Below are 57,671 nucleotides of genomic sequence, written 5' to 3' on the forward strand. Positions count from 1 at the left end.
AGACGGACACGTAGAGCCTTCCGAAGGGGACAAGGGCGGTCGCTTGCATGCCTGGGGCATGCGTGAGCCACTCACGCGGAGGAGAGGGGTTCGTCTGCGGCGGGCGGTCGGCCCGGCCGCCGTGGCGACGAGAACCAGTTAGCCAGGCCCCCGGCGGGCTGGCAACGACCCCCGTCTACGAGCGGGGGTAGTGGAAGGGACGGGACGGTCCGGCCGCGGGGCGGGCGGGCCCGGTCATGCGGCGGAAGGGCGCCCATCAGGGCTACTGTCCCGGGTCGTATGTGACCTGGGTCCTGTGGGGCGCCTCACCGGACGGGGCCCCGATTCTCACCTTCCGTGGCCGGCCGTACCCCCATCGATGTGTGTCCCGGGCCACTCCGGCCGCCGAATCGAAGGCCTCGGGGGCTCAGCTGGGCGTTTTTCGGAGACGTGCGGAATCAAGCCCAACAGGTCAGGTCGTAGACGGCTTCGCACAGGGGATCCTGGGCGTCATGGACCCGACTGGCGCATCCGCGCCATGCTCCGCCCCGACGCGGACCGCATCCTGATCCGCCTCGTCGACGCCGAGGGGCAGGCCGTTCTCGTGGACCTGCCCACCCGCCACGGCCGGGAACACGGCACCTGGTGGTACGCCGGAGCCCTGCGCCATACCGCCGCCTGGCTCACCGAGAACCCCACGCCCGCCGTCGGCGAGCACGGACTCCCGTACGCGGTGGCCGGGAGCGGTACGCCGATGAACCTGCGCAGCACCAGCAGAGCGCCGGCGAAGTGGTCGTCCATGACTGAACCCTTCCCGCTGAACGTTGCAGGCCCCGGGCCCAGGGCTGTCCGGTCGCGCCCCGGGCCTCGATCATCAGGGCAGAGACGGGCCGTGTCGGCCAGGCGTGCGGGTGGGGGTGGCACGCGATCCGGCCGCACCGATCCGGCCGCACCGATCCGGCCGCACCGATCAGGGCGCATCGATCCGGCCGCACCGATCAGGGCGTGCGGAATGGTGCCGTGCGGGTGGCGCGGTCGGCGAAGGCCAGGAGTTCCCGTTCGCGGTGGGGCGGCGCCACGATCTGGAGGCCGACGGGCTGCCCCTGGAGGGTGGTTCCGGCCGGCAGACTGATGGCCGGGTGCCCGCTCAGGTTGAATGCCCAGGTCAAGGTGACGTTCATCCGGGAGCCGGGGCCGTCGTGGCCGTGCGGTGGGTACGGCGTGGTGGGCGTCAGGATCAGGCCGGATCGCGCGAAGCACTCGGCCAGCCGTTCGTCATTCGTCGTGGTCACCGCTCTGACGTCGTCGGGGGAGGCCGAACCCGCGCGGAGGGCCGTCCACGCGGGAGCCGGGTCGAGGAGCCTCAGCTCGGTGTCCTCGTCCAGGACGATCAGCCCGCCCGCGGCGAGTCGGTCCACGGCGCGCCGGGCGACGGCGACGACCGCGGGGTCGGTGTCCGCGTAGCCCAGGGTGGCGGACCAGACGGCGGTGAGGGGAGACACGGAACCGCGAAGGGCTGCCACGGGCGGTCCGTCGTCTACCGCGTCGAGGTAGGCGAGGGCATCGGGAACGGTGCGGACCAGGACGCCGGGTGAGTTCAGTCCCGCGCGGTCCCGGGCGGGCAGGAGCCCGTTGGTGGGCTTGAACCCCACGATGCCGCACCAGGCGGCCGGGATGCGCACCGATCCGGCACCGTCGGATCCACTGGCCAGCGGGACCAGGCCCGCGGCGACCGCCGCCGCCGAGCCTGCCGACGACCCGCCCGGAGACCAAGCCGGGTTGAGCGGGTGCAGAGTGGGCCCCCGGTCGGTGTGCCCGTACGTCTGCCAGCCGCGCCCGGTGCGCGGCATCGACGTGGCACCGACCGGAACGCATCCGGCCGCCACCAGACGCGTGTTCTGGTACGAGTCGGGGCCCTCGCCGGCCTTGACGCCGATCGGCACACCCGCCAGCGGCAGCCGGGCACCGCGGGCGATCTGCGCGTCCACGCGAGCCGCCCGGGCCAGGGCCTGGTCGACCCAGACCTCCGTGAACGCCCGCAGTTCCGCGTCGCGCTCGCCGATACGGGTGAGCGCAGCGGTGACGACATCGACGGCCGTCGCGTCGCCGCGCCCCACCAGCCGGGCGATGTCCAGGGCGGACAGGCCCGCGTACTCATCCGTGGTGATCACAGGCGTTCTCCTGGTTCAGCGCGTGCGGCCGCCCCGACACCGGCCCCGGTGAAGGGGTGCGTGCCCACCGGACCGGAGGTCTCAGGAGGGACCGGCCGGGGAGTCCTGGGTGGCCGCGAGGGCGGTGGAGGTCAGGCGGTCCAGGACGTCCTGCGGGGTGATGATGTACGTCTTGCCCGTGATGGACCGCTCGTACGACGAGCGGATCGACCGCCACAGCGCGCAGGCCTCCCTCCCGGTGAGGGCGAGCGCGTTCTGCATGCGGGGGTCGAAGACGTCGTAGTAGTGGAGGGTGAGGCCGGGCTCCACGCTCTCCGGCGTTCGCGCCGATCCGTCCGTCGTCTTGTTCGCGAGGACGCTGATCACGCGCGCCATGTGGATCGCGGGAAGCCGGCCCTGGGGAGCGTCGGGGTGCTGGAAGCTGTGCTGCCAGAGGTACGAGTCGGTGTCCGGGTGTGACTCGACCGGTGTCGCGGCCAGCTGCGCCAGGTACTCCAGGATCGATCCGTCGCTCCTGAGCGCGCCGCCCAGTACCTGCTGAACCCGTGCGACCAGCCGGTCCTCGTCGTCCGGTGCCTCGAATTCGAGCCGAGCCTGCTCGACCGCGTACTCCTGATACCACTCCGGAATCCGCTCCGGCACGTCGTTGACCCCGGTCACGGACCGGGGCGTGACGCCGGCCATGCCCTCCGGGGCGTGTGCGTCGAGGCGGACCAGCACACGGCCGGCGATCCTGGTGAACAGCGGGCTGTCCGGGTGCAGTCCGTACGAGCAGTTCATCCAGAGGCGGAGGTGGGGGCCTTCCTCGCCCCCGGGGCGCCAGACGGCTTCCGGCACTGCGGCCTCGTCCTCCGTGACGCTGACGGGAGGGCCGATGCGCCGTGCTATGCCGTCCACGTACTCCCGCCATGCGATCCGCGCCCGGGCGAGGATCTGCGGGTTCTCCTCGGCGCTCTCCGCCGCGATCGCGTACGGCGCGTAGCGTGCCAGCCGGACCGGATTGAGGAAGTGGCGTCCTTTCCCGTACAGCTCGAAGGAGTTGCCCGAACGGCTGTGGATGGTGAGGACGGAGTCGATCTCGATCGTGGTGAAGAACTTGACCTCCTCCATCCACGGGGCGATCGCACTCTCCGCGACCGGGGGTCCCGACCACAGCGTCGGATCCGGCAGCCCTATGAACAGGGCTGCGTCACGGAGTTGGGCCGCTTCGTGCTGCCATGTGACTGGCATGGTTCTTCTCCCCCGGTCTGATCGTTCGTCGATCATCCTAAGGTCCCCCCGGAACGCGGGAGCTGGCCGACCCGCCGGCGTCATGTGGTCGGCGACAGCATGACCGAACCGTTCTCCGACACCGGAACCCCCGGCCATCGGCCCGGCCTTCCGGATCCGTCAGTGACCGCCGCTCAGGCCCAGCAGCCGCGCCGCGTTGGTATCGAGTTACCAGAGGCGGCGGACGGCCGCCGACGGCAGCTCGGGGGTGCGGGGGGACTCGAAGGCCAGGTGGTCGTCGAGGCGCCGGGGCAGCAGCGGCAGTACTCCGCCCAAGTGGGAGGCCAGCATGCGCAGCCGGGGGTAGTGGGCGGGGATCCCCGCCAGGATCAGGTGCATCATCGCCACCGTGTCCTCCACCGGCGCCGGCCGGTGGCCCGGACCCCGGCCCCGGCCGGACGGCTGCGGACGTGGTCACGCCATGCTTCCGGGCCGTCCGGCCGCACCGTGCCGAACAGGCCGTCAGGACCTGCGGGCGTGCAGGGTGTGCGCGCCCAGCGGGAGGGGGGTGTGGCCGACGAGCCGGAGCCCGCAGTCCCCGAGCAGCCGGGCGTAGTGGTCGGCGGTGCGCTCCTGGCCGCCGGTGTTGCACATCATGTGGAGGTCCCAGGCGGTGGCGAGCGACGCGGCGGTGTCCGTCGGCATCCGGCGTTCCGGCAGCAGGCGTTCGAGGATCAGGAGGTCGGCGTGCGGGGGCATGGCCTCGGCGCAGTGCCGCAGGATGGTCCGGCACCGGTCGTCGTCCCAGTCGTGCAGGACCCGGGAGAGCAGGTAGACGTCAGCACCCGGCGGTACGTCCGCGAAGTCCCCCGCCCGGTACTCGCAGCGTGCGCCGGCGGCGCCGGCGTCGAGGCGGGTACGGGCCGCGGCGAGTACCTGGGGGCGTTCGAGCAGGACGCCGCGCAGGGTGGGGTGGGCGGTCAGGACGCGGCCGAGGAGTTCTCCGGTGCCGCCCGCGATGTCGACCACGGTGCGGGGGCGACCGGGGGCGCCGGCGGCGGCTGCGAGGACCGGGTGTGCGGGGAGGGGGTCGAAGAGGGCGGCGGAGGCCGCCATGGACCGGTCGAACAACGTGGAGAGTTCGGGGTGGCGGGCGAAATGGTCGAAGTGGTTCTCGCCGTACAGGTGCTCGAAGCCGGGCTGCCCGGTCCGTACGGTGTGGACCAGGTGGGCGAAGGACCGGTAGAACGGGCCCCCGTACATCAGGGCAAGGGGCCGCATCGAGCACGGGGCCTCCGCGTCCAGGAGCGCGCCGACAGGGGTGAGGCGGTACCCGTCCGGCCCTTCGGCCACCACGCCCAGCATGGCGAGGTACCGCAGCAGGGTCGCCAGGCTCCGTGGATGGGCGCCCACCTCCCGTGCCAGCTCCGCTGCATCCGCGCCCGGGTGCCGGTGGAGCGTTTCGGGGAGCCGGAGTTCCGCGCAGGCGGCCAGGGCCTGGGTGGTCCAGGCACCGGTCAGCAATCGGAGAAGCGTTTCCGCCGGCTCCGCCCCGCCCGGCTGCGGCGCGAGGTGCTCGGTCAGCACGTCGCGGTGATCGCCACCCGCGTACAACTCCACCCGCCGGTAGGGCGTCTTGGTGCCGGCCGGGGCGCCGAAGTAGAACACGGTCCCGTCCTCGTGCGGGTTGTAGCCGCCGCCGTCGGGCGTGGCGCCGTACCGCGTGAAGCTCGCCAACAGCCCGCGCAGTACCAGGGGGTCGGGCCGGACGACCTCGAAGGCCAGGTGGGCCTCGTGGTCCTGGCGGCGTTCCAGGGCGGCGATCCCGGCCGGACCGGAACCCGGGGGGACGGTCAGGGCGAACACCTCGACCGCACGGTGCTCTCCCTGCGGTCCGCGGACCGCAGGACGGAGAATCCTTACGTCAAGATCCGCGGGGTCGCGGTGGTGGCGCGCGGCGAGGCGGTCGCGGACCACCACGCTCGGCTGGGCCGCCGCGTTGGCGGCCAGGCCGCAGGCCGAGAGCTGCGCGCGCAGGGTGCGCTCGTCGGGTGGGAAGACGAGCACGGCGGCGTGCGCGAAGCGGCACCGGTCCGTCAGGGCCCGCAGTTCCGGGCCGTCGAGGCCGGGCAGCACGCGCGTCAGCAGCACGGCGGTGTCCTGCTCGCGGACGAAGTCGGCCGCCGAGCTCAGCCGAGCCGTGTCGTCGACGAGGGGCGGCGTCGTGGTGGTCGTGGGCATGATGAAGCAGTCCTCGGAGCGCATTCCGTGTCCATATCTGAGGAGGGGGGAAGTCCTGGGCGCGGATGCCGGACCGGGCCGCGAACGGGCACGTCGGCTCCCCGGCGTTGCCGGGCCGCGCCGGGAGGGATGGGGAAAAGGGAGGTGAGGGGTGAGCGAGAGGGGGAGCGAGGGGGAGCGAGAAGGGTGAGGACGGCGCTCAGATACCGACGTAGTGCTCGGCGAACCAGTCCTGGGTGATGCGGGAATCGCGCAGCGAGGCGATGCGGGAGTGCCGCAGTCCTTCCTGGAAGGCCGTGCTGTCCCCGGGTTCCGGCACGTCGTGCAGGAGGCGGATCATCCAGTGCGAGAACTCCTGCGCCCGCCAGATGTGGGCCAGGCACCGCTCCGAGTAGCGGGCGAGAGGCTCGGCGTCGCCGCGGACGAGGGCGTCGGTGAGGGCGTGGGCCAGGATCTCGGCCTCCAGCACCGCGAGGTTCGCTCCCTTGGCGGCGGCGGGGCTGATCAGCGCGGCGGCATCGCCCACCAGGAACAGCGAGCCGTGCCGCAGCGGTTCGAGCACGTCGGATTCGAGTCCGACGACACTCCGCTGGACGATCGGGCCGGAAAGCAGGGCGCCGTACTCGCTCGCGCGCATACGCAGGGCGAGTTCGTCCCAGATCCGCTCCTCGCTCCACGCCTCGGCCCGGTGCCCGCGCTCGCACTGCAGGTAGTAGCGGGTGATCCCGGCGGAGCGGGCCATGTGCCCGGCGAAGCCGCGCGGGTGGAGCGCGTAGCCGACGGCGTCCATGCTCGGCGGTGCCTGGGCCAGCAGGCCCAGCCAGGAGACACCGTGGTCGCGTTGGTACCGGCGGACGGCGCCGGGAGGGAGCGAGCGCCGGCCGGCGCCGTGGCGGCCGTCGCAGGCGGCCACGTAGCGGGCCCGCCACCGCCCGGGACGCCCGTCCCGGTCACGGGCCGTCACCGAGGGGCTGGGGCCGTCCGCGTCGGCCACGGCCGTGGCCTCGGTGCCGAAGCGGATCCGCCCGCCGGTGTCGAGGAACCGTGTCAGCAGGTCGTCGACGAGTTCGTGCTGGGGGTAGACGGTGTGCGGCTCGCCGCGGCCCAGGCTTCGGTAGTCCAGGCGGAAGCGACCGGCTTCCGTGCGGAACTCGCAGACCCCGTGCTCCTGCCCGCGCCGACGAAGTCCCTCGTCCAGGCCGTTGCGCGCCAGGACGCGCACGGTATGGGCGGCGAGGAAGCCGGCCCGGGCCCGCTTCCGGAGGTGTTCGAGGTCGGCGCGTTCCAGCACGACGCAGTCGACCCCACTGCGGAGTAAGAGGTTCCCCAGCACCAGTCCGGCCGGACCGGCGCCGAGGATCACCACATCGGCCGAGTCCCTGGCGACCCCGGCGTACTGACTCTCTGTCACAGCGGAGGATCATAGGGAGTGAACGAAGGACGGATCGTCGAAGATCACCCGTATGCCCGGCAGAACGGGAAAAGGATTCTGCCGACACCACCGGACCGGATGGGCGGCAGACGCGAAGAGGAGTCGGGATACGGGACGAGGGGTCACCGGCCGGGTCCCGGTGAGGGCGACATGCCGATGGTGCGGCAAAGGACGTTCCGTCGCGGAGAACCCGGCGCGCGCGAACGTCCTGTAGGGATTTGTCCCCATAGGGTGAAGAATGTCAGGGAACGCCTGCGAAGTACCGCACGTTCGAAAGGACCTCCGTGCTGACTACGCCGCCCGGGCACACCGCCGCCCACAGCAGATTCGAGGCGCAGATCTACATCCTGACCGAGCAAGAAGGCGGTCGGCTGACCTCCGTGGCCGAAGGGGCCCGAGCCCACTTCCACATCCGCAGCGCCGACGTCACGGGCGTCGTCGGCCTGCCCGAAGGCGTCGAACGGATCGTGCCCGGCGAACCCGTCACGGTGTCGGTCACCCTGACCGACCCCGTCGCCATCGTGAAGGGCCTGTGCTTCGCCATCCGTGACACCGGCCGGACGGTCGGCTCCGGAATGGTGACCCGGCTCATCGGCTGAAACACCGGGGGTACGACGCCCCGACCGCGGCGGGCAGGGCCCGGGGAACGGCGGGGCCGTCTGACGGGCGGCCCGACTCGCCCGCCGCCCTGCCCGCCCGGCCCGCCGTCAGGGCTTGACGTTGCGCGGGGCTGTGAGGCCCCGGGTTGAGGCCGGTCGGGACGTGAGCAGGGCCTCGGTCATCAGGGCCATGGCCTGCCGGGCCCGTTCCGGGGTGCGGGTGAAGCGGGTGTGGTGCCATGCCTCCCAGGACGTGGTGGTCTCCAGCGCGGTCAGGGGTCCCCCGCCGGAACGGCCCCGGCGCTCAGGCCGGCCGCCCCAGCCGCGCCCGGGCCGCCGCGACCAGTGCCCGTACGCCCGCCGGGATCGCGGTCCGCGGATCGGGCGCGAACCCGGGGGAATGGTTGGCGGGCAGAGCCGCCAGCTTCTCCGCCGCACCCGCACCGGCCGCCCGCGCCCAGGCGGCCGGCCCGGTCACGCCCAGCATCCAGTACCCCAGCCGTATCCCGGCCGCCCCGTGCAGCACCCGCCCCGCCTCGCCGAACAGGGCGAAGTCCTCGGTGGCCAGCGACGGCGGCCACATCGCCACCCGCTCCGCCCCGAACTCGGCGGCGTGCGCCGCCCGCAGCGCCTGCGTCAGCCCGGGATCGGGGTGCGTGACCGGGGAGGACCCCACCCGCTCCACCTCGGGACCGCGCGGGCAGCCGGCGGCCGCGCACTCGGCACGGATGATCCGCTCCACCCCCGCTGCCGCCCGCTCCAGCGCGGCATCGCCCACCGCCCGTACCGTGACGCCGAGTTCGGCCCGGTCGGGGATCACGTTCGGCCGGTCACCGGCGTGGAAGGAGCCGACGGTGACCGCCACCGGATCGGTGGGCGCGGCCTCCCGGGCCACCACCGTCTGCAGCCGCGCCACCACGTGCGCGGCCGTCACCACCGGGTCCACCGCCAGGTGCGGCGCCCCCGCGTGCCCGCCCCGTCCGTGCACCACCACCCGGAAGGTGACGCTGCCCGCCGTCATCGGACCGTACCCGTGCGCCACCATTCCGGCCGGCAGTGGCACCGCGTGCTGGGCCAGCACCTCGTCCGGCCGCCCGAACCGCTCGTACAGGCCGTCGGCGAGCATCGCCCGGGCCCCCTCCAGGGTCTCCTCGGCAGGCTGCCCCACCACCATCAGCGTCCCCTGCCAGCCCGCACGCCCCTCCGCCAGCAGCGCGGCGGCACCGGCCGCCGACGCCAGGTGCAGGTCGTGCCCGCAGGCATGCGCCGCACCGCCCTCCGCCGCGTACGGCAGGCCGGTCTCCTCCCGAACCGGCAGGGCGTCTAGTTCGGCCCGTAGCAGCACCGTCGGCCCGTCGCCGTTGCGCAGCACCCCCACCACCCCGTGCCCGCCCACCCCGCCGACGACCTCCATTCCGGCCTCCGTGAGCCGGGCGGCGAACAGCCCCGCCGTCCGTGCCTCCGCCCCGGACAGGTCCGGGCGGCGGTGCACGTCCAGGTAGAACTCGGTCAACGGGCGGAGCAGAGCGGCGAGGCGGTCGGTCATACCACCAGCCTCCCGCCCGCCCGGGAGACCGCCGATGACACTCCGCTGACAGAACGTGTCAGCGGTACGAGGGGTGGTGTGCGGGCGGCCCGGGTTCTCATGAACCCGGGCCGCCCCGACCCGAGCGCGGCCGACACCCCGAAACAGCCTCTACCCAAGGAGACATCATGGAGAAGTCGCCGCTCGCCTCCCTCGCCGACGAGATCCTGGAGCTGGAGTCCGAGACCTTCGAGATCTCCGACTACTCGGATGCCAGCGAGGTCGTCCTGGCCGGTTCCACGAGCTGCTCCTCGACCTCGACCTGTTCCTCCACCACCAGCACCACCTCCTGCTCCGCCTGATCCCGGGCACCGGCAGCCGGACGCCCCCGGACCCCGCTCGCGCGGGTCCGGGGGCGTCCTCCGGCCCGGGGCCCCGCGGTCAGGGGAAGGGGTGCGGCACCATCCGGATCTCCCGGTCCGTCAGGTCCGTGTCCCGCAGACCGGCCCGCCGCGCCGCACTGCGCAGCCTCGGCAGGTACGGGGCCCGCTGCCGCGCCCACCCGAAATCGATGGGCAGCAGCCCGGGAACGATCGCGCACACCGTCCGCAGCCCGATCCGCGACTGCTCAGGCGTCGTCTGGTCCACCACGATCACGTCGTGCCCGGCCCGCGTCAGCTCGCCCACGCAGTACAGCAGGTCGTCGCGCAGATCCGCGGAGACCGGCGGGGCCGGCCGCGCCGGGCCGTACACCTCGCCGAGCGCCCGCACGGCGACCGGCTCCAGGTACGGCCGCACGTGCCCGGCCATGGCCGGCAGCCCGTACAGCTGGGCGTGGTCCTTCAGGTGCAGCACCCGCCCGAAGTCGGCCGCCATCGCCTCCAGTTCGGTGCGCCGCTCCGCCACCTGCCCGGGCAGGTGCGGAATGTACGTCAGCACCTCCGACAGCGCCGCCTCGACCGCCGCGCCCGGATCCATCGCCGCCCCGGCCCCGAACGAGAACAGGCCCGGTCCGCCGTCCCGGCGCACAGCCAGGCCCGTGACCACGGGCACGCCCAGGTCGATCCGGTTGTCGAAGGCGTGCACGTCGTAGCCCTGGAGGGCGGCCCGGTCGGCCATCGCCCGGACCGCGCCCCCGGGCACGGACGAGAGGTCGATCTCGGTGAGCCGCTGACCGCCGTACCAGGCCAGCAGGAAGGCGTCCCGCTCGATCAGCTCCAGCAGCGCCCCCAGCAGGGCCTCCTCGAGGCAGCTGCCGATGGCACACCCGTTGGAGCACTCGAAGACGAAGTTGTCCGCGGCCAGGCCCGCGCTGTAGTGCACCAGCCGGGCCGGTACCAGCACGGACCGGTCGTCGCGCAGCGAGTGCCCGTACACCCACGGAATGGGCCGGGCCGGGTCGAACGGGGACACCAGCGGGTCGTACCGGTACGTCTCCTCGGTGTAGAACCCGCACGAGGCGGGATCCAGCACCGCGTCGCCCAGCTCGCCGTACAACTCCTCGTACGAGGCGAGCCGCAGGACCGACCCCGTCCGCCGGTGGGTGCCCGCGTACCGCTCCAGGCCCTCCAGGTGGGCCAGGTCCCGGCTGCGGGCGAAGCTGTTGCCCTGCCCGCTCCACGTCACGTCCGTCAGCCCCGCGTAGCCGCGCATGAACACGCTGCCCGCGACCGGCGCCGTGGTCGGCGAGGTGACGTTGATCCAGGTGCCGCCGCCGAGCACACCGGTGACGGGGTTGGCGAGCGCCGCGTACGGCATCGGAAACGAGTCCGCCGCCCGCAGCCGCTGCGCACCCGGCGCCGGCTTCGGCCGCGACTCGGGGGTGAAGGGCGAGGGGGCGTCGGTGCCCCGAGGCCCGCAGTCCGGGCACAGCGGGTCGGCCAGCAGCGGGTACGAACGCACCTGGAGCGTCTTCAGATCCAATCGGCTGACCTGGGGCAGAGCCCGGTCGGCGGCCGTGTCCCCGGGGGCCCGGACCGTGCCGGCCATGACAGCCGCGTGCAGCGCGCGGACCGCGTCCACCAGATGGGCGGGCAGCCGCGGCCAGCCGGCGGCGACCGGGGTCAGCGGTCCGCTCCCGGTCTCCAGGGCATCGCGCTCGGAGCGGCTGCGCAGCCGCTGCCAGCGCATCGCCAGACAGCGGCCGCAGGCCGGGGCGGTGCCGTCGCCGCCCCATGGGCCGAGCAGGACGGCCTGCGCGGTCAGGTGCACCCGCGCCCCGGCCCGCACCGCCGCGTACGGGTCGTCCCGGGGCGGGCGAAGGGCGTCGTGCACGCCGATGGTGACCACGGCCGGGCCGGCCTCGCCCAGCGCCGCCTGCAGCGCGGCCCGGGCCGCCTCCAGCGGTACGGCCGCGGCCGGGCGGGGCGCGACGGAAGGGGCAGTCGCGGTCGTCATGTCCGGTTGCTCCAGCGGAAGGTCTTCAGCCCGATCAGCCCGAACACCACCGCGAACCCGGCGAGCGCTGCGAAGCCGGTCCAGATGGTGCCGAGCGAGCCCGTCCCGGTCAGGGCGCCGGACGCGGCGTCGTTGAGGTAGCGCAGCGGCAGCACCCGCGACACCTGGCGCAGCCAGTCCGGCATCATGTCCAGCGGCAGGAAGGAACCGGACAGGAACGCCATCGGCACCATCAGGCAGTTGGCGATCGCGGCCACCGCCTCCGGGGTGTTGGCGAACGTTCCGACGATCACTCCGATCGCCATGAACGCCGTGATGCCCAGGATCAGCGCGGGCAGCACCAGCGGCCAGCGGCCGTCGAGTTCGAGTCCGAAGCCGGGCAGCATCGCCACCGCCACGAACACCGCGGCCTGCACCACGCCCACCACGAGCGCCAGCACGTATCGGGAGGCCAGCACGGTGGTCAGCGGGGTCGGGGAGAGCCGGATCAGCCGCAGCAGGTCGTCCCGGCGCCACTGCATGAGGGTGAACGCGATGCCGAACACGGCCGCGTTGGCGACGCCCCAGGACATCACGCCCGGCGCGATGTACGAGATGTAGGGCCGGCCTGACTCCTCCACGTCCTGCCCGCTGAAGATCAGCCCGAACACGACGAGGAACAGCAGCGGGAAGGCGAAGGTGAAGAACAGGGTGGCCTTGTCCCGGACCTGGGCCCGGTAGCCGGCGGCCGTCAGGGCCGTGTACGCGCTCATGCCTGGTACTCCGTGGCGGTGGGGGCGGCGGGGGAAGTGGGGGAAGTGGCGGAGGTGGAGGTGGCGGTTGCGGCGGCGGCCTGTTCCCCTGCCGCGCCGGTGAGTTCGAGGTAGACGTCCTCCAGGGTCGCGGTGCGGGTGAGCACCCCGTCGAGGCCGGTGAGGGCGTCCACGGCCTGCAGCACCCGGCCGGGCGCGGCCGTCTCCAGCACCAGCGACCCGCCCTGCTCGCTCGCCCGGTCGACCCCGGGCAGGTCCGCGGCCCGGGCCAGGTCGATCCGCCCGGCCGGCACCAGCAGCCGGGCCGGAGCGCCGGCCGCCCGTACCAGCTCGTGCGGGGTGTCCAGCGCGGCCAGCCGCCCGGCGACCATGATGGCGACCCGGTCGCAGAGCGCTTCGGCCTCGTCGAGGTGGTGGGTGGTGTACACGATGGTCCGGCCCGCCCGCTTGAGGCCGCGCAGCACCTCCCACAGGTCCCGGCGGGCCTGCGGGTCCAGCGCGGCCGTCGGCTCGTCCAGGAAGATCAGCTCCGGCCCGTGCACCAGCGCCGAGGCGATGGCCAGGCGCTGGCGCTGGCCGCCGGAGAGGTTCTCCACCAGTACGTCCTGCTGCTCGGTCAGTCCGACCGAGGCCAGGGTGGCGTCCGCCGCGGACCGGTCGGCCCGGTACAGCCCGGCCACCGTCACCAGGTGCTCGCGAGCGGTCTGCCGGACGAAGAACGCCGAGCTCTGGGTCTGCACGCCCATCCGGGGCAGCAGGGCGGTGTTCCGCGGCCAGGGGCTGTGGCCGAGCACGGTCACCGTTCCGGAGTCGGCCTGCCGCAGCCCCTCCATGATCTCGACGAGCGTGGTCTTGCCGGCGCCGTTGGGGCCGAGCAGGCCGAAGAACTCCCCGGCGCGTACGTCCAGGGACACCCCGGCCACCGCCTGGCGGTCGCCGTAGCGTTTGTGGACGTCCCGCACCGAGAGGGCGGTGGCCTCGGGAGGCTGGGTGGGGTCAGTGGTCATGGGCGGTGCGTCCTCGGTGTGGTGAGCGGATGGTGCGTGGAGGGGGCTCGGGGGGAGCCGGGGAGGGAGCGGGGGAGCGGGCAGCCGTCACCGGGTGACGGCGTGCCAGCCGGCAACGGCTGCCCCGCCCGCCGTCAGTAACACGAGTAACGCCGAGCCGAGGGTGTAGCCGAGGTAGATCCGGCGGGCCCGTGCCGGGTACGCGTTCGCCGCCGCCCGGTCGCGCATCCGCAGCCGGGCGTACGCCGACGCGGCCGGAGCCAGCCGGGTCACCCGCAGGATGTGCCCGAGCAGGGCGTAGCCGTCCATCGGGGGCAGCGGCACCAGGTTGACCAGGGCCTGCAGACTGCCGAGCAGCAGCAGCGCCGACAGCACCCGGGCGGTGGGGTCACCGGCCGGCAGCGCCGCCCACCAGCCCCAGAAGGGCAGCAGGAACAGCAGGTTGGCGAAGGCGCCCGCGCCGGCCACCGCCGCCTGGTCGCGGCGGCGCGGCAGATAGCGGTAGTTGTCGACCCGGCAGTACATGATCGCGACGGGCAGCCGCCAGCGCAGCCCGATCTCGCCGACCCGGCCCCCGGTGTGCCGGGCGGCGACACCGTGCGCGAACTCGTGTAACGCCGTGCTCGCCCACAGCAGCGTGGCCACGGCCAGGAGCGCCACGGGCTGTCGCAGCACCCACCCCAGGTCGTCCGCGAGCCGCCCGACGCGGGTGGCCAGCAGTACTTCCATCACCAGGCAGGCGGTGAGCAGCAGGACCGCCGGCACCGGGTGGAGCAGCGGCCGCAGCACCCGGTGCAGCCGGGCGGTCGCCGCGTCCGCGTCCGCGACCAGCCGCACGCTCCCGCGCAGCACCGTCCCCTCCCAGGGCTTGGCGGGACGTTCGGGAGCGGCCGGCGGCGGGCCGCCGGCCAGCAGCCGCCTGCTGCCGAGGAGGGCCAGCAGCTGCTGCCAGTTGCGCTCGTCCAACCGCCGCCCGAACTCCCGTCCGTAGGCGGCGCTGATCTCGGCGAGGCTCCGCTTGCCGTCCAGTCGCGACACCAGGAAGTGCTCCTTGGCGCCGATCTCGAACGCCGCGCCCGACACCGGGTCCTTGACCAGGTGCACGATGGCCGGGCCGTTCAGCAGCGGAGGGGACAGCAGCACCTCGGGGCGCAGCGCGGGCCGGTGCTCCAGCAGCGAAGCGGCGGCCGCCGTCCGGGCCGCGGACTCGCTGCCGGTCACGGTGCCACCGCCGGGTCCTGCACCGCCGGAGCCGCCACCGCCGCCGCATCCGGGTCGCCGTCCGCCCCTTCCTCGCGCAGCACCCGGCCCAGCAGGTGGGCGAGGTACGCCTCGTCCCGGATTGTCACGTGCAACCGGTTGTTGGTCATGTGCATGTACGGGGAGAGCAGCCGGGGCAGGGCTTCCGCGGCATCGGTCACCTTCTCGTCCCGGGTACCGTCCCAGGACCGGAACACCAGCTCCCCGGCCTCCGCCAGGGCGGCGGCCCGGTCCCGCAGCTCACGGCAGTGCTCCGCCCAGCCGCCGAGGAAGGCCGGCAGCAGCGCCGTGTCCCCGGAGGCCAGCGCCGTCCGCACGGCAGCGAACCGGCGGGCCAGCCCCGGCCCCGTCGAGGCCCAGTTCCGGTCGTACTCGTCCGTCCCGATGAACCCGGTCCCGGGGAACGCCTTGTGCCAGAACTCGTAGTACGAGTCCAGGTAGTCGGCGAGCTCCTCCCGGTCCGGCAGGAAGACTCCGGCCATCACCATCATCAGCTGGGCCGAGGTGCCCAGCAGGACAGTGCGCAGGTGCAGGTTCATCCGCCCCAGCGCGTCCGTCACCAGGTCGCTGGAGTGCGCGAAGTGCCACTCGGCGAGCTCCACCCCGGCGGGGCCTCCGTACTTGCCGTACTCCGGCTCGTACGGCACCCAGGCGAAGGAGTTGTTGGGCCGCAGGTTCATCCGGCCGTCGGCCCCCATGAACGAGGCCCGGTCCCCGTCCGGGAACTCGATGTCGAAGAGGGTGTTGTAGAACTCGTTGAGGAAACCGGAGTCCACCTGGTACAGCGCCGGCCGCGCCTTGAGGAAGGCGCCGACGGCCTCCTCCGTGCGCCGCCGTACCTCGCCCTCGGCCTCCGGGGAGGACGGCCGCAGCCGCAGCCGTACGTGCGGCCCCTCCAGCCAGTAGTTGATGAAGAAGTGGCCCGAGATCAGGCCCTCCGCCGTCAGCCCCGCCACCAGCGGGCGGACGCAGTTCAGCAGCAGCGGCTGCGGATTGGCCGCGTAGAAGACGTGCACCGCCTGCCAGGCGCCGCGCGGCGGCACCGGGGTGGTCAGCTCGGACATCGGATGTCGTCCTCCTGTTCCGGAACGATCGTGCTGGGAGTGGTGGTGGGGCCGGCGGTGGGGGTGTGGGTGGGAACGGCGAAGGCGGAGGCGGGCGCGGGCGCGGGCGCGGACGGGGCACCGAAGGTCTCCACGGCGAACTCGGCCACGTGCCCGCCGCGTCCGGACCGTACGTGCGCTCCGGACAGGTCCGGCAGCGGCTCGCGCAGCACGACCCGGTCGGAACCCTCCCTCAGCAGCGCCTCGAAGGCGCCCAGCGACAGCAGGCTCGCGAAGTCCACGTACTGCGGTTTGGCCCCGCCCGCCCCGCCCGCCCCGCCGCCGGTGCCACCGGGACCGGTGGACACGGTCGCGAACACCTGCTCCGGCAGGCCGTGTTCGTGTCGCCACCGCTGCCAGGCGAGGAAATCCGCGGCCGTACGGGCGCCTTGCGCGGGCAGTGCGCCCGCGGTCGTCGTCCAGCTGCGCCGGCTCAGCACCAGGTCCCCGTGCACCACCCGCGGCCGGACGGTGACCTGCCCGCGCGGGACGCCCTCCGGGACGCCCGCCCAGACGTCGAGCGGGGACATCGAGGACGGCGACAGCAGCAGCAGGGTGCGGGGGATCGCGGGCAGTGCCAGCGGCACCAGGTAGCCGAGGTAGACCGGGACCACCTCGCGGCCCAGCCGCCGCGACCGGAGCACCACCCGCCCCGCCGCCGCATCGTGCTCGGCGTACAGGTCGGCCAGGTGCAGCTGCCGGTCCTCCGGCAGGTTTCCGGTCTCTCCCGGACAGACGATCTCGTAGTCGGTGAGGCGGCCGTGCAGGTTGAGGTTGGTCGTGACGGGTCCGCCCGTGACCTCGGCGAGCACCGCACCCGCTGGTGCGGCCGCGGTGTTCGCCGCGCGCAGCCGGGGCGACAGCGCACCGGCTCCCTCGGCCCGGTCCGCCCCCACGGGCGCCCCGGCCCCCTCCGGACCGTCGAACGCGTGGGTGAACCGGCTGAAGGGGAAGGACAGTCCGCCGTAGGCCCGGTTCAGCACCGTGCGCGGCTTCCCGCTCTCGGGGTCCGTCCCGAACTGCAGGTGATGACAGCGCGGCCCGAAACCCCGCTCCAGCGAGACGAGTTCCGCCGCGACGGCGGCGATGTCCGGCTCGAGGAGACGCAGTTCGGCCGACCCCGAGGGGTCGTCGTACGCCGCCCAGGCGGCCCGCATCCGGGCGGTGAACACCCGCCGGGCCTCGTCGAGCGCCCGGATCCCGGCCAGGCCCAGCCAGTTCTCCTCCGGCACGTACTCCCCGCGCTCGTCGTACGGCCGACGGCGCGCGCTGAAGGACAGGTACTGGTCGAAGAAGTCCTCGTGGAAGTCGTGCACCAGCCCGAGGAGGTCCTCGCAGCGGCCGCCCTGCCCGTACCGGGCGGTGAAGAAGCCCTCGAAGGTGATCCGCTGGGCCAGCGTCAGGTCGAAGGCGGGCAGGATCCGCTCCACCGAGCGCAGCGCCGTCAGGTCCGGTTCCGGAACCGCCAGGTCCCGTCCGGCGCTGACGTCCTCGTACACCAGCGTCTGTGGCAGCCCGGCCTCCGCGGCGCCCAGCTCTTCCTGCACCAGGCGCAGCGCCGCCCGCAGCGCGGCGAGCAGCTTCCGCCGCTCGTCCCGGCCGGCCGCCGGATAACGGCCGAGGAGCGCCGCCGGCTCCTCCAGCAGCCCGGCCAGCCGGTCCGCCCAGCCCGCGCCGAGACCTGTCAGGGCCTCTCGGAAGGACCGCAGCGGATCCGCGCTGTGCACCCGGGTGTCCAGGCACGGCACCCGCACCAGCCCGAGCCGCCGCAGTGCCGCGATGTACGCCTCGCACTCCTCGGGGCCCGCACCGTGCTCGGCCGCCAGCCACTCGGCCAGCTCGTGGTGGCGCAGGCCCTCGCGTTCGGCGAACAGCGCCAGCAGCCGGTCCAGGGTGCCGCTGCGGCGCAGGAAGAACAGCCGGTCGGAAGCCGCGTCGAAGGTGACCGCCGCCGAGTCGTCGCCCGCGGTCACCGACCGGCGCACGTACCGGACCCGGTCGCCCTCCAGGCCCCATCCGGAGGCCGGCTGCAGCGGCAGGTCACGGCGGCGCACGGGGTCGGAGAGGATCAGTTCCGCGATCCGCGCCAGCACCACCACGTTCAGCCGGACGTGCCCCGTCCACCCGTCGGGGATCCGGACTTCCGGCAGCCGCCCCGGCTCCGCCGGGCCGCTGAACCGCCCGGTGGCCAGCGCGGTGAAGGTGCTGAACGGGCTGGTCTTGCACGCCGTCCGGTAGACGTACGACAGCACCGCCCGTTCCGCCTTGCGGGCCCGGCCCGTGGGCTCCGTCCCGGCCGCCGCGGCCTCGGCCAGCGGGCCCAGACGGCTCTCCAGCACCGGCGAGGCCAACAACAGGCCCAGCCGCAGCCGGTCGTCCTCGAGCAGTCCGGCCAACTCCCGTCGGCCCGAGGCGAGATCGTCGGTGAGCAGGGCCTCGCCCGTCGCCAGCAGGGCGCCCAGCTCCCCGTGCCGGGCCAGCCAGCCGGCCAGTTCCACGGCTGCCGCCGGGTCGGTCGCGGCGAGCGCGGTCACGGCCTCGTCGGCACGCTCCGGGGCCAGGCCGTTGTGGATCCGGCGGCGCAGTTTCAGCAGCGCCCTGCGGGCGGCTGCGCCCGGGCCGTCGGGCGCCGGGTCGGTCGCGGCCACCGCCCGGTGCAGGAGGTCGCCGAACCGCCCGGCCTCCGCGCGCAGGGCCGCCTCGGCGGCGAGCACCCGGCGGGCCCAGTCGGCCGTGCCGGGGCAGCGCAGCCCGGCCACGGCATCGGCCGGAAGGCCGGCCACCCGTAGCACGAGGTGCTCACCGGTCCGCCACATGGCGTCCGGAGCCGCTCCCGTTCCGGTCATCGCTCCCGTTCCGCCCGTCGGTTCCGGTTCCGCCGTCGGGCCGGTCTCCCGGTCCGGGGTATCTGTGGATGTCGTCATCGTCCCGGTCCCCCTCAGGCGATCTCGTGCCGGAAATCGGCGGGCCGGGGCCGCTCGTGCCCGAGCAGCATGATCAGCAGCGGTGCCTCGTCCGTCCCCGCCGTCCCGAGGTGTTCGGTGTAGGAGATGTTGTCGAAGCCGAGTGCCACGCCCGCGCCGAGCCCGAGCGCGGCGGCCGTGGTGTAGAAGGTCTGGGCGACGGCCCCGGCCGTGCCACCGACGAGGCGGTAGCCGCGGTCGCCCACCGCGTCCAGGACCGCTGTCGTACGGACGGCCGGCACCAGCACGGCGGCGGCCTGCTCCAGGTTGTAGTTGGACAGGAAGTAGTTCTCCTGCAGGAACGTCCCCGGCGGACCGGCCGCCACCGGGCGCAGCGCGTGCGCCTCGGGGTCGTAGGCGTAGCTGCCGGGAGCGATGCCCGTCACGTGGTTGACGAACGCGTACAGGGTCACCAGCCGTGGCCCGTCCGGCCGTTCGGCCTCGGACCCGAGGGCGGTCGCCGCGCAGTCCGCCAGCGCCGCGGCCAGTTCCTCCGCGGTTGCGGCACGGCTCGCGTCGAACCGCCCGAAGCTGCTGCGCCGGGCGCGCAGCGCGGCGGCCGTGCCCAGCCGCCCGGCGGTGCGCGGAGCGGGCAACGGCACCGGCTCCGCACCGGGCACCGGGGCGGCAGCGGCCGAGTCCAGGGCGCCGGGCGCCGGCCGGTCCACCGCGCGGCCCAGGGTGGCCTCGTGGATCCGGTCCAGCGTCTCGAACTCCAGCAGCCGGCGGGAACGCTCGTGATCCCGGTGCCGCACACGCGGCCCGTCGCCCTGCGCGTCACCGCCCGTGTCCGTGCCTTCCTGCCCCGTGCCCGCACCCTCGTGCCCCGGGTCCGCCGGGTCACCGAGCGGAACGACCGCGAAGACGCCCTCCTCCCGGGCCCGGACACCCAGCAGCCGGGCCAGCCGCTCCTCGTCGAACCACAGCCGCGGCGCGATGCCGAGCCCGCGCTCGCCGAGCCACAGCCGCCAGGTCTGCACCAGCGTGCCGACGTCCATGCTCACGGCGTGGAAGGAGAAGCTGTTGTACTTGAAGGCGTTCTGCCAGTACTTCACCCCGAGCACCAGGTACCCGGCGTCGGGCGGAGGGGCCGCCTCCGCGCCGAGCGCCGCCCGGACCTCGCCGGTCACGTCTCCGGCCAGCAGCCGACGCAGCCCGTGGTGGTGCGGGGAGTAGTGGTACAGCCCCGGGGTGACCGCGGCCCCCGGTCCGGCTACCCAGTAGACGCTGACCGGGTACAGGCCGCCGCCCGAGGCGGTGCCGCGCGACCAGTTGGCGTGCGTGTAGTGGGGGAGTGCGGCGAGGTCGGTGTTGGCCTGCACGCCCAGCCGGCGTCCGGTCAGCCCGTAACTGTCCTGGAGCATCCCGCCGAGCACCGGCAGCGTGAAGCGCCCGTCCCCGGTCCCGGCCGGTGCGCCGTCCGCGGGGGCTGCCGGGGGCAGCGGCAGCAGCTCGGTGCCCGGATAGTACTTGGCCTTGCGCGGCCGGTCCGCCCAGTCGGGGACGAAGTCGGTGGGCTCCATCGGTATCCGGCCGCGGTGCATGATGTCGTGCGCGTAGGTATGGGCGTAGCCCACGGTTCCTCCTGCGTGGGGTCGTCGGGACGGTCCGGTCCGGCCGGTGGTCGAGGCCCCGGATGCGGAGACGGAGACGGAGACGGAGACGGATACGGATGCGGATGCGGTGGCGCCGGCATGCCCGGCTGCGCTCCCGGCCTCGGTCCCGGTCACGGGAACGGGTGTGGCGCCGGGTTGAGGTCGCCCGGCTCCAGGTCGCGTTCGCGCAGCCCGGCCGCGCGCAGCGCGGTCCGCATCCGCGGCATGCCGAGCGCCCGCTGCCGGGCGAACCCGAAGTCGATCGGCAGCAGCCCCGGCACCAGCACGCTGACCGTGTGCAGGCCCAGCCGCCGCTGCTCGGGCATGGTCTGGTCGACCAGCACCGTGTCGAATCCGTGGCCGGCCAGCGCCGCGACACAGCGCTCCAGATCGGTGCGCACGTCGTCGGAGGCGGTCCTGCCCTCCTCGTCGGGCCAGGCCAGCTCCGCCACTGTGCGCAGCCGGTCCTGCGGGGCACGCAGCAGGAACTCCGCCCACCGGCCCATCTCCGGCACCCCGTACACCAGGGGATGGTCGTGCAGGGCGGTGACCAGGGCGAAGTCGGCAGCCATGGCGCGAAGCCGGGCCTCGTCCCGTTCGGTCCGGCCCGCCAGGTTCACCGCGTCGGTGGCGATCTCGCACAGGGCCGAGTCCAGGGCCGACTCGGGGTCCAGCCCGGCCCCGGCACCGAAGCACATCCGGCCCGGACCACCGTCGAAGCGTTCCGCGACCGCGGTCACCACGGGCACCGGGAACGTGATCCGGGCGTCGAAGAAGCGGGCCCGGTAGCCGTACAGGGCGAGCCGGTCCACCATGGCCCGGGTCCCGGGCCGCGCGCTCGTCGACACGTCGATCTCCGGCAGCGGCTGCCGCCCGTACCAGCTGAGCAGGAAGGCGTCCCGCTCGACGACCTCCATCAGGCCGAAGTAGGCGGCCTCGGCCAGACTGCCGCCGGAGGCACAGCCGTTGGAGCTCTCCTGTACGAACCGGTTCTCCAGGCCGGGCGCGTGGTAGTACGTCAGGACCTCCGGCACCAGGCGCGGGCCGGAGTCCCGCAGCGACCAACCCCACACCCACGGGATCTCCCGGTCCGGGGCGAACGGCCGCACCCGCGGGTTGTCGGAGTGGAACTCCGCGCTGTACAGCCCGACTTCGCGCGGATCGACGGCGGTGCCGGGCGGCAGCGAGTCCAGCGCCGCCCGCACCGAGACGGTGCGGGAGCGGGCCCGCATCCCGGCGTACCGTTCCAGGCCCTCCAGCACGCCCACCCGGGCGCTCCGGTCGAAGGAGTCGGTGTGCCCGCCCCAGAACGTCTCACGCAGGTACTCGCCCGAGCGCATGGAGAAGCAGCCGATCGTCGCCGAGGTGGACGTCGAGGACACGTCCTGGACCAGGGACGGGCCCAGCGCACCGCACAGCGGGTTGGCGAACGCCGCCACGTCGATCTCGTACGACTCCAGGGGCCGGGTACGGAACACCCCCGGACGGTGCTTCGGGGCGGGCCGCAGGTCCGGCGCGGCCGGTGCGTCCGCCTGCGGCTCGGCGCACACCGGGCACTCGGGGTCCGGCACGAGGGGGTAGCGGCGGACCGTGCCGCTGACGAGGTCCAGCAGCAGCACCTCCGGGAACCGGGCGGGGTCGGCCGGCCCGGTCGGGCGCGCGGCCTCCGCGGCGACCAGCGAGGCGAGCAGCCCCGCGGTGAACGGCACGGCGTACGGCCATGCCCCGGCCGGCCGGGTGCCCCCGCCCAGCTCCAGGGCGTCCCGCAGGTTCACCGACCGGACGGCCTGCCAGCGCCGCTCCAGACACTTCGGGCACGCCCCGTCGGCGCCGACGACGGCGTGCCGTCCGTAGAGCCGCACCGGTACGGATCCGGCTGCGGTGGCGGCGTCGGCCGAGGCACCTCCGGAGGCGCTCGCACTGCCGTCCGGACCTGCGGGGACGTCGGTGTCTCCACCCGGTATCGCGGCCGGCTTCGGGTCCGGGCCCGGTCCCCGGCCCGCCGGGGCCTCGTCCGGGCGGCGTGCGAACGCGTCGCGCACCCCGAGTGCGCCCAGCTCCACCTCGGGCCCGCCCAAGGCGCGGAGCGCCTCCGCCAGCAGCCGGGCGAACCGGCCGGCCGCGGCCTCACCCAGTCCGGCGGCGGCCTCACCCGGTCCGGCCGCCGGCCCGCCCGGGCCTTCCGGAGCCCGGGCCGTTCCGGACGCCGCCGGGACGACCGTGACGTCGGGGTCAGCTGCCATCACGGGACTCCCGCACCGCGCCGACGGCCACGGTCAGCAGCACCCGCACCGTGTGGATGCCGACGGACGCGAGATCCGCGGACCCCGTCCGGACGGCGTACGCATCGCGCCCCGCGGCCCGCAGCCGGCCCAGGACGTGGTCCCAGCCCGCCGGACCGACGGGATCGGCGGCGCCGCCGAGGGCCGGGGCGGCCTCGCCGGAGACCCGCAGGGCACGCGGGTCCAGGTCGCGCAGCAGCGGATCGCCGGTGGCCGGGAACGCGTCGGCGCCGACGGACGCGTCGGGGCGCGCCGTCGCGGGGTCCCGCTCGTACTGCACCGCCCCGAGCAGGTCCCGTAGCGCCGCCGCGACCGCCGTACGGCGGTCCGGGTCACTGCCCACGGCCCACCGCTCGCCCGACCGGGCCAGCAGGACGTGCACCCCGCTGTGGTCGGCCTCGCCGAGGTCGAGCAGCTCCACCGGGAGCTCCAGCCGCTCCGCCGAACGCAGCAGGAAGGTCAGTTCCGCGTCCTCGCCGCCCTCGGTGAGCGGGACGTACGCCGCCTCCGCGCCGCGGGCCGCCCGGAGCAGCGCGTCGTAGGCCAGGGCCGACAGGAGTCCCGCGGCGGCGGCATCCGCCGGGGACGGTCCGGCGCCCGCCCCGGCCCTCGTCCGCTCGAACAACCGGGCCGCGTTGTGCGGGCCGAACGGCCGAACTGCGCCGGCCGGTACCAGCACCGGCTCCTTGGTCACCAGGGACACGGCCCGCTGCCAGACATCCGGACGGCCCACCGCCCCGCTGGCGAGCACCAGCGGTCCGGCCGCACCGCCACCGCTACCGGCACTGGCATCGTCACGATCGCGGCCGCGGGCATCGGCGCCGCCGTGCTGACCGTCACCGCTCGTCACCGGACCGGCCGGCACGACGTGCTCGGCGTACACCAGCGCGGCCGCGTCCAGCGCCCGCATCCGGGCTCCGGCCACGTGGTGGACGTCGAAGGCGGCGACGGACCGCCGGATGCCCGGAGCCGTCCCGAACTCCACCACGCTCAGCTTCAGCGGGATCTGGGTCAGCGGCTCGTCCGCGTACCGGGTGAACACTCCCGCGTGCGGACGGACCAGCACCGAACGCCGGTTGAGCTCCTCGACCAGCGCGTCGGCATCCCGTGCGGTGTGCAGGGTCGGCAGTGCGGGCGCTGCCGATGTCCCGGCCGACACCAGGTCGACCGGCTCGACCGCGACCCCGCCCGCCGCAGCGGAGTCCGTGTCCCTCCCGGCTTCCGCCGCCCCGGCGCCAGGCCCGCACAGCGGGCACGCCGGATGTGGGGCCACCGGCTCCGCCACCACGTCGAGGGAGTCGAGGTCCTGGACGAGGATCTTGCCGTCGGTTTCCGCGGGCAGCGCCCCGGACACGGCCCGGAACACCTCGTAACCGAGCATGTTTCCGGTCATGGCAGCCATCGGACCGGTCAGTGGCGCGCCGGCTGCCCCGCCGGTCCCGAAGGCGCTGCCCATGCCCGGCAGGGCGAGGCCGCTCCACAGGGCGGCCGCCGCACCGGCGGCTCCCTCCGTGCCACCGGCTCCCAGCCGCAGCGCCGCGCAGCTCCAACAGCCGGCCGTGCCGCGCCGGGAGAGCGGGCCGGTGACGCCGAATCCGCCGAACGTCCAGGCGGGCAGCAGCAGCCGCCCCTCGGGGACGCCCTCGCGCAGCAGCGGCAGGATCCGGCCCGGGGCGGCCGGGCCACCGGTGACCACCACCACGTCCCAGCCGTCGAGGTCCGCCCAGACCGGCGCCTCCGCGGCTGCCGGGAGGCGGGTCAGCTCGACGGGGCAGCCGTCTGCCGCGGCCTCCGCCGCCTCGGCCTCGACCTCGGCGATGTCCAGGCCCGGCAAAACACCGACCGCGGCGCAGCCGTTGCGGACCAGGCTCAGCACGCACCAGCGCGCGGTCTCGTCCTCGCCGAGCACCACGACCCGAGTCCGCCGGAAGGCGGCGAAGCGGGCGGCGGCCCCGTCCGCGTAGTGCTCGGCGTAGGCGATCTGCGGGGCGAACCGGCGGGCCACCTCCGGCGGCAGTCCGCCGTCCGAGCCCCCGCCCGAGCCCTGCTCTGGCTCCTGGTCCGGACCCGGGCCGGTGACCGAGCGGGCGAAGTCCCTCTCGTAGAGGGTGTTCACCAGCTCGGCCACCATCCTCCGCTGGGCCTCGCCCAATCCGGCACACAGCTCGGCGACCGTGTGCCCGCCGTCCAGGTGCGGAACGATCAGCGTGGCGAAGCGGTACGCGGATGTGGAGTTGAGCCGGAACCCGCCGTCGGAGTTGTGGAACAGCACGCCGTCCGGAGTCTGGGTGAACAGCACGTCCTGGCGTATCCGGGGCCGGGTCCCGGCGACGGCTTCGTAGGTGGATCGGGTCATGGGGTACCCCCGGGTGCGGTGTGAAGAGTGGAGGGAGCAGGAGAGGAGGGAGGGGAGGGCGGGAAGAAGGGTGAGGGAGGGAGGGAGGGAGGGAGGGAGGGGAGGGAGGACGGTCAGGGCGGTCGGGGCGGCAGCGATGGCGGCCGCCGCGTGCCGGAGCGAGCAGGGGCGCACCGGCGCCGGCCCTTGCCGGCCGTGCGGGGGAGGGACGGATCGCGCGGGTTCGGAGGAGGGGTTCGCGAGGGGATCGGGGCCGGGAGGGGCGGGTGCCGGCACGTGGCGCGCGCCGTACGGAGGCTGGGTCTCAGGCGGCCGTACCCGCGGTCCGGCCGGTACGCCAACGCGCGTAGAGCCGGAGCAGCGCGTGCACGCGATAGGGGCTGGGCGGACCGTCTTCCAACAGCCCGGCGTCCACCAGCTGTTCGAGCACCCCCTCGGTGACCTCGAGCCCGGGCGCGGGGCCCGGGGACGGGCAGTCGCCCAGCAGCAGGAAGGCCTCACGCAGCTCCTCGGGCAGGGCGGCGACGGCTCGCCCGAGGACGTCCGGCAAGGAGAGCCGGGAGTCCTCGGGGAGCGCCAGCCGGCCCACCGGGTCGGCAGCGATCCACGCGGCGCAGTCCGCGACCGACAGACCCGGCCGGGTCAGCAGCCGCCCCGCGGCGATGCGCAGAGCGAGCGGGAAATACCCGCAGACCTCGGCCAGTTCGCGGGCGGCCTCCGGTTCCGCCGAGATCCGGCCCGCCCCGGCCAGTCCGGCCAGCAGGGCGTGCGCCTCGTCCTCGCCGAGAACGTCCAGCCGGTGCACCACCCCGCCGTGGGTGGCCACCACGGCGGCGAGGGCACGCCGGCTGGTGATCACCAGCCGGGTGTCGTCCGCGGACACGGCAGCCGCCAGTGGCAGTACCTGTCCCGCGCCGACGGCATCGTCGAGCAGCAACAACCGCTGTCCGGCGGCTGGTTCTGGAATCAGCCCGCGTGCCTCCTGCACGGTGACCGCGCCACCGTCCGCCCGCGCGAGCGGAACCACGGTCACCCCGCCGGGGAACGCCTCGCGGGTGTCGTACGCGCAGCGCAGCGCCAGCGCCGACTTCCCGATCCCGGGCGCGCCGCACACGACCATGACGCGAGGGCCGTCGGGGTCTGCCAACTGGATCGCCAGGGCCATCCGTTCGGCGACCCGGCCGGCGAAGCCGACGGGCGGCGGCACGAGCTCCCCGGTCGCCCTGACCACTGCCGCTACCGGCGGGCGGACCTGCGCGGGGGCGGTCACGGCCGGTACCGGTACCGGTGCCGGCCGCAACGGCACGCCAGCCGCCTCCGCGGCGGCGGGCCCCGGCACGGTCGGCACCCCCAGTGCGCCCGCCGCGCCCGCAACACCCGCCGCGCCCGCAACACCCGACGCGTCCGCCGTACTCGTCGGAGGAGGCGCACCTGCCGTACCCAGCGCACCCCACGGGCCCGTCGTTTCCGCATCGTCAGGAACGGGCAGAGCGGCAGCGGCCCTCCTGCCCGGAAGGGCGACGGAGGACAGTGGCCCGTTCGCCCCGCCCAGCTCCTCGGCCCGCAGGATCGCCAGTTCCAGGCGGCGCAGCCCCGGACCAGGGTCGACGCCCAACTCCTCGCGAAGCCGCTCGCGTACGGCGCGCAGCTCGGCGAGCGCCTCGGCCTGACGCCCGGTCCGGTACAGGGCTTCGATCAGCTGCTCGGTGAATCGTTCCCTCACCGGATGGCGGCGTGCCGTGGCCGCTTCGTAGAGGTCCACCAGCACCTGATGGCAGTTCCCGGCGGCGAGTTCCAGATCGCAGACCCGCTCAAGCACCCGCAGCCGTTCCTGCTCCACGGCCGGGACCGCGTCCCGGTGCAGCAGCCCCGAGGCCACGTTGGACAGGGGCTGGCCCTGCCACAGGGCGAGTCCCGCCCGCAGCCGGTACCGCTCCTCGCCGGGCCCGTACGCCGCACCCGTGCCGGCCGGGCCCTCGACCAGCTCCCGGAAGGCGACCAGGTCCGAGCTCGTGGCGTCGACCCGCATCCGGTACCCGCCGGGAACCGCCTCGATGGTCGTGGCGGATATTCCGTACTTCGCGAATAACCGGCGCAGCCTCAGGACGCACGTCTGGAGTGCGCCCCGGGCGGTGCCGGGCGGCTCTTCGTCCCAGACCGCGTTCAGCAGGTACGAGGTGGAGACGACGGACCCCGGGTGCAGCAGCAGGGCCGCGAGCAGACTGGTCGGTTTCGACGGCTTGAGAACGACGGTTTCGGGACCGTGGGCAATGCTCAGAGGCCCCAGAAGCTGGAAACGCACAAGGTTCCCCCGGTCACGTGTGGGGGCAGGTCCGGGCGCAAACCGGCCATCGTTCCGCCCCCCGTTGGGCGGTGATTGACTGGCACATTACAGAAGGGATCTTCCATAAGTCGAGCCGAGGAAAGCCCTCCGTGCAGGGCCGGGGGGTTTGGACCCCTGCTCGTCGCTTTGGCGTTATCCGTAGTTACCGACAGTGTGTCAATTACGTTGAGGAATGAACGAATCGCCCGCCCGACCTCCGGGTCTCCCGGAAGGCTCCGCGGCGAGGAAGGGGAATTCGGCCATTCCTGGACGGCGATATCAGGCCGTGGATGAAGGTGCGGTCCCCGCTCCCTCCCACACGCCCCACCCGGAACCCGACAACGCCCCGACCGGCCGGCACCGCCGGCGCGGCACATCATTCCCCTACGATCATTTCGGACACAGGGGCGTCCGGTCTTTTCTCGGCGCCGAGCGGAGATCAGGTTGCGCATCACATCCAGAGCGGATTGCGCTCCAGGGGTCACGCCCTTCGTGCTGTCCGTGTGCGCCGGAAGGTGGACGTACCCTTCCGCGACGTGCTCGGGTTCCACGGTTCCAGGCAGATTTTCGAGACCCTCGTGCACGGCGCCGACGCCGAGCTCGCGCCGGGGCTGACCCCCGCGATCGGCCCCGCCGTCAAGGCAGCCGTCCTCAGCCTGGCGCCACCGTGCCCACGGACTCGGCAGCGCCTCGCGCGCCGGTCGCGGGTGTGGCGGGACGTGCGTCCACCTGCTTCGTGCCGGGGCCGGCAGTGCGGTGGGCGCGTTCGATGGCCTGGCCCCAGTACGTACCGGCGACCATGAGCGCCGCACCGAGCGCGGCGAGGAAGGTGAAGTGCTCGCCCGCCAGGCCGATGCCGATGGCGGCGGCCCACACGGGTTCGGTGCCGAGCAGCAGGCTGGCCCGGCCCGCGGAGGTGCGCTGGATGGCCCAGGTCTGGGCGAGGAAGGCGAAGACGCTGCAGAACAGGGCGAGGTAGACCAACTGGCCCCAGGTGCCGACCGAGGCATGGGCCAGGCTCGGCAGACCGCCGGCGGCCGGCACGAGGCACAGCCCCGTCCCGACGACCATCTGCACGGACGTCAGCTGCAACGGACGCAGCGAACGGCCTGCGGTGAGCCGGCCCACGAGCACGACGTGCCCGGCCCGCACCACGGCCGCGGTCAGGATCAGCGCATCGCCCGCACCGGGAGCACGCAGGCCGTGGCCGGCGGTGAGCAGGCCGACGGCCACCACGCACGTTCCGGCGGCGAGGTAGAAACGGGGCGGCACCCCGCCTCTGCCGCCCGCGCGGTCCAGCAGCGGAGTGATCACCAGGGTCAGGCTGATCAGCAAGCCCGCGTTCGCCGCACTCGTACGCGCCACGCCGTAGGTCTCCAGTACCAGGACCGCCGCCTGCGTCACGCCCAGCAGCGACCCGATGCGGATCTCCTCCCGGGTCCAGCGGTCGCCCCGTCGCCGGGCCGTTGCCAGGACGAACGGGATGATCGCCAGTGCGGATATCAGGTACCGGGCGAAGAGCACCACCAGGACCGGGACGGCATCGGTGGCGGTCTTCGCGGTGAGGTAGCTGGAGCCCCAGACGAGGGCGACGAGCAGGAGCACCAGATCGGTGCGACGGGTGTCGGGCATGCGGCCCACCCTTCCCGACCAGCACATTGAAGCCAAGACCCAACCCTTTAACCGACCCTTTAGCAGCGCTACAGTGTGGCGATGGACGAGAGACAGCTGCGGGTCCTGCGTGAACTGGGCGAGCTGGGCAGCGTGACGGCCACGGCCGAGGCGCTGATGGTCACACCCTCGGCGATCTCGCAACAGCTGAGACTGCTCCAGCGCTCGGTCCCCGTTCCGCTGACCGAGCGCGACGGCAGGCGGCTCGTGCTGACACCGGCCGGAAGGGCTCTGGCCGGGGCCGCGGTCGAGGTCGAAACCGCCCTCGCCCGAGCCCGCCGAACCGTCGACGAGTTCCTCGGCCAGAGCGGCGGCCCGGTATCGGTGGCAGCCTTCCACAGCGCCGCCGCGGCCTTCGGGCCCCGCCTGCTGAGCGACCTGTCCGCCCCGGGCTCACCCCGGCTCGCGCTCGCCGACGAGGACGTCGCCCAGACCGACTTCCCGCGGCTGACCCGCTCGTACGACATCGTCATCGCCCACCGACTCGACCACGCCCCGCCCTGGCCGCCGTCCGTGTCCGTGACCCCCCTGCTGCACGAGCCCCTCGACGTCGCCCTGCCCGCCGGCCACGCCCTGGCCGAAAAGCCCGAGCTGACGGCCGCCGACGTCGCCCACGAGCCATGGATCACCACCCACGACGGCTTCCCGCTGATGGCCACCATCGAGGCCATCGCCGCCGCTGCCGGCCGTCGCCTGCACCTGGCCCACCGCATCAACGAGTTCACCGTCGCCGCCGAACTCGTCGCCGCCGGCGGCGGAATCGCCCTGATGCCACGCTGGACCGCCCGCCCGCACCCAGAGGTGACCCTCAGGCCCCTGACCGGAGTCCACTCACGGCGCCACATCGACGCCCTGCACCGTCCCGAGCGCACGGCACGGAGAGCCGTCCAGACCGTCCTCACCCACCTGCGGACCGCCGCGAAGGCCATCAGCAGCCCGGCGTAGACCATCCTCGCCGTCAGCCCGGCCACGGAGCAGCGGCCGCCGACTCCGCATGGTGGCATGGTGTCTCCCATGCAGATCCGGATCGAGGGCTTCAACCTGCCGGGCCGCACCTGTGCGGCCGGCCCCGGCTTTCCCGGGTACAGCGACATCCACGTCGCCGTCCAACCGCGTGCGCGAGACGGGCAGCTGCTCGCTCCCCGGCCCGGCGATGCCGTCTCGGCGGCCTGGACCTTGGACTGCACCGCGAGGGCAGGCGCCGCGGGCGTCGACTTGACGGGGCCGTGGATCCAGGGCCGTCCCGGGCAACGGTTCATCTACCTCTCGTGGAGCGGCGTCGACAGTGCCGGCGTCAGCACCATGTTCCGCCGGGCTAAGCTCATGCTGGACGCCGTCGACCCCTCAGTGGTCGACCACGCAGTGCGCTCCGGGCTGCTGGTCGCCCGCCTCGGCCTGACCGACGCGCACGGCCGGCCCCTGTGCGCCGCCGTCCGCCCGCCGGTGGTCGTCTGGTCCTCAGGTGGCGGTGGTCGGGTTCGGACGCGACGGTGATGAGATGCCCCGGGGGGCGGAGCCCTCAAGGCGGGCCGCGGCAGGCCGCGCGGAGCGCGCGACGGTACCGGCCGGACGGAGGAGCCGACCTGGCTCGCGCGCGAAAACCGATTGGACGGGAAGCTGCGGGTTGCTAACCTGCGGAGCACCGTGACAGGACGCCAGGAGGTGAGACCCATGAAAGCTGTATCGAGGTGGGTGCTCCCTCCTTCCGTCACGGTGTGCGACTGACTCAGGTGTCGTCGGGAGCGCCTCTGCAACCAGGCACTCCTGAAAGGCGACAGCCATGCATTCAGTAACGATCAGCCGAGTGGCGGAGACCCGGTGGCAGGCCGTGACCGACGGCCGGATCGTCGGCCACGGCGATGTCTGGCAGCGGTCCGACGGGCGGCGCCTCGTCAGCATCGACGTGTGGCAGGACGTAGTATTCGGCCGACTCGCCGCCTTGATCACGATGCTCCAGCGCATGGGCGCCCGTAGGGCCGGCAGCAACCTCGAACTCGTGCGTCACTGACGCCGTACCGGCCCAGCGACGACGATCGACACCCACTCCCCACCAGAGAAATGAGTGACCTTGGCAAGAACGGCAAAGGGCCTGGAAGTCGAGGGCACCGTCCTCGAATGTCTGCGCAACGCGACCTTCAAGGTGGAGCTCCAGAACGGGCATCACGTGCTCGCCCACATCAGCGGGAAGATCCGGAAGAACTACATCAGGATCCTCCCGTTCGACCGGGTGCTCGTGGAAGTCAGCCCCTATGACCTGACCCGCGGTCGGATCCTGTACCGGTACCGGACCTGAGCGGCGGGAAGCGCGTGCCCGGACCGCTCCCGGGCGCACGCTTCGGCCCGGAGTCCCCCTGGTGGTCATCACCGCCACGGGGGAACTGCCCGGCCGAGGATGCGCGTACCGGCCAGGGGCCAGTGGCCGAGCCGCTCCACCGAGTACGACGGCGCAGCGGGCGGATGTCCTTGTGTCGTGCCGGTGTTCCCGCCGGATCAGATGTCGATCGGGGTCAGCCCGGGGTAGATGTCCTGCCAGCGATAGCGACGGCAGCGGAAGTGCCAGTACGCGAAGGCCGTCATGTAGCGGTCGAGGTGGGGGCGTTGTTCGTCGGTGGCGAGGTCGAGGATGCGGCGGTAGGCGGCCAGGCCACCGTCGAGGCTCCGGCGGTAGGCGGCGAGATAGGGGATGTTCTCGCTCACCGAGCGGCGGTAGATCAGGCTGGCGTTGAAGTCCTCACCGTCCACCGCCTCCTTGTAGAAGGACAGGACGTCATTGATGGTGTTGAGGAACGCGACGCAGGAGCTCAGCGCCGCCGCCCAGAAGGCCCGATCGCGGTTGGCGCTCAGGCACGGGGCGGTGAACTGAAGTGATGCGAACCAGAACTGGGAGAAGCCGTTGAAGACGCGGACGAAGTCGCTGTCGACCTCGTCGGACGCCTCCGGCGTGAACTCCGCCTCCATGAGGACGCCGGCCATACCGTTGTAGAAGAAGGTCTTGAAGACCGCGAGGAACGTCGGATCGCAAAACCGGGCCACCTCGTTGAACATGTGTCGGATGTACCGTGCGTTCGGTGATGATGCGGGCACCTCGGGCAGCATGCCGAACCGCAGGATGGCTTCGGCCTCTCCGGGATCGTGGCAGCACACGTCATCGACGTGAGTGGTGAACACCCAGATGCGATCGACGGCGAGGGCGAGTGCGTCGTCGGCGATGGGCATCATGAGGGCGCGCATCAGCGTCACGTTGTCGGTGGTGGCCGGGGGCACACAGACGCCGTACGCCGCGAACTCGGTGCGCAGCACGCCGGCGTCGGCACGGGCCTGCGTGAGGTTGACGGGCGGATCGAACGGCTCGATGACGGAGATCAACCTGTCGACGAGGCCGGAAGACAGGACTTCGGCGACCATCGCGCGGTGGCGAGGGTCAGGAACGGAATCGAGGCCGCGCCGCACGGTGTACTGCAGGGTGTCGATACCGGGCGGCCGGTGGTGCCTGGGCGTGAGGCGGCCTGTCGAGTCCACGCCGTGTCCCTTCGGGGTGCTGTTCCGGTGGAGCCAGGTCCTCCATGGCTCCACCGGATCCTCCTACAGCCGGTGCTTCGTCGGCGGTACATGAGGCTTCGCCAACTCGACCGGGTGTATGCCTCCCCTGGGGATTGACGGGAGCCGGACGCATGCTCAGCGTCGGCGGCCGTCGTGGCGCGACAGCCGGTGTGACCTTCACGAGGAGGCTGAGATCGCGCCCTGGGACGATCGGCGGTGCTGCATGTCGGAAAGCTTGATGACGAAGGTCATCGCGAAGACCGCGGCGATGATGTGCAGGGTGTCGGCGCCGATGAGGAGCTTCACGGCACGTGCCGAGGGGCCTGCCTCTTCGGCTCGCTGGTAGGCGTATGCGGCGGCTTGATTGCTCAGCATCGCCAGAACGAAGCCTGCCCACCAGAGGTTCACGGGGGTGAGGGAGCTGCCGGCCAGGTGCCCCGCTGCGGGCTGCTGCGTGCTCGCCTTCCAGGTGCCGACCGCGATCTGGTAAGGGATCCAGAAGGCGGCCAGCGGGATGAGCCAGCCGCCCACCGCCCAGCCCGGGCCCATCCGGAACTGCCCCGGAGCGAACAGCTCGGCGTTCGCGCGTGTGCGGCGGAACCACGCGATGAAGGCGATACCGGTGAGGACCAGTGCCATGCCCTGGAAGTTCGCCGTGAGGGAGTAGTCCCTCTCGGCACGGGTCCACGCGTCGTCGGCGATCACCGACGTGTCGTCGGCCAACTGCTGCAGTACGCCGTGAAGGCGGGCTCCTGCAGCTATGGAGACCAGATCGGTGACGATGGTGAAGGCGAAGAGGACGTACAGCGCGACGGCGAGGGCGTGGAGTGAACGAAGGCGTGGTGCTTTACGTCTCCTCTCCGGTCTGTGCGACGGCGCGCTCGGGGTACTGACGGACATGACGGAGATTCCTCAGGTGATGTGTAGTGCTGATGATCGTTCTGCTGCGGCAGTGCGACGGCGTGCGGCGTCCTGGAGGCGAAGTCAGTTGATCTGGCTGTACTTGTTCCAGCCCTTGTCCAGGAAGGCGCGCCCGGCGAAGGTGTTGGTGCCGCCCAGACCGGTGGCCTTGTAGAGCCACACGTCGCCCCTGGCGTCGCGGCCGATCAGGTCGGCGCGGCCGTCGCCGTTGAGGTCACCTGGGGCCGCGAGGGCGTTGTACGCGTTCCAGCCGGTGCCCACGAGCTCGCGGGCCGCGAAGGGAGCGGCCGCATTGCCCGTGCCCTTGTACAGGTACAGCTTGCCGTCGGTGCCGGTGGCGGTGATGTCGGCGCGGCCGTCGCTGGTGATGTCGCCGGCGCCGACGATGGACGTGTAACCGTTCCAGCCCGGTCCGACCTTCACCGGGTCGTCGAAGGTGACGGTGTCGCCGTGGCCGGTGTGCAGGCGCAAGGTGCCGCCCTTGTCCCGGCTGAGGAGGTCGCCCCGGCCGTCGCCGTTCAGGTCTCCGGGGCCGAGGATCAGGTTGCTGCCGGTGAAGCCGCCCTTGACGACGGCGCCGCCGTCCGCGACGCGCAGGTTGGTTCCGGTCCAGTGGTAGTCGGTGGTCCAGTTGTACTTGTACACGGCGGTGGCGGTGATCCGGGTGGCGCCGGCCGGCACCTTCTCCGCGTAGGTGAAGCCTTCCTTCGCGAACCTGCCGGTGGTCAGGTTGATGTGCTGTCGGACGGTTCCCGAGGCATCCACGCCCTGGACGCCGTGCTTGCCGTAGACAGGGGTGACGCCGGAGTTGACGACCAGGTCGGTGTCGGTCCACGGGGGAGTGAGGCTGGTGGGCCCACCCCACTTCAGACGGCTGCCGAAGACACCGTTGCCCTTGCTGGGGTAGTGGTACATCGTGCCGTCGGGCGTGATCGCGTTCAGTCCGCCCTTCGCCCCCGCGAAGTCGTCACCGGCCACCAGCTTGTTGTAGACGTTCCAGCCGGCGCCGACGAGGGTGCGGGTCTTGAACGGGGCGGATGCGCTGCCGGTCCCCTTGTAGTAGTAGAGCTTGCCGTCGGGGGACTTCGCGAGGAGGTCCCCGTTGCCGTCGGCGTCGAGGTCGCCGGCGCCGACGATCTGGTCGTAGATCCCCCAGCCGCCCCCGACCTTGACCCGGTTGGCGAAGGGGTTGCCGGCGGCGGCGCCGGTGGCCCGGTAGAGGTAGAGGTCGCCGGAGTGGGTACGAGCCAGGAGGTCGCCCCGGCCGTCGCCGGTGATGTCGTTCGTGGCGATCAGCTTGTTGTAGACCTGCCAGCCCGTCCCGGTCCAGGTCGCGGCCTGGGCCCCCTTCGCGTACGCCTGGTGGAGGGCGAGGCGGCCGTCGGGGAACCAACGGAGCAGCTCGGTCCCCCAGCCGCCGCGGATGTTGCCGAGAGCCAGGACGTCCTGGGCGGCCTCCGTCTCCTCCAGGGCGTAGGGGGACCCGGGGTCCGATCCGTCGGACGCCTGGACGGTGCGGAAGACACCGCGAGAAGTCCGGAACAGCCGGTCGCCGACGAGGTCCCCGTTCAGGTCGGTGCGCGGCTTGAGCACCCTGCCGGCGAAGGCTGTCCGGTCCGCACCACTGGACTCCTGCCCGACGGCGGAGGCGGGTGACGCCGCGAGCAGGGTGCCCGCCGTGACGGCGAGGGCGGTGCCGGCCGCGATGCGGGCATGGCGCCGGGAACGTGCGAATGAGCTCAAGGATCCCCCCAGGATCATGTGGAACGGGGCAGATGGCACCGTGAGAGTCGCGAACGCGCACGGCGGCGAGCGGTGAGTGAACCATCAGCCGGAAAGTGCTCGACATACTACTTGCCAGTACCTGCCGAAGTGCGGGGCCCACGGACCAGGCCGTGACGCCCGCCCTCGGGCCCGACGGGCCGAAAGACAGGTGCGGCGGGGGCACTGGCGCTCAGGGGAGATCCGCGAGGCGGTGAGGTCGCGTGGCCATGGGCGGCAAGCCCGCTGGATCGGCCTGTGTGGGCACCTCCTGCCATCGCGCGGACTCTGGACGGTAGGAGTGCAGACCGCGGACCCGCGGTCGGGGAGAGGCCGGTCGCCCGTCACCGGGCCGGCCGGCCCCTCCCTCGCACCACGCGATCAGCGGAGACGGGATCGGGTGGGGCGGCCCGCGCCACCCAACCAGGACCCACGGGCGGCCCGTCACCACCAGGCCCTGGTTGTCTCGGCTGCCTCGGGGCTAGCGGTATTCGCAGAGGTAGGCGGTTTCGACGGCGACCTTGAGCTGGAACTTGCTGTTGCCGGGGACCTTGAAGTGGCTGCCGGTGGAGAAGGTCTCCCATTCGGCGGCGTTGGGCAGCTTGACGGTCAGGGCACCGCTGACCACGTGCATGATCTCCGGGGCGGCCGTGCCGAATTCGTACTCACCGGGAGCCATGACACCGATGGATGCCGGGCCTTCCTCCTGGGTGAAGGCGATCGACTTGACCGTGCCGTCGAAGTATTCGTTGACCTTGAACATATGCGTTGCGTCCTCTTGGGAAACGAGCGGAAACCGATGGCCGGCCCGTCGCGCCCTGGTTACCGGCGAGGGGAAGGCTACCGGTACCGACCAGGCCCTTCACAGCTCACCTGCCCGGCCGCTCCGAGGCCCGAGGCCCGAGGCCCGACTGTCATGTGGTCCAGATGTCCAGCAGCTGATTTGCCGCACGGAAGTTGTCCGGTGAATCCGCGTTGCACACCACGGTGACTGCGGTGTTCCGGTCCGGGCTCACCTTGAAGGTGCTGTGGAACTGCTCCCAGTCGCCGCGGTGCACCAGGCTCTTGTCGGGAAGAAGGAGGATTCCGGCTCCGTACCGCCCCTCCTCGATGCCGCGCCGGCGCAGGACGTCGCCCACACTCACCGCGCCCTTCGTGACTCCGGTGAGCAGTTCCGTTCCACCGATGCGGCCGGTGCGGTAGTTGTCGGCCCAGCGGACGAGTTCCCCGGGAGTGGTTTGCACGGACCCGTCTCCGTACTGTTTCCAGGGGGAGGAATTGGGAGTGAAGGAGCCGTCCTTCTCGTCGTACGACTTCGCCTTGCCGGGAACGTCCACCGCCGGGGACAACGTCATGCGCAGCTGCAGCGGGGCGAAGAACTCGCGCTGGAGGAACGCCGGGAACGGCTTTCCGGTGACCCTTTCGACGACATGGGCCAGGAGGACGTAGTTGGAGTTGGAGTAGGAGAAACGCTTGCCCGGTGGATCCTCCGGCCGGGAGGCGAGGATGGCGGCGATCGCTTCCTGCTGGCCGGCCGGATCCGTCAGCTCGATTCCCTTGGCCTCCAGAAGATCCTGGTAGTCGGGAATGCCGCTGGTATGGCGCATCAGGTCGCCCAGGGTGACCGCCCGCGTCCAGGCGGGCGGGTCGTCAAGGAAATCGGACAGTGGGTCGTTCAGTGCGAGTTGATGCCGCCCGGCCAGCAGAAGAACGGCATCTGCCGTGAACTGCTTGGAATTGGACGCCATGTCGAAGACCGTCTTCGAGGTGATGGCACGCCCGGTCGCCAGGTCGGCTTTCCCTCTCCCCGACTCCCAGACGACCTCACCACGTTTGCCGACCGCGGCCGCGCAGCCCGGCCCGTCAACGGACGGCACCAGTTCCTCGAGGACCCCTGAACTGCTTTTCTCCCGGTCGTCTCCGGCTGTGTGTGCCTGCGGGCCTACGAATCCGGAAAGGGCGACCACGAGCATGGCACCCCCGGCCGTGCACAACGCCGCCATCCGATTCACGAGGACCGCCTTCCTCCCTACTGTCGAGAGTCCTCCGACGGCCATGCCCTGGCCAATCGATCAAGGGTCGGCAGATTCCGGCGAGGGTCGGCAGATTCCGGGTACGGACGGTCGAGGTGGCCCGGGCGGCGGGTGGACGACCTGCTGCGGATCGGACTGCCTGCCCGGCTTCATCGCACATGGCGGGGTTCATTCCCCCGCGGTGTCCTCCGCCTCCCAGCGCAGCAGGTCACCCGGCTGGCACTGGAGCACCTCGCAGAGCGCGGCGAGCGTTGCGAAGCGCACCGCCTTGGCGCGGCCGTTCTTCAGCACCGCCAGGTTGGCGGGCGTGATCCCCACGCGGTCCGCGAGCTCGCCCACGGACATCTTCCGCCTGGCCAGCATCACGTCGATCTCGACGGCGATCGGCATCAGATCACCTCGTCCAACTCGGCCTGCATCCACGTCGCTTCGACGTCGCGCGCGACGGCCTGGGCGAGCAGCATCCGCAGCACCAGCACGATGAGCGCGACCCCCAGGATGGCCAGGCCGACCCCGCCCATGATCACGCTGACGCCCGGGTCCTCCCGCTGGCCCGGCGCATTGAGGATCGTGACCGCGAACCACACGAGGGCGGCCGCCACGATCGCGCCGATCACGCCGTCCACGTACCGGAAGGCGGCGTGGGAGAACACGGTCCCGCGCCGCACCATCGCCACCAGCCGCCATACGCAGACCAGCGCGACCTGCGCCGACACCATGCCCAGGATCGTGAGCAGGCGCAGCGGAGTCAGCGGGAGGGACCCGTCCTCCGGGTCGGTGGCCAATGCCCACACCATCAGTGCCTGGACGAACACGGTGCCTGCGAGCACCACCACGAGCACGGCACGCAGTGCACGCACTGTCAGCTTTCCCATGACCCAGCCTCCCATCGAGTTACGATGGGAATCTATCGATTTTCGATAGGTGAAGCAAGGGCTGGGACGCGGGGGCAGCCGTCTACGCGGTGATGTGGAGGACGCATACGTCGTCGCGGCGTGGTGTCGGGCCGGCCAGACCGGTGAGGATGTCGTCGAGCATGCGGCGTCCCGGTGCCGGGTGCGCCGCCCGGATGGTGGTCGCGGCGTGGGCAAGACGGTCCAGGCCTTCCCGCAGGTCCTCGCCTGGGCGTTCGATCAGGCCGTCGGTGTAGAGCAGGAGCTGGTCGCCGGGGTGGAGTGCGAGGGTGGTTTCGGTGTAGCGGCTGTCGGCGGTGGCTCCCAGGAGGATGCCTTGGGGCTGGGAGAGGAAGCGGGCCCGGCCGGCGTGGACGAGGAGCGGCGGGGGGTGGCCGGCCCGGGCCCAGGTCAGATGCCGGCTGCTGGGGTCGTAGCGGGCGATGACCAGGGTGGCGGTGGCGAAATGGTCGTCGGCGGTGTGCAGCAGGAGGGTGTTGAGCCGGGTCAGGATGCCCGTCAGTGACGTGCCGGTGACGGCCATGCCTTTGGCGGTGAACCGCAGCTGGGCCATGGTGGCCACGGAGTCCAGGCCGTGCCCGGCGACGTCGCCCACGACGAGGAAGGCGCTGCCGTCGGGCAGTGCGATGGCGCTGTACCAGTCGCCTCCGACATTCAGGCCCTGCTGCGCGGGTTCGTAGGCGACCTCGACGTGCAGGCCGGCCAGGTGCAGGGACTGCTGGGGCAGGGGCAGCAGGGCGTGCTGGAGGCGGGCGGCGAGCTCGCGCTCCGCGTCCAGCAGACCGCGCTGGGCCGTGGCGGCGACCTCGTGCTCGAGGAGTTCACCTTCGAACCGCTTGGTGGAGGTGATGTCCTGGACGATGCCGTGGACCTCGACCGGTGTGCCCTCGGCGTCGTGTTCGGCCTCGGCGACGACCCGTACGTGCCGGATTCCGGCGGGGGTGGTGATCCGGAAGGAGAGGTCGACCGGCAGGCCCTTGTCCAGCAGGCGCCGGACGTTCCTGTCCAGGACCGGGAGGTCCTCGGCCACCACGTGAGCGGGCAGCTCCTCCAGGGGCAGCGGCCCCTCCCGCACCTCACGCGCGAAGATGGCGTAGACCTGTTCCGACCAGGTGACCGTGCCGGTGACCTGGTTCCAGTCGGCCCATCCGAGGTTGCCCAGACGCTGCACGACGGCCAGCCGCCGCTGCTCCCGTTCGCTGTTGTCCAGCCGTTCCCAGGAGACCACCAGCCGGCCCCGCCACGGTGCGGCCCGTACGCGGAAGCGCGAGCGTTGCGGGATCTGCGCCACGACCTCCTCGTACTCGAACGGATCTCCCACCCACTCGGTCCCGGTCTCCAGTGCGCTGCGAAAGCCGTCCCACAGCGCGGTGCCCACGACCGTCGGGTACGCCTCCACCACCCCGAGACCCACCAGCTCCTGACCGGTGCGGCCCCCGATGTCCAGCGCGCCGGGAGACGCGGCCACGATGCGGTAGTCCTCCGCCTTCCCCCGCAGACCCCGAACCGGGGCGAGCAGGACCACCGAACCGGGCAGGCACCTCAGCAGCTCGCTCTCCCACCCGCCGGCCGCCTCCTGCCCCAGGACCGCTACCGGCGCGGCGGCAGCCCTGGCCTCGCCCGACGGGCGGTCCTGCCCGCCGACCCCTTCCGCTGCCGGGCTGTGCCACAGGCCGGCAGCATCGGGCCTGGCGTCCACGGGAACGTCCGGATCAGGCCTGCGGGCGGTCGCCATCGTGCTCACCGGAAGGGAACCGAGCGGTCGCGCCGGGATCCGCAGGCGGATCGGCGAACAGGGCCAGAAGATCGGCCACCTCCCGGTGGGCCTCGGCGGGATGGCGGAAGAACGTGTGACGCACGACCCCGTAGTGGTTGCGGCGCCCGTGCCGGGAGCGGGTGAGGTAGCCGGCGCTCTCCAGGTCGTTGACGATCGCCTGCACCGCGCGTTCGGTCACCCCGCACGCCGCGGCCAGCTCCCGCACACGGACTTCCGCATCACGGGAGATCATCAGCAGGACACGGGCGTGGTTCGTCAGGAACGTCCAGCCCGTGCGCGGTTCCCGTTCACCGAACACACCGCAAGTATGCACCCGGATTCCGGTTTCGCGCATCACCATTCCGTTCCGGTCGAGGATCCACGCCACGGTCCGGTGCTCCCTCCCATCGGGACGGGGGTCCCGGCTACTCCGAAGTCACATCCTGAAGTTCCGTATCTGCAATCTGAGATTCCAATAGACCTAGTAGATGCAAGGATGAAGGACTGTTAGAGTCCGCATGCGCTACTAGGTACCGGGTGGCGAAACGATCGGTCCGAACCCCTGGCCTGCCCCTGAGCGGCGTACATCCGCGAGGCAGGCAGCCGCTGTGATGCCGTGGCGATTCCGCACCCGACGACGTCTGCGCCCCACCGTCCGGCCTCCGCTTCGTACCGCGCCATCCAGCTTTCGACGTCCAGCGCTCATCGCTTGTCGCCATCAGATGAGGAGAGCCACATGAACACAGGACTTCTACGCCGCTTCGCCGCAGGCAGGACGGTGCTCCTGGGTGCCGTACTGGCCCTGGCGCTGCCGGGTTCCGCCTCCGCCAACACCGTGAGCGTGACCGTGAAGACCCCCGGGGCCACCAGTGGGCCCGCCGCCGCCAACTCCGAGATATCGACCCACGCGGACTGTGCCTCGGGCCTCATCTCCGGCGGCGGTGTCAACCAGGCCATCGGCACCGGCTCGGGTGTGAACGGCAACCACGTCAACGGCACCTCGCCCAGCTCCGACGGCACCACCGAATACACCGGCTCCACCGGAGTCGTGGGCACCGATGTGACGCACTGGCTCGGCATCGGCGGAAGCGGCGGCCAGGTCAACGCCTCCTTCTCGACGACCCCCTACGCGGTCTGCTTCACCAGCAACCTGGTCAACCACACACGGGTGGTCATGAACAAGGCCAACACCCCCACCACCGGCGCCACCGTGGGCCTCGTGGTGGCGACCTGCCCGGCCAACACGCGCCTGCTCGGCGGCGGCGCCCGCACCACCCCCGGCAACACCGGCAGTTACAAGGTGATCGCGAGCTTCCCCACCTTCAACAACTCCGCGCACGACTACGGCCAGAAGGCCGCGGCCGACGGTGAGACCAATCCCGACTCCTGGACCGCCGTCGGCTGGGACGGCAACAACAACAGCGCCAACTACACCTACGCCTACGCGATCTGCAGCGGCAGCGGCATCAACGTCAGCGGAGCCACGGTCACCGTCCGCCACAGCGAGGTGAGCGGCCCGACCACCGGGAGCACCGGCCAGACGGCCACCGCGGGCTGCGGCGGCAACGACGGGAAGCTCGTCAGCGGGGGTGCCGCGGTCAGCGGAGGCGGCGTGACGACCACCGACTTCACCGGTCCCGGCTCGGGCGGCGACCACCTCAACGGAAGCTTCCCCAGTACCTCCGGCGGCGCCGCGGTCGGCGACGGGACCACCACGGCGGCGTACTGGACGGCCTCCGCCCACACCGGCGGACAGAGCTCGCCCGGCACCCACACCGACGCCTGGGTCCTCTGCGCCGACGACGGCGTCTGAGGCAGCGGTTGCGGACGACCGGCCACCCACGAGAAAGCCAGAAAGAGAATCCGATGAACACGAAACTCCGGCGGAGCTCCGCCACGGCCAAGGCGCTGATCCTGGCTGGCCTGCTGACCGTGGCGGTGCCGGGATCCGCGTACGCCAAGACCGCCCGTGTCACCGTCGTCACTCCCGGGCCCACCATGGGCCCCGCCACCCCCTTCACCGGGGTCACCTCGCACGCCGACTGTCCCGACGGCCTCGTCTCCGGCGGCGGGGCCGACCAGGGCATCGGCAACGACGAGATGTCCAACGGCAACCACGTGATGGGCATGGTGCCCAGTGCCGACGGCGCCACCGAGTACATCGACACGCCCGGGATCGTAGGCTCCGACGCCACGCACTGGATGGCGTTCGGCGGAAGCGGGAGCCGCAGCAGTGACGCCTTCTCCACCACTCCGTACGCGATCTGCCTGCGGAGCAATCTGATCAGGCACACCCAGGTGGTCATGAACAAGGCCCCCGGACCCACCACCGGACTGTCCTCGAAGCTCGTGACGGCGACCTGCCCGGCCGGCACCGTCCTGATCGGCGGCGGCGCCCGCACCACTCCCGCCGGCGTCGGCAGCCTCAAGCCGATCGCCAGTTTCCCCACCTTCAAGAACGCCGAGCACCACTTCGGCTCGATCGCAGCGGGTGATGGCGAGCGCAACCCCGACTCCTGGACGGCGGTCGGTGGGATCGGCGGCGGACGCGGCGCGGACAACATGACCTACGCCTACGCGATCTGCAGCGCGGACGACATCAACCTCAAGCACGTCGCCACGACGGTCCATTTCACCGAGGTCAGCGGACCGAACACGGCCTCCACGGGACAGACGGCGACGACCGGCTGCTCCCTTGAGGACGGGCAGCTGGTCAGCGGCGGCGCCGCGATCAGCGGCGGCAACGTGACCACGAGCGACTTCAGCAAGGCGACCTCGGGCGGCCCCCACCTCAACGGCAGCTTCCCCAGCGACGCCGCCGGCACCCCGTCGGGTGACGGGAGCTGGAACCCGTCGCACTGGACGGCAGCCACCCACAGCGGCGGTTCGCCCTCCCCGGGCAGCTACTCCGACGTCTGGGCGCTGTGCCTGGATGTCCGACAGGGAAACAGCAAGTAGCGCCTTCAAGCCACAGAACAACCGCCGGAAAGCCCGAACGGGGGGCAGGCACGAGGAGGGGCCCGGGGGCCTGCACCAGTGCCACGCAGATCGAGACGCGTGAGGCTGAACTCATCTTCCCGAAACCACGTTTGGAGGAACTCGTGCTCATCTCCGCCTCACCGTCCTCGCGCAGCGCACTGCGGTACCGCGCCGGCCTCCGGGCATGGGGGGCAGCCGTCTGCTGCGGCCTGATACTGGGCGGGCCCTCCGCTGCCACCGCCGCCACAGTGCCCGCCGCCCATGCCCAGGCACAGGCCCGGCACAAGGAGCACGACCGGGGCACGCTGATCTCCGCCGAGAAGCTGTACACGCTCGCGACCCCGCAGGAAGTGGCCGCCGAGCTGAGGGCGGCCGGGTTCGCAGACGACACCGTCCGGCACGGCGTGGTCGCGTACCGGCTCGTCTACCGCACCGTCGATCCGCACGGACAACCCACCACGGCGAGCGGACTGTTCGTGCTGCCACTCACCAGCGCGAAGCGTCTGCACGCGGTCTCCTTCGCGCACGGCACCGGCAGCCACAAGGACGATTCCCCCTCCATGAAGCGCCGCGCTTTCGTGTCCGCGCCGGTGATCGCGCATGCATCGGCCGGCGCCGCGGGGGTCGCGCCCGACTATCTGGGGATGGGCACGGGACCCGGTCTGCACCCCTGGATGGACATCGGCTCCGAGACCACGGCATCCCTGGACATGCTGCGCGCGGCCCGCGCCTTCGCGCCGCGCACCGGACACGAGCTGGAACGGAAGGTCATGGTCACCGGCTTCTCACAGGGCGCATCGGCGGCGCTCGGGCTCGGCCGGGCCCTTCAGACGGGTGAGGACCGCTGGTTCAGGCTCGGCGCGCTGGCACCGGTCAGCGGCGCGTACGACTTCGGCGGCACGGAGTTGCCCGCGCTGCTCGAGGGCAGGCTGGAACCCAAGTCCAGCGTGCTGTACGCGGCCTACACCCTGGTGGCGTTCCAGCGGCTCCACCACATCTACGACCAGCCCGGCGAGGTCTTCCGGGCCCCGTACGACAGTACGGTCGAGGCGCTCTTCGACGGCGCACACACGGGGGAGCAGCTGATGCGCGGCACCCCGGGCACGCTCGATGAGCTGCTGACCGAACACGGCCGCCGGCTGCTCGCGCATCCGACGGGCCCGCTGGCGGCGGCGCTGCGCACCACCGATGCCGTCTGCGCCGACTGGAGCCCTCGTGCCCCGGTCCGGCTCCATCTGGCGAGCGGGGACGAGCAGGCCGTCACCGCCAACACGGAGCAGTGCCGGGCGGCTCTGCTCAGGAACGGCGTGGACGCCCCGGTCGTCGATCTCGGCGCTGTCGACTACCACGGATCCCGTCACCTGGGCTCCAATGTCGCGGCCACGTCGGAGATCGTGCGCTGGTTCGGTGAGTTGCGCCGTCAGCCGTGACGGCGCGCCGGAGCTCAAGACGGCCCCGGACGCGGGCGATCGCCCGCCTGGCGGCGTAGGAGCAGGCGGAGAAGTGTTTCCGTTCCCTGCGTTTCGGGAATGCCGCGAAAGCCACGGCCTATCGCGGCGCGCATGGCCGGAACGCGGTCTTTCGGAACCAGTGGTGCGCCGGTTATCACTGGCGAGTGTGCTCCGATCGCCGCAGCCAGGGAGGCGCCTGATGACGGCCCCGCTGATGACGAGCTTCGATGAGGTCTACGCCCTGCCCGACCCACGAGGCTACTTCACCCGGCTGCGCCCCCTCGCCTACCGCACTCCGCAACACGCCCAACACCTGTTCCGGGAACTGCTCGGCGAACTCGGCCCCGGCCCGCACACCGTGCTGGACCTCTGCTGCTCCTACGGCATCAACGCCATCCTGCTCAACCACTACCTGACCTTGGATCAGTTGTACGCGCGTTACTCCTCTCCGGAGCTGGCCGGGCTCAGCACCACCGAACTCATCGCCCGGGACCGGGCCTTCTACGGCGCCAGGCGACGCCGCGACGCGGTCCGGACCATCGGGCTGGACGCCTCCGGGCCGGCCGTCGCCTATGCGCGGGCCGCGGGCCTGCTCGACGAGGGACACTGCGGGAACCTGGAGGCCGCCGAGCCCGGCGAGGCCCTGCTCCGGGCCGCCGCCGAGGCGGACCTGATCACGGTCACCGGCGGCAGCAGCTTCCTCACCGAACGGACCTACGGCCCGCTGGTGGCCGCCAACCGGGGCCGTGCCCCGGTGGCCTCCTTCGTCCTGCGCCAACACGACTACCGCCCGGTCGCCGCATGCCTGGCAGAGGCGGGGCTGGAGGACCGCCGCTCGCCCGTCAGCTACCCGCAGCGCCGGTTCACCGATACCGGAGAGCAGCGCCGGGTCATCAACGCGGTCGTCGCGCGAGGCGAGGATCCGACCGGCAAGGAGGCGGCGGGATGGCACCACGTGTGGCTGCACGTGGCCAGACCCGTCAGACGGGCCGGCCGGCCGAGGTAGCGCGGAACACACCAGGGTCAGGGGTTCGGGCCGTCCAGGCCGGACGCTACCGCGGCGCCCTGCCGGCGTCCTGCGCGCCGTCCGTGGTCGCGGCGTCGTAGCCGAGCAGGGTGCGAAGGACGTCGTTGACGGCTCGGTCGCGCGGCAGCATGCCCATGTAACAACCGCGCCGTACGAGCGGCAGGAAGGGCTCCTGGGTGTCCAGGACCCGGCGGGCCCAGAACATGTCGCTCTTCGCGGACGCGTCCACCTCGGCGGCGCTGTGCCGAAGGACCGAGCCGAACAGGGCCTGGGCCTGGGCGAGGTCCACCGGCGTGTACCGGTCGGCGCCTTCGAGCCGGCCCATGGCCGCCGCCAGCAGCTGCTCCGCGGCGAACGGGTCGAGGGCGTAGTCCGGCGGCTGATGGATCAACCAGGGCTGACCGGGCTGCGCCGTGGCCGGGGGTGCCGGCATGAACGGCAGCACCGGCGGCGCCGGCCCGTCGGGATCCGCACCCGTGCCCGGTTCCGCCAGCTCCCACTGGTGCAGCCAGGCGCGCCCCCGTTCGTAGGCACGGCGCAGTTCGCTCCGGGACAGCAGCCGGTCGCGCAGCTCGCCCGGCGGCGCCCAGCCGAGGAACGTGCCCGGCCCGGTGTCCGCCAGGATGGCCGTGAAGACCACGGCCCGGGGCCGGCCGACCCGGGCAGCCCCGGCGCAGAACACGAGCAGTCGGGTGTCCCACCAGGCGGTCCCATCCGCCAGGTCCACCACCGCCACCTCGGAGTGCACGGCCTCCTTGAGGACTTCCACGGCCGCCCGCGTGCCGGCGTCCCCGAGCATGTCTCCCGGTTGGAGTCCCATCAGCGGCGGCACGGAGATCTCCCGCCCCTCCGGACGGGCCTCCGGGAAGTGCAGGGCGACGCCCATGACCTCGACCGAGCCACCGCCGGTCAGCGAGTCCAGCACCACCAGGATCAGCGGCAGCAGACCCAGCACGAGTGCGATGACGAGCACCGTGCCCTCGTGCTGCTCGCCCGGCCAGTCGGCCGTCGCTCTCAGCACGATCGTCACGGTCAGCAGAATGACCAGCAGCACGACCGAGGAGTACACGGCCCGCCGGCTGGACCAGGGCCAGAACGGCCCGTCCGACCTGTCCACGCCTCCCACTGTCGGACCGGCCCACCTCCCCGTCAAACGCGTGGCAGCGGAGAGACGAGCGCCCGGGCCCGGGGTGATGTGCTCACCCCCGCTGGCAGCAGGTCTCCACGACACGCCCGTCACCGCCGAGCAGAAGTCAAAAAATGTCCGCATTGGTGCGGTAAGTGGGTCTGGCGGTCGCAACAGACGTGCCACCGGGACACTCGAGCCTGGAGGCTGTCGGGATGGGCAAACCAACGGGGCACGATCGGCCCGCGGGAACCGCAGCGCCCGTCGCCGCCGGTGGGGCCGTCGGCGACGGAGCACCGGGGACGCCGGGGCGCCGGGGACGCCGGGGACGACGCCGGGTCCGCGCGTCCGGGCGAGGCCGGAGAGGGCCATCCCGGCGGGGGACGGGCACGGCGTGCTGGACGTTGCGGTCAGGGTTGCCCTCAGGCCCCTTCCCGGTCGACGAGCCGCAGAACCTCGCCTGTCTGCGCCGGCACCGCTTCACCCTGCCCCGGATCGCCGATCCCGGGCTCGTGCCCTACGACCTGCCGGCCGTGAATTGCGGGCAGGACTCCGGATGCAGCCTCCTGTCGGTCATCGAGCGCTCCGTCCCCGATGCCGCCGCCATGGACCACCAGGCGTGGGACAAGATCAAGTCACGGGCCTCGGCAGACGGCCTGGCGCCGCCTACGCCGAACTCGACCCCGCAAGCGGCCGGATCACCGAGCACCGCAGCGACGTCGAAGGCGCCAAGCTCGCCGGGCTGGCCTTCGACTGCTCCGGCAACCTGTGGCTCCAGTACGACCTGCCCGGACTGATCGACCGCGTCCGCCCGGACCTGACCACCAGCCGCTACACGCTGCCCACCGCCGCCCCGGTCGGCCACCGCATCGTCTCCGGCCCGGACGGCTCCATGTGGTTCACCGAACTGGGCGCCGACATCGTCGGCTCCATCACCACCGGCTGCCCGCCCGCACACCGGCGTCCCGAGCCGACTGCGTGAGCCGGGCCTGGTTTCGGCGACCGGGCAGGCCTGGCCGATGACCTGAGCCCGAGGTTCGTGGCCGGTTCGGTGCGGAGCGTCCTGGACCGAGACCGGGGCACCCCTGCAACTGCTCACCATGGGCCGGAACGCGCGGGTGAGCGCCGAGCCCGCCCCGTGCGGCGACTGGCCCGTCGAGGTCGAAGTCGTCGAAGGCTCCATCACCAGACCGCTGGAGTGTGTCCGGGCCTTCGACGGTGTTCCCCGCCGCAGCCCATCCCTCCCACGGTTCAGAAGCCGATGCCACCGGTGATCACGGCCGGGCACGAGCAGGAACCACTCAGACCGTCCGCCCGTCATCTCCAAGGGAGTTGCCACAGAATCAACACCCTTTCGCTCTTCACCACCGAGGTCCGAGGAGTCTCAATGACTGAGTCAAGCCGTCTGCGCGATCGGATCGGGGGTGAAGACCCGGTTGTCGCGCAGGAGGGCCCACAGGACGCTGACCCGCCGACGGGCCAAGGCGATGATCGCCTGGACGTGCTTGCACCCCTCTGCGCGCTTCTTCAGGTAGAAGTCCCGGTTCGGCCCTTCGCGCACGATGCTGGTCTGCGTGGACAGGTAGAAGACCCGTCGCAGGCGGCGGCTGTAGCGTTTGGGCCGGTGCAAGTTGCCGGTGCGGCGTCCGGAGTCGCGGGGGACGGGCACCAGCCCGGCCGCCGAGGCGAGGTGGCCGGCGTCCGCGTAGGCGGACAGGTCGCCTGCGGCGACGACGAGCTCGGCGCCGAGTATCGGCCCCAGACCGGGCAGGGACTCGATGATCTCGGCCTGCGGGTGGGCGTGGAAGGTGTCGCGGATCTGCTTGTCGATCCGCTTGAGCCGGTCGTCCAGGGCCAGGATCTGGGTGGCCAGGTCGGCGACGATCGCGGCGGCGACGTCTTCGCCGGGCAGTACGGTGCGCTGGGCCTCGGCGGCCTCCAGCGCGGTGGCGGCCACCGCGTCGGCGCCGCGCACGCTCCGGTTGGCCAGCCAGGCTGTCAGCCGGGCCCGGCCGCGGCGGCGTATCGCGGTCGGAGTCTGGTACCCGGTCAACAGGACCAGGGCGCCCTTGTGCGCGGAGTAGTCGAAGGCCCGTTCCAGCGCGGGGAAGATGCCGGTCAGCACGTCGCGGAGCCGGTTGATCATTCGCACACGGTCGGCGACCAGGTCCGAGCGGTGAGCGGTCAGCAGCGCCAGGTCGGCCGCGAGCTGGGCAGGTACCTCGATCGCGGTGAAGTCCCGGCGCTGGCGGGAGGTTTCGGCGATGACGTAGGCGTCGCGGGCGTCGGTCTTCGCCTCGCCGCGGTAGGCGCCGGCCATGCGGTTGACGGTTCGTCCGGGCACGTAGACGGCCTGTTGGCCGTGGGCCGCGAGCAGGGCGAGCAGCAGTGCGGAGGACGTTCCGGAGATGTCCACCGCCCAGTGGACCTGATCGGCCAAGTCCAGGATCTCGCCGAGCGCGGTCAGGATCGCCGTCTCGTCGTTGTCGATCTTCTTCGACCACAGCGTGGCGCCGGCCTCGTCGACCACGGCCGCCCAGTGATGGCCCTTGCCGGCGTCAACACCAGCCCAGGCGTGGGCACTTCGCTCGCTCACTCACCCCTCCTCGATCCCACCGACATCCCGTTGGCCCGAGGAACACCCCGCCGTCGTCTCCGTAAACAGCGATCGCACAAAGCGCGCACATCTCAATCAGCAGCCAGGGCGCCCCGGAAGACCGGGCGGCCACTCCTCGGAAGCCACTGAAGGCAGAGACCCATAAGCCACACCCGGCCCTCCCGGGCCGCCTAACAACTTACGGAGATCCATGGTCGACACCGTCAACTCACTGGCCACCCGTCTTCACGAAGTGCTGGTGGAGCTCCTGACCAGGGGACCGGCCGTGGCGGGTACCAGGGGCCTCCATGACGTCGTCGCGCGTGCCACGGCGCTCGGCTCCGACGGTGCGTGGCTCGCCGCCGCGGGCCGCGCGGGTCTCGGTGGGCTGGCGTGCGCACAGGGGCAGACGGAACTGGCCATCCTCCACCTCGAGGCCGCGGTGGCAGCCGGCTTCAACGACTGCGTGGGGCTCCACGTCGCCCCCATACGCCCGCTGCACCACGATCCCCGCTTCCAAGCCCTCTACCAGCGGATGCGCATCACCCAGGCCGACCTCGACGAGTTCTTCTGGCTGCACCAGGAAATGCAGATCATGTCGAGGGACGCCCAGAGAGCGAGCATCGACAACATCGGCCGTCTCGACACCGGGGTGTCGCTGCTCCCGCAGGCCCCCATGCCGACCCGCGAACCGAACACCCCCGGGGTCCTGATCACCCGCATCGATCTCGCCGCGACCCAGACCGCACTCCAGCAGACCGCGCTGAAGTCGGACTTCCAGCGCAGCTCCGGCAACACCAGCCTCAGCCTCATCGACGACTCGTGGGACTACGCCCGCGCCAGGCGCGACGCCTGGCACGCCGACGCGCTGGAATCCCACCGCCTGCAGGCCGCCGCGGCCCGGGCCTTCGTCGAACGCCCCGGCGCCGACACCACGCTCATGCCCTGCCCGCCGCTGGGCTCGATCACCTATCCGGGCTGAGTAGGGGAGAACAGACGGCAGCCTTCCCGACCCTCTGGCCATGAGGGCCCGCCGTCGGTACTGCTCCGCGACGTCACCGAGTGATGCCTCCGGGTGACCCAGACCGTCCTTCGACAGCGGATCCAGTCGCTCCGCCGTCCAACCCGGTCGACGCCGACAACGCCGTCGGCGTCGCCCGGCACACCGGCTTGAGCGGGGTTGTCATGCTGCCTCTCGGCGTTCGCCGGGCCGATGCGGACTTCCACGGAGGCGGGCTGCGCCACCGCCCCAGTTCCCGCAAGGACCTGTGCAAGAGGCCACGTGGACAGGGAAAACGCAACTTCGACATGGCGCGCGGAGGCAGCTACGTTCATCTGGTCTTCGGTGATCGCCCACGGTCGCACGGGGGTTCCTTCAGGCTGGGCCACCGCGACGGGACGAGCCGTTCGCGCCCCACGAACCCTCGCCCCCATCCGTACGCCGCCGAACCGGATCCACGCCAGGCAGCCCCAACCAGGGAGAGACGCATGCCCCATCTTGCTCTGTACACATTCGGCGTCCTGAAGTCACCTCTCGCCGATCCCGCACCCCTCACGCTCGAGTTCTACGAGATGGGTGAGGCCGTCTACCGGAAGATGAGTCAGCACCCCGGATACCTCGCGCGTGCTGAAGCGGCAGACGGTGACCAGGGCGAGCTCTTCGAGGCGGACTGGGGCGCATGGGGAGAGTTCGCCGCACCGACTTGGTACGGCAAGGGCCGTACGCCGGAAACCACCGCCCTGGCCGCGTCCCTGTCGCTCTGGACCGACCTGCGCCCCGCCTTCGACGCCGTCTACACCGGTATGCACCGTGCGGCGCTGAACAGGCGTTACGACTGGTTCGAGAGGTCAGCGCACCCGAATTACGTGTTCTGGTGGGTCTCCGACGGCGTGATACCCACCTGGCGGGAAGGGGTTTCCAGGCTGGAGCACCTCCACGACCACGGCTCCGCGCCGTACGCCTTCACCTTCCACGACTCGTTCACCCCGGACGGAACTCCGACCAGGACCAAAGGCATCGGGCCGAAGAGCGACCACGTTCGCTGACGAGGAAGCCTGAACGACTGGATTCGCTGTCGAACGCCTCGATCGAATGACGGCGAACACAACCCGCCGGGCCGGTGTTCAGGACCAGGCACGCAGCTTGTTCTTTAACCTCGGGCCGGTACAGAGTGCTCGCCGGAAAATGCGATGCGTGGTCACAGCACTGTGGTCAGACTCGCGGTCATGACTGTGAACATCACCCGTATCAACCCCGAGCAGCTGCATGAGACGCCCGGCTATCACCACATCACCGTGGTGGAGAGCGGCCGCACCGCCTATCTGGCCGGGCAGTGCCCGCTTGATCAGAGCGGTGACCTCGTCGGTTCCGGTTCCTTGGAGATGCAAGTCGACCAGGTTGTCGCGAACGCGCTTGCTGCCCTGTCGGCGGTGAGTGCTCGGCCGTACCACGTGGTGCGGTCGGTGATCTACGTGCGGAGCGACGACAGAGATCTTCTGGGAGTCGCGTGGCGTCGGCTCACCGACTCTGCCCTCGGGCCGGCGTTCACCACCGCCAGCACGCTCCTGGGCGTCGCACAACTGGGCTTCTCGGGACAGCTCATCGAGGTGGATCTCACCGTGGCACTGCCGGACTGAGTCTCCTCATGTCAGGCTTCGAACGCGTCTCGAACCGGGTAGCCCACCTGGGCATACGCCGGACGCTGGGGCGGCCTTCGTCTGATCATGTGCTCCGTCATAGAGTGGATCAGCGCGAAGGCCGTGGTCGTGAGTCTGGTGTATCAGGGTGTCCTGCGGGATGCGTTCGCGGAAGTGTCACACTTCCGGTCGGAGCTGTACGCGTGTCTGACCGCGAGGGGCGACGCGTTGTTCGAGGTGTGCGACGCGCTGCTGTGCACGGACGGGCCGGTGCGGACGCTGGTTGATCTCGCGCTCGCGCCCGAACACCGTCGCGGTCACGGGGCGCTGTACGGCGGCCTCAACCATGGCCGGATCGATATCGCCCGGCTGCGCCGGGCCCTGGCCAAGGTGCCGTTGCCCAGGGCGGCGGACGTTCGGCTCGTGCTGGCGGTGGATGTCTCGCCATGGCTGCGACCGGACGCCAACACGTGTGCGACCGGGCCTCTTGCCACACGTTCGGCCGGGGTGAGGGAAAGCACCAGATGGTGCCCGGCTGGCCCTACTCGGTGGTGGCCGCGTTGGAGAGAGGCCGCACGTCCTGGACGGCGGTGCTGGACTCGGTCCGTCTGGAGCCCGGTGCCGACGTCGCCGGAGTGACCACGGTGCAGATCCGTGAGGTCGTCGAGCGGCTGATGGCCGCCGGCCAGTGAAGGCCGACGCCTTCCCGCGAAGAGTTCCTCCCGGCCAACCCCAAGGGCGGCCGACCGCCCAAGCACGGCGCCCAGCTGCGGCTGGCCCGCCCGCTGGCGACCGACCTCCGCAGGCCCTGGGAGAAGCCGGCCGAGCCGAAAAGACTGACACCCGCACACGTCCGCAGAGGTTGTGGTCCGGCCGCGGCTGGCAGATCTACAAGCGCGACATGGCCACCGGCGACCTCACCGGGGACCACCGCCCCGATCTGCTGGCCCGTGACCACGCCGGCGGCCTGTGGCTCTACACCGGCATCGGAAGCGTCAGCATGCCCTTCAACACGCGGGTCAAGGTCGGCTCCGGCTGGGGGATGTACGACCAACTGGCCGGCGCCGGCGCCGGCCTCGGCCACGTCCTCACCCGCACTCTCACCGGCGAACTGTGGTTCCACAAGGGATCCGGCAGCGCCACCGCCCCGCTCAAGCCCCGCGTCAAGGTCGGCACCGGCTGGAACACGTACAACGTGATCAGCGGCCCGAACGACGTCGACGGCGACGGGACGGGCGACCTGATCGGTCGCAGCGGCGACGGCAAGCAGTACTTCTACAAGTCGATCCGCGGCGGCAAGTTCGCCGCCCCCACCTACTACGGCTGCGGGTGGGAACGGAACAAGTTCATGGTCGGCGCCGGTACCACGCGGCTCTACGGCAAGGCACAGAACCTCGGAACCCAGACGAACAACGCGCTCGTCGGTGCGGGCGACTGCTCCGGCGACGGGCGGGCCGACCTGCTCGCCCGGGGCACCTCCGGCGGGCTGTTCCTCTTCAAGGGCACGGGCACGGCCACCGCGCCGTTCGCCGCCCGCGAGCAGGTCGGCAGCGGCTTCGGCCAGTACGACAAGCTGTTCGTCGCGGGTGACATCGACGGCGACAGCAAGAGCGACCTGCTCGCGCGTCTGCCCAACGGCGAGGTGTATCGCTACACCTCGACGGGCAGCGCCCGCACCGCGACCTTCGCCGCCCGGGTGAAGTTCGGCTCCGGTTGGAACATCTACAAGAACCTCATCTGAGCCCGCGGCCGCCTGGTCGCGAAGCAGCCACAGCACGGGCCGGATGCCCGTTCGGGTGCGCGACGGGCGGATCGCCGACCACCGCGCCACCCGTCCCGCTGGGCCACTTGCCTGACGTCGTGGCCCTGTCAGGTCCGCCGGGGACCCGTCTTCCCGCACACTCGGTGCTCGTGGGCCGGGCGGCCGGGTCCGGTCCTCACCGGGCGAGGAGCACCGCGTGGATCTGCATCTCAAGGACAAGGTGGCGGTGGTCACCGGAGCGAGCAAGGGCATCGGCCTGGCGATCACCAGGGCGCTGGCCGACGAGGGCGCCCGGGTGGTCGCCGCCGCCCGTTCGGTGGGCGGCCCGCTGACCGAACTGGCGGCCGGCGGGCGGGTCCGGCCCGTCGCGGTCGACCTGACCACCCTGGACGGCCCGGCGCGCCCGGTACAGGAAGCGGTCGAGGCGTTCGGCGGGCTCGACATCCTCGTCAACAACGTCGGCGCCGTCAGCCCGCGGCTGGACGGCTTCCTGTCGGTCACCGACGAGGACTGGACCTGGGGCCTGACCATCAACTTCCTCACGGCCGTCCGTACCACTCGGGCCGCCCTTCCGCACCTCATCGAGCGCGGAGCGGCGTCCATCGTCAACGTCAGCTCGGTCAACGCCTTCCTGCCCGACCCCGGAGTGATCGACTACTGCGCGGCGAAGGCGGCGCTTACCAACTTCTCGAAAGCGCTGTCCAAGGAATTCGGCCCGCGCGGCGTACGCGTCAACACCATCAGCCCCGGCCCGGTCGAAACGGACCTGTGGCTCGGGGACCGGGGTGTGGCCGCCACGCTCGCGGGCGAGTCGGGGAACACCCCGGACGAGGTCGTCGCGAGGACCGCCGCCCAGCTCGTCACCGGCCGCTTCACGCGCGCCGAGGAGGTCGCCGACCTCGTCCTGCTGCTGGCCTCGGACCGGGCGGGCAACGCCACGGGTTCCGACCACACCATTGACGGAGGCCTGATCACGACGCTCTGATCACGACGCTCTGATCCGGCTCCCCGGGATGCGCGGCGCCAACAGCGCCTGCGCGACGGATCGTCCTGTTCTCGTGGCCCGGCAGGCACTCCGTCCAGCGCCCGCGATGCCCCCGGCCGCCACGCCCTGCGCGGCGCGGCCCGGGCCCGGGGCGGATCGGTGCGGGCGCCGGCCACACGCTGATGCGCGCCGACGATGGTGGAGTCGACCGAGATGTCCCAGTCGACCTCGCCCTCCGGCCTCGGCTGCGGCCTGCACCTGCTGGACCAGGCGTTCCCGGGGGCCGTAGGCCGACGGCTGCCACCGCCCGTCGGGTCCGCCTGCCGACGAAGCGCTCACACCGGCCGACTGAACTGCCCGGCCGCACATTCATCGAACCCGCTTGTAACGTTCGGCCGTTCGGCGGCACTGACAGGTATGAGCCATGAAGACCTGCGTGCGGTGTTCCTCAACTGCACGCTGAAGAACAGCCCGGAGCGGAGCCGTACGCAGGGCCTGATCGACCTCGGCCGGCGGATCACGGAGAAGCAGGGCGCGCAGGTAGAGCACCCGCGGCCGACCGACCGTGAGATCGCCACCGGGGTGTGGCCGGACACGACCGAGCACGGCTGGGAGCGCGACGCGTGGCCGTCGAACCACCAGCGGGCGATGGCCGCCGACATCCTCGCCATCGCCGGGCCGATCCGGCAGCACACGCGTGCTCGGGGAGGGCACGTGGCCGTCTGAGCACCGGCAACGAGGACGGCGCCAGGCACCGCGCCGTGAACGTCCTCCACAACGACTTCACCAACCAGAACGCCACGTTCATGACGTGGAACCCGCTCCACATGGCCCGGCTGCTCAAGGACGCCGGCTGCCGCTCCGACTTCGACAACCCGGAAACCGCTGCCATCAGCACCGAAAGGCTGAGAATCATGACTGTTGAGACCGTCGAGACCGTTCCCACCTGCGCCTACCCGGGCTGCACCCACGCGCCCGAGCCGAAGGCTCCCGGCGCGGAGGGACCGGCCTCCCGCTACTGCGACCACCCCGACCACAACGCGCTCGGCGCGTTCCGGAAGTTCCGCGCCAAGCGGCAGCAGCGCAAGGAGGACAAGCGCGCGGCGAGCGAGGCCAAGAAGGCGGCCAAGGAGGAGGCGAAGGGGGCTGGCCAGGCCGGATCGCAGGTCGCGGGACAGTCGTGGCCCACCTCCGTCGTACCCGGGGCCGAGGTCGTGCCCCAGGAGCACGGACCCACCCCCGTCCCGGCCCCGGCCCCGGCCCCGGCCCCTGAGGAAGCCGTGCACGGTGAGATGGGCTCGATGGAGGAGGCCATGGAGGCCATCGAGGCCATCGAGGCGATGGAGGCCATGGAAGTCATGGGCTCCATGGCGATGGCCGATTGTGGCGACGGCGCCCACTCCCGCGACACCGTCGTCGCGCTCATCAAGCAGCTCTCCGCCGATCTCCCCGCCTACATCGAGGAGTTGGCGATCATCACCGACTCCGCGGCGGCCGAGGCCCGCATCGAGACGGTCACCCGCGCCTCCGCTCAGCGCATCCTCGCCGCCGAGGAGCGCGCCACCCTCGCCGAGGAGGCGGCCGACATGGCCGTCGCCGCGCTCGACGCCGCGACCGAGAAGTTCGCCGAGGAGACCACAGCGATCCGCGAGGAGGCTGCGCACAAGGTCGCCGACGCCGAGTTCATTCGGGCCGAGCTGGAGCGTTACCGCGAGCGCGTCGGCATGCTCGAAGTCCGGCTCGACGCCGTACGCGACGAGGCCGACGAGCTGCGCCGCGCCCGCGTGGCCGCTCCCGCGGCCACGAGCTCCCCGGCCACCCCTGCTGCGCAGGCGCACCCCGCCGAGAACTGCTGAAGCCCGTAGACGGACCGGAGCGGCGGACGTTCATCCGTAACGTTCGCCGCTCTTCCCCTCTCTGAATACCCAGGGCCCAGTGCCCGGGGCGCCGAGGCAGTCGCCGATGCCGCCTCCGCGCCCACGAACACCCGAGAAGAAACGGAAACCCTCATGTGCCGTAGCAAGCGCCGCAGCGCCCTCTGGATCACCACCGCCGCCGTCGTCGTCGTGGCAGCCGTCGGGTTGTACCTCTTCCAGCCCTGGAAGCTGTTCACCACGGACCGCGTGGACGAGGCGCCTCCCGCTGCGGCCGCCGGCCGGCAGGCGGGCCCGGTCAAGCAGCTGGCGAACGGGGCGTTCATCTCGCACGAGCACGAGACCAGCGGCTCGGTCGAGATCCAGCAGCTCGCCGACGGGAAGGCGACCCTGCGCCTGACGAACCTGCGCACCTCCGACGGCCCGGCCCTGCACGTGTGGCTCAGCGACCAGCCGGTCAACAAGTCCGGCGGCGGCAACCTCGACGACGGCAAGCACATCGACCTCGGCGACCTCAAGGGCAACGAGGGCAACCAGAACTATGCGATCCCCGCCGGCACCGACCTGAACAAGTTCTCCACGGTGACCATCTGGTGCGAGCGCTTCAGCGTCTCCTTCGGCGCGGCCGAGCTGAAGCAGCGCACCTGACGGAGCCGGGTCGGACGCACAAGCCGAGGAGCGGGTGGCATGGCGCCACCCGCTCCTCGGCTTTCCCGATCCTCCTGGCCGTGTTGTTCGGGCGAGTTGGTGACGCGGCTGGCGGGTGTTCGGCCTTGGATGCCGGTGTGGCGTCGGTGGTAGGGCCGTTCCTGGAGCGGGATGCGGTCGAAGAGTTCGACCGTGCCGTTGGTCTGCGGGCGCCAGGGCCGGGTCCAGCGCGGTTGGATGCCCGGGGCCGGGGAGGTCTGGGCGACAGGTGATCTTGTTGTAACGTTCAGCAGCCCGGCCAGTGGGCCCGGTTCGAGCAGTTGCTGCCGACGGGCATCAAGCCGGGGCGTCCGCAGGTGTGGACGCGGCGGCAGCTGATGGACGGCATACGGAGGCGGACCCGGACCGGCGCTCCCTGGCGGGACGTGCCCGAACGCCACGGGGCCGTGGGACCGGGTCTACGACCTGTTCCGCCGCTGGCAGCGAGACGGGACCTTTGCTCGTGTGGCCCCATGCCGATCCTGCGTACACGGTGTGCGGCGGCTTTGGCGCGCTGCTCGCTTCAGTGGCCATCGGCTCTTTCGCACCCCCATCAGCCCGCCGAAGGGACGACGAGGTCGTACGGTGACGACGACAGTGGGGCTCTCCCGCCTCACGGTGAGCGGGCCGGGTTCCGGCACCCGTGACGCGGGCGTGCTCGGAGCCGGCGTCCGGGTCCTGGGCGGAGCGCACCTGGATCTGAGCCACGCGGCGGTGTCCCAGATCAAGGACACGCCCATCGCCCGATGTGGCATCG

Annotated in this window: 47 protein-coding genes and 3 pseudogenes (1 of these 50 running past the window's edge); 21 read left to right on the forward strand and 29 right to left on the reverse strand. The window is 72.1% G+C overall.

What is annotated here, in order from left to right; translation table 11 throughout:
• Window positions 1-977 precede the first annotated feature (977 nt).
• The 5 genes from AC067U_RS31265 to AC067U_RS31285 form a co-directional block, all read right to left on the reverse strand.
• Window positions 978-2,150, reverse strand: coding sequence for an amidase (locus AC067U_RS31265; RefSeq protein ID WP_478833187.1), 1,173 nt, complete (start codon window positions 2,148-2,150; stop codon window positions 978-980).
• A gap of 81 nt (window positions 2,151-2,231) precedes the next feature.
• Entirely contained in the window at window positions 2,232-3,380 is a 1,149-nt protein-coding gene (locus tag AC067U_RS31270; protein WP_478833188.1) for a hypothetical protein, read from the reverse strand.
• 207 nt (window positions 3,381-3,587) lie between these two features.
• On the reverse strand, window positions 3,588-3,767 hold the full coding sequence (locus tag AC067U_RS31275) for a hypothetical protein (protein WP_478833189.1): 180 nt from the start codon (window positions 3,765-3,767) through the stop codon (window positions 3,588-3,590).
• Window positions 3,768-3,881: 114 nt separating this feature from the next.
• The gene (locus tag AC067U_RS31280; protein ID WP_478833190.1) at window positions 3,882-5,600 is read right to left on the reverse strand and encodes a methyltransferase; all 1,719 of its coding nucleotides are present in this window, start codon (window positions 5,598-5,600) and stop codon (window positions 3,882-3,884) included.
• A 199-nt stretch (window positions 5,601-5,799) separates the two neighbouring features.
• Window positions 5,800-7,011 carry a 4-hydroxybenzoate 3-monooxygenase gene (locus AC067U_RS31285; protein ID WP_478833191.1) on the reverse strand — a complete coding sequence of 404 codons (1,212 nt, stop codon included), beginning with the start codon at window positions 7,009-7,011 and terminating at the stop codon, window positions 5,800-5,802.
• Between the two features lie 305 nt (window positions 7,012-7,316).
• Between AC067U_RS31285 and AC067U_RS31290 the strand changes: the two genes are divergently transcribed.
• Window positions 7,317-7,631, forward strand: coding sequence for an EF-Tu C-terminal domain-related protein (locus tag AC067U_RS31290; protein WP_478833192.1), 315 nt, complete (start codon window positions 7,317-7,319; stop codon window positions 7,629-7,631).
• Between the two features lie 304 nt (window positions 7,632-7,935).
• Here the strand turns inward: AC067U_RS31290 and AC067U_RS31295 are convergent, their stop codons facing one another.
• Window positions 7,936-9,177, reverse strand: a complete 1,242-nt coding sequence (locus AC067U_RS31295) for an amidohydrolase (protein WP_478833193.1) — start codon at window positions 9,175-9,177, stop codon at window positions 7,936-7,938.
• Window positions 9,178-9,344: 167 nt separating this feature from the next.
• On the opposite strand from AC067U_RS31295, the gene AC067U_RS31300 reads away from it, so the two are divergent.
• The gene (locus AC067U_RS31300; protein ID WP_007268044.1) at window positions 9,345-9,518 is read left to right on the forward strand and encodes a thiazolylpeptide-type bacteriocin; all 174 of its coding nucleotides are present in this window, start codon (window positions 9,345-9,347) and stop codon (window positions 9,516-9,518) included.
• Window positions 9,519-9,597: 79 nt separating this feature from the next.
• Here AC067U_RS31300 and AC067U_RS31305 read toward each other — a convergent pair whose 3' ends face one another.
• From AC067U_RS31305 to AC067U_RS31355, 11 genes are all read right to left on the reverse strand, one after another.
• A complete protein-coding gene (locus AC067U_RS31305; RefSeq protein WP_478833194.1) occupies window positions 9,598-11,553 on the reverse strand; it encodes a TOMM precursor leader peptide-binding protein in 1,956 nt (651 codons plus the stop codon).
• Window positions 11,550-12,305: an ABC transporter permease gene (locus AC067U_RS31310; protein WP_478833195.1), complete on the reverse strand. Its 756-nt coding sequence runs from the start codon at window positions 12,303-12,305 to the stop codon at window positions 11,550-11,552. Before AC067U_RS31310 ends, AC067U_RS31305 begins: the two co-directional genes overlap by 4 nt.
• Window positions 12,302-13,312, reverse strand: a complete 1,011-nt coding sequence (locus AC067U_RS31315) for an ABC transporter ATP-binding protein (RefSeq protein ID WP_478833196.1) — start codon at window positions 13,310-13,312, stop codon at window positions 12,302-12,304. The genes AC067U_RS31310 and AC067U_RS31315 overlap by 4 nt, the downstream gene beginning before the upstream one ends.
• A gap of 87 nt (window positions 13,313-13,399) precedes the next feature.
• On the reverse strand, window positions 13,400-14,533 hold the full coding sequence (locus AC067U_RS31320) for a peptidase M50 (protein WP_478833197.1): 1,134 nt from the start codon (window positions 14,531-14,533) through the stop codon (window positions 13,400-13,402).
• On the reverse strand, window positions 14,530-15,636 hold the full coding sequence (locus AC067U_RS31325) for a lantibiotic dehydratase C-terminal domain-containing protein (RefSeq protein WP_478833198.1): 1,107 nt from the start codon (window positions 15,634-15,636) through the stop codon (window positions 14,530-14,532). The genes AC067U_RS31320 and AC067U_RS31325 overlap by 4 nt, the downstream gene beginning before the upstream one ends.
• Window positions 15,624-18,521, reverse strand: coding sequence for a lantibiotic dehydratase (locus AC067U_RS31330; protein ID WP_478833199.1), 2,898 nt, complete (start codon window positions 18,519-18,521; stop codon window positions 15,624-15,626). Before AC067U_RS31330 ends, AC067U_RS31325 begins: the two co-directional genes overlap by 13 nt.
• Window positions 18,522-18,613: 92 nt before the next feature.
• Window positions 18,614-20,215 carry a SagB family peptide dehydrogenase gene (locus AC067U_RS31335; RefSeq protein WP_478833200.1) on the reverse strand — a complete coding sequence of 534 codons (1,602 nt, stop codon included), beginning with the start codon at window positions 20,213-20,215 and terminating at the stop codon, window positions 18,614-18,616.
• A gap of 149 nt (window positions 20,216-20,364) precedes the next feature.
• Window positions 20,365-22,476, reverse strand: coding sequence for a TOMM precursor leader peptide-binding protein (locus tag AC067U_RS31340; RefSeq protein WP_478833201.1), 2,112 nt, complete (start codon window positions 22,474-22,476; stop codon window positions 20,365-20,367).
• The gene (locus AC067U_RS31345; protein ID WP_478833202.1) at window positions 22,466-24,871 is read right to left on the reverse strand and encodes a TOMM precursor leader peptide-binding protein; all 2,406 of its coding nucleotides are present in this window, start codon (window positions 24,869-24,871) and stop codon (window positions 22,466-22,468) included. Before AC067U_RS31345 ends, AC067U_RS31340 begins: the two co-directional genes overlap by 11 nt.
• Before the next feature lie 304 nt (window positions 24,872-25,175).
• Window positions 25,176-27,173, reverse strand: coding sequence for an AfsR/SARP family transcriptional regulator (locus AC067U_RS31350; RefSeq protein ID WP_478833203.1), 1,998 nt, complete (start codon window positions 27,171-27,173; stop codon window positions 25,176-25,178).
• A 672-nt stretch (window positions 27,174-27,845) separates the two neighbouring features.
• Window positions 27,846-28,826: a DMT family transporter gene (locus AC067U_RS31355; RefSeq protein WP_478833204.1), complete on the reverse strand. Its 981-nt coding sequence runs from the start codon at window positions 28,824-28,826 to the stop codon at window positions 27,846-27,848.
• An 81-nt stretch (window positions 28,827-28,907) separates the two neighbouring features.
• Between AC067U_RS31355 and AC067U_RS31360 the strand changes: the two genes are divergently transcribed.
• The 4 genes from AC067U_RS31360 to infA all read left to right on the forward strand — a co-directional run bounded on the left by AC067U_RS31360 (window position 28,908) and on the right by infA (window position 31,158).
• Window positions 28,908-29,810 (forward strand): LysR family transcriptional regulator, encoded by a 903-nt coding sequence (locus AC067U_RS31360; RefSeq protein ID WP_478833205.1) that lies wholly within the window; start codon window positions 28,908-28,910, stop codon window positions 29,808-29,810.
• Between the two features lie 69 nt (window positions 29,811-29,879).
• Window positions 29,880-30,359 carry a DUF5990 family protein gene (locus tag AC067U_RS31365; protein WP_478833206.1) on the forward strand — a complete coding sequence of 160 codons (480 nt, stop codon included), beginning with the start codon at window positions 29,880-29,882 and terminating at the stop codon, window positions 30,357-30,359.
• 310 nt (window positions 30,360-30,669) lie between these two features.
• Complete coding sequence (locus tag AC067U_RS31370; RefSeq protein WP_478833207.1) at window positions 30,670-30,873, forward strand: hypothetical protein; 204 nt, start codon at window positions 30,670-30,672, stop codon at window positions 30,871-30,873.
• A 60-nt stretch (window positions 30,874-30,933) separates the two neighbouring features.
• The gene (gene infA, locus AC067U_RS31375; RefSeq protein ID WP_478833208.1) at window positions 30,934-31,158 is read left to right on the forward strand and encodes a translation initiation factor IF-1; all 225 of its coding nucleotides are present in this window, start codon (window positions 30,934-30,936) and stop codon (window positions 31,156-31,158) included.
• A gap of 197 nt (window positions 31,159-31,355) precedes the next feature.
• Here the strand turns inward: infA and AC067U_RS31380 are convergent, their stop codons facing one another.
• From AC067U_RS31380 to AC067U_RS31420, 9 genes are all read right to left on the reverse strand, one after another.
• Window positions 31,356-32,315, reverse strand: coding sequence for an isoprenoid biosynthesis enzyme family protein (locus AC067U_RS31380; RefSeq protein ID WP_478833209.1), 960 nt, complete (start codon window positions 32,313-32,315; stop codon window positions 31,356-31,358).
• Between the two features lie 267 nt (window positions 32,316-32,582).
• Window positions 32,583-33,305 (reverse strand): DUF4328 domain-containing protein, encoded by a 723-nt coding sequence (locus AC067U_RS31385; RefSeq protein ID WP_478833210.1) that lies wholly within the window; start codon window positions 33,303-33,305, stop codon window positions 32,583-32,585.
• 84 nt (window positions 33,306-33,389) lie between these two features.
• Window positions 33,390-35,069 carry an FG-GAP repeat domain-containing protein gene (locus tag AC067U_RS31390; RefSeq protein WP_478833211.1) on the reverse strand — a complete coding sequence of 560 codons (1,680 nt, stop codon included), beginning with the start codon at window positions 35,067-35,069 and terminating at the stop codon, window positions 33,390-33,392.
• 499 nt (window positions 35,070-35,568) lie between these two features.
• A complete protein-coding gene (gene ppnP / locus AC067U_RS31395) occupies window positions 35,569-35,850 on the reverse strand; it encodes a pyrimidine/purine nucleoside phosphorylase (protein WP_478833212.1) in 282 nt (93 codons plus the stop codon).
• A 151-nt stretch (window positions 35,851-36,001) separates the two neighbouring features.
• The gene (locus AC067U_RS31400) at window positions 36,002-37,060 is read right to left on the reverse strand and encodes a serine hydrolase domain-containing protein (RefSeq protein WP_478833213.1); all 1,059 of its coding nucleotides are present in this window, start codon (window positions 37,058-37,060) and stop codon (window positions 36,002-36,004) included.
• Between the two features lie 228 nt (window positions 37,061-37,288).
• Window positions 37,289-37,510 carry a helix-turn-helix domain-containing protein gene (locus AC067U_RS31405; RefSeq protein ID WP_478833214.1) on the reverse strand — a complete coding sequence of 74 codons (222 nt, stop codon included), beginning with the start codon at window positions 37,508-37,510 and terminating at the stop codon, window positions 37,289-37,291.
• Window positions 37,510-37,995, reverse strand: coding sequence for a DUF2975 domain-containing protein (locus AC067U_RS31410; RefSeq protein WP_478833215.1), 486 nt, complete (start codon window positions 37,993-37,995; stop codon window positions 37,510-37,512). The genes AC067U_RS31405 and AC067U_RS31410 overlap by 1 nt, the downstream gene beginning before the upstream one ends.
• Before the next feature lie 82 nt (window positions 37,996-38,077).
• Window positions 38,078-39,769, reverse strand: coding sequence for a PP2C family protein-serine/threonine phosphatase (locus AC067U_RS31415; protein WP_478833341.1), 1,692 nt, complete (start codon window positions 39,767-39,769; stop codon window positions 38,078-38,080).
• Window positions 39,747-40,178, reverse strand: a complete 432-nt coding sequence (locus AC067U_RS31420) for a helix-turn-helix transcriptional regulator (RefSeq protein ID WP_478833216.1) — start codon at window positions 40,176-40,178, stop codon at window positions 39,747-39,749. The genes AC067U_RS31415 and AC067U_RS31420 overlap by 23 nt, the downstream gene beginning before the upstream one ends.
• A gap of 348 nt (window positions 40,179-40,526) precedes the next feature.
• Between AC067U_RS31420 and AC067U_RS31425 the strand changes: the two genes are divergently transcribed.
• From AC067U_RS31425 to AC067U_RS31440, 4 genes are all read left to right on the forward strand, one after another.
• The gene (locus tag AC067U_RS31425; RefSeq protein ID WP_478833217.1) at window positions 40,527-41,603 is read left to right on the forward strand and encodes a hypothetical protein; all 1,077 of its coding nucleotides are present in this window, start codon (window positions 40,527-40,529) and stop codon (window positions 41,601-41,603) included.
• Window positions 41,604-41,656: 53 nt separating this feature from the next.
• Window positions 41,657-42,748 (forward strand): hypothetical protein, encoded by a 1,092-nt coding sequence (locus AC067U_RS31430; protein WP_478833218.1) that lies wholly within the window; start codon window positions 41,657-41,659, stop codon window positions 42,746-42,748.
• A gap of 269 nt (window positions 42,749-43,017) precedes the next feature.
• Window positions 43,018-44,199, forward strand: a complete 1,182-nt coding sequence (locus AC067U_RS31435; RefSeq protein WP_478833219.1) for an alpha/beta hydrolase family protein — start codon at window positions 43,018-43,020, stop codon at window positions 44,197-44,199.
• A 220-nt stretch (window positions 44,200-44,419) separates the two neighbouring features.
• Window positions 44,420-45,226, forward strand: coding sequence for a hypothetical protein (locus AC067U_RS31440; RefSeq protein ID WP_478833220.1), 807 nt, complete (start codon window positions 44,420-44,422; stop codon window positions 45,224-45,226).
• A gap of 46 nt (window positions 45,227-45,272) precedes the next feature.
• Here AC067U_RS31440 and AC067U_RS31445 read toward each other — a convergent pair whose 3' ends face one another.
• Window positions 45,273-46,364 carry a hypothetical protein gene (locus AC067U_RS31445; protein WP_478833221.1) on the reverse strand — a complete coding sequence of 364 codons (1,092 nt, stop codon included), beginning with the start codon at window positions 46,362-46,364 and terminating at the stop codon, window positions 45,273-45,275.
• Between the two features lie 628 nt (window positions 46,365-46,992).
• Between AC067U_RS31445 and AC067U_RS31450 the strand changes: the two genes are divergently transcribed.
• Entirely contained in the window at window positions 46,993-47,355 is a 363-nt protein-coding gene (locus AC067U_RS31450; protein ID WP_478833222.1) for a hypothetical protein, read from the forward strand.
• 414 nt (window positions 47,356-47,769) lie between these two features.
• Here the strand turns inward: AC067U_RS31450 and AC067U_RS31455 are convergent, their stop codons facing one another.
• Window positions 47,770-48,969 carry an IS110 family RNA-guided transposase gene (locus AC067U_RS31455; RefSeq protein ID WP_478833223.1) on the reverse strand — a complete coding sequence of 400 codons (1,200 nt, stop codon included), beginning with the start codon at window positions 48,967-48,969 and terminating at the stop codon, window positions 47,770-47,772.
• A 211-nt stretch (window positions 48,970-49,180) separates the two neighbouring features.
• Here AC067U_RS31455 and AC067U_RS31460 point away from each other — a divergent pair, with 211 nt between their 5' ends.
• The 8 genes and pseudogenes from AC067U_RS31460 (at window position 49,181) to AC067U_RS31495 (ending at window position 56,875) form a co-directional block, all read left to right on the forward strand.
• The gene (locus AC067U_RS31460; RefSeq protein WP_478833224.1) at window positions 49,181-49,951 is read left to right on the forward strand and encodes a hypothetical protein; all 771 of its coding nucleotides are present in this window, start codon (window positions 49,181-49,183) and stop codon (window positions 49,949-49,951) included.
• A gap of 506 nt (window positions 49,952-50,457) precedes the next feature.
• Window positions 50,458-51,015, forward strand: coding sequence for a DUF3291 domain-containing protein (locus tag AC067U_RS31465; protein ID WP_478833225.1), 558 nt, complete (start codon window positions 50,458-50,460; stop codon window positions 51,013-51,015).
• Window positions 51,016-51,195: 180 nt separating this feature from the next.
• Window positions 51,196-51,606 (forward strand): RidA family protein, encoded by a 411-nt coding sequence (locus AC067U_RS31470; RefSeq protein WP_478833226.1) that lies wholly within the window; start codon window positions 51,196-51,198, stop codon window positions 51,604-51,606.
• A gap of 138 nt (window positions 51,607-51,744) precedes the next feature.
• Window positions 51,745-52,295: pseudogene (locus AC067U_RS31475) on the forward strand (transposase); the annotation flags it as partial.
• A 212-nt stretch (window positions 52,296-52,507) separates the two neighbouring features.
• The gene (locus tag AC067U_RS31480) at window positions 52,508-53,347 is read left to right on the forward strand and encodes an FG-GAP repeat domain-containing protein (protein ID WP_478833227.1); all 840 of its coding nucleotides are present in this window, start codon (window positions 52,508-52,510) and stop codon (window positions 53,345-53,347) included.
• 217 nt (window positions 53,348-53,564) lie between these two features.
• Complete coding sequence (locus AC067U_RS31485) at window positions 53,565-54,353, forward strand: SDR family NAD(P)-dependent oxidoreductase (RefSeq protein WP_478833228.1); 789 nt, start codon at window positions 53,565-53,567, stop codon at window positions 54,351-54,353.
• A 417-nt stretch (window positions 54,354-54,770) separates the two neighbouring features.
• Window positions 54,771-55,234 (forward strand): annotated as a pseudogene (locus tag AC067U_RS31490) (flavodoxin family protein); the annotation flags it as partial.
• Window positions 55,235-56,362: 1,128 nt separating this feature from the next.
• On the forward strand, window positions 56,363-56,875 hold the full coding sequence (locus AC067U_RS31495; protein WP_478833229.1) for a DM13 domain-containing protein: 513 nt from the start codon (window positions 56,363-56,365) through the stop codon (window positions 56,873-56,875).
• Window positions 56,876-56,955: 80 nt separating this feature from the next.
• Here AC067U_RS31495 and AC067U_RS31500 read toward each other — a convergent pair.
• Window positions 56,956-57,114 (reverse strand): annotated as a pseudogene (locus AC067U_RS31500) (IS481 family transposase); the annotation flags it as partial.
• 117 nt (window positions 57,115-57,231) lie between these two features.
• Here AC067U_RS31500 and AC067U_RS31505 point away from each other — a divergent pair.
• Together AC067U_RS31505 and AC067U_RS31510 are read left to right on the forward strand one after the other, a co-directional pair.
• Window positions 57,232-57,561, forward strand: coding sequence for a hypothetical protein (locus AC067U_RS31505; RefSeq protein WP_478833230.1), 330 nt, complete (start codon window positions 57,232-57,234; stop codon window positions 57,559-57,561).
• Window positions 57,500-57,671 carry the 5' portion of a hypothetical protein gene (locus AC067U_RS31510; protein ID WP_478833346.1) on the forward strand. The gene runs 80 nt beyond the window's last position, so 172 of the gene's 252 nt are visible here — the first part of the coding sequence; its start codon is at window positions 57,500-57,502; its stop codon lies off the right edge, out of view. The genes AC067U_RS31505 and AC067U_RS31510 overlap by 62 nt, the downstream gene beginning before the upstream one ends.

It is taken from the genome of Streptomyces sp. NPDC043853 (genome assembly GCF_056436025.1).

Bases quoted from the DNA above. Each gene is read 5' to 3' on its own strand.
- AC067U_RS31270 (WP_478833188.1), bottom strand. From the start codon at position 3,380: ATGCCAGTCACATGGCAGCACGAAGCGGCCCAACTCCGTGACGCAGCC.
- AC067U_RS31315 (WP_478833196.1), bottom strand. From the start codon at position 13,312: ATGACCACTGACCCCACCCAGCCTCCCGAGGCCACCGCCCTCTCGGTG.
- AC067U_RS31300 (WP_007268044.1), top strand. From the start codon at position 9,345: ATGGAGAAGTCGCCGCTCGCCTCCCTCGCCGACGAGATCCTGGAGCTG.
- AC067U_RS31310 (WP_478833195.1), bottom strand. From the start codon at position 12,305: ATGAGCGCGTACACGGCCCTGACGGCCGCCGGCTACCGGGCCCAGGTC.
- AC067U_RS31355 (WP_478833204.1), bottom strand. From the start codon at position 28,826: ATGCCCGACACCCGTCGCACCGATCTGGTGCTCCTGCTCGTCGCCCTC.
- AC067U_RS31425 (WP_478833217.1), top strand. From the start codon at position 40,527: ATGAACACAGGACTTCTACGCCGCTTCGCCGCAGGCAGGACGGTGCTC.
- AC067U_RS31345 (WP_478833202.1), bottom strand. From the start codon at position 24,871: ATGACCCGATCCACCTACGAAGCCGTCGCCGGGACCCGGCCCCGGATA.
- AC067U_RS31295 (WP_478833193.1), bottom strand. From the start codon at position 9,177: ATGACCGACCGCCTCGCCGCTCTGCTCCGCCCGTTGACCGAGTTCTAC.
- AC067U_RS31410 (WP_478833215.1), bottom strand. From the start codon at position 37,995: ATGGGAAAGCTGACAGTGCGTGCACTGCGTGCCGTGCTCGTGGTGGTG.
- AC067U_RS31400 (WP_478833213.1), bottom strand. From the start codon at position 37,060: ATGCTCGTGGTCGCCCTTTCCGGATTCGTAGGCCCGCAGGCACACACA.
- AC067U_RS31460 (WP_478833224.1), top strand. From the start codon at position 49,181: ATGGTCGACACCGTCAACTCACTGGCCACCCGTCTTCACGAAGTGCTG.
- AC067U_RS31430 (WP_478833218.1), top strand. From the start codon at position 41,657: ATGAACACGAAACTCCGGCGGAGCTCCGCCACGGCCAAGGCGCTGATC.
- AC067U_RS31340 (WP_478833201.1), bottom strand. From the start codon at position 22,476: ATGGCAGCTGACCCCGACGTCACGGTCGTCCCGGCGGCGTCCGGAACG.
- AC067U_RS31360 (WP_478833205.1), top strand. From the start codon at position 28,908: ATGGACGAGAGACAGCTGCGGGTCCTGCGTGAACTGGGCGAGCTGGGC.
- AC067U_RS31470 (WP_478833226.1), top strand. From the start codon at position 51,196: ATGACTGTGAACATCACCCGTATCAACCCCGAGCAGCTGCATGAGACG.
- AC067U_RS31365 (WP_478833206.1), top strand. From the start codon at position 29,880: ATGCAGATCCGGATCGAGGGCTTCAACCTGCCGGGCCGCACCTGTGCG.
- AC067U_RS31415 (WP_478833341.1), bottom strand. From the start codon at position 39,769: ATGGCGACCGCCCGCAGGCCTGATCCGGACGTTCCCGTGGACGCCAGG.
- AC067U_RS31385 (WP_478833210.1), bottom strand. From the start codon at position 33,305: ATGTCCGTCAGTACCCCGAGCGCGCCGTCGCACAGACCGGAGAGGAGA.
- AC067U_RS31465 (WP_478833225.1), top strand. From the start codon at position 50,458: ATGCCCCATCTTGCTCTGTACACATTCGGCGTCCTGAAGTCACCTCTC.
- AC067U_RS31280 (WP_478833190.1), bottom strand. From the start codon at position 5,600: ATGCCCACGACCACCACGACGCCGCCCCTCGTCGACGACACGGCTCGG.
- AC067U_RS31480 (WP_478833227.1), top strand. From the start codon at position 52,508: ATGGCCACCGGCGACCTCACCGGGGACCACCGCCCCGATCTGCTGGCC.
- AC067U_RS31305 (WP_478833194.1), bottom strand. From the start codon at position 11,553: ATGACGACCGCGACTGCCCCTTCCGTCGCGCCCCGCCCGGCCGCGGCC.
- AC067U_RS31495 (WP_478833229.1), top strand. From the start codon at position 56,363: ATGTGCCGTAGCAAGCGCCGCAGCGCCCTCTGGATCACCACCGCCGCC.
- AC067U_RS31440 (WP_478833220.1), top strand. From the start codon at position 44,420: ATGACGGCCCCGCTGATGACGAGCTTCGATGAGGTCTACGCCCTGCCC.
- AC067U_RS31405 (WP_478833214.1), bottom strand. From the start codon at position 37,510: ATGCCGATCGCCGTCGAGATCGACGTGATGCTGGCCAGGCGGAAGATG.
- ppnP (WP_478833212.1), bottom strand. From the start codon at position 35,850: ATGTTCAAGGTCAACGAATACTTCGACGGCACGGTCAAGTCGATCGCC.
- AC067U_RS31330 (WP_478833199.1), bottom strand. From the start codon at position 18,521: ATGACCGGAACGGGAGCGGCTCCGGACGCCATGTGGCGGACCGGTGAG.
- AC067U_RS31325 (WP_478833198.1), bottom strand. From the start codon at position 15,636: ATGTCCGAGCTGACCACCCCGGTGCCGCCGCGCGGCGCCTGGCAGGCG.